The sequence below is a fragment of the Caulobacter sp. genome (genome assembly GCF_039596335.1).
Lineage (GTDB): Bacteria > Pseudomonadota > Alphaproteobacteria > Caulobacterales > Caulobacteraceae > Caulobacter.
The window spans coordinates 442,641-498,045 of record NZ_JBCNJZ010000001.1; the positions used below are offsets into that span (position 1 = coordinate 442,641).

The 55,405-nt window shown below is 68.7% G+C and carries 55 protein-coding genes and 2 pseudogenes (2 of these 57 only partly in view); 31 read left to right on the top strand and 26 right to left on the bottom strand.

The annotated features are described in order from the left end of the window. Nucleotides 1–975, top strand: partial view of an MFS transporter gene (locus tag ABDW31_RS02180; RefSeq protein WP_184716451.1) — the 3' portion only. Its footprint begins 408 nt before the window's first position; the window shows 975 of its 1,383 coding nt (coding positions 409–1,383); its start codon lies off the left edge, out of view; the stop codon is at nt 973–975. Here ABDW31_RS02180 and ABDW31_RS02185 read toward each other — a convergent pair. The 3 genes from ABDW31_RS02185 to ABDW31_RS02195 form a co-directional block, all read right to left on the bottom strand. Continuing rightward, nucleotides 972–2,960 (bottom strand): protein meaA, encoded by a 1,989-nt coding sequence (locus tag ABDW31_RS02185; RefSeq protein WP_184716449.1) that lies wholly within the window; start codon nt 2,958–2,960, stop codon nt 972–974. The two genes, ABDW31_RS02180 and ABDW31_RS02185, sit on opposite strands and share 4 nt — an antisense overlap. A gap of 105 nt (nt 2,961–3,065) precedes the next feature. After that, a complete protein-coding gene (locus ABDW31_RS02190; RefSeq protein ID WP_184716447.1) occupies nt 3,066–3,701 on the bottom strand; it encodes a glutathione S-transferase family protein in 636 nt (211 codons plus the stop codon). A gap of 21 nt (nt 3,702–3,722) precedes the next feature. Further along, a complete protein-coding gene (locus ABDW31_RS02195; protein ID WP_184716445.1) occupies nt 3,723–4,454 on the bottom strand; it encodes an enoyl-CoA hydratase/isomerase family protein in 732 nt (243 codons plus the stop codon). A 159-nt stretch (nt 4,455–4,613) separates the two neighbouring features. Between ABDW31_RS02195 and ccrA the strand changes: the two genes are divergently transcribed. Beyond that, on the top strand, nt 4,614–5,876 hold the full coding sequence (ccrA, locus tag ABDW31_RS02200; RefSeq protein ID WP_184716443.1) for a crotonyl-CoA carboxylase/reductase: 1,263 nt from the start codon (nt 4,614–4,616) through the stop codon (nt 5,874–5,876). Between the two features lie 9 nt (nt 5,877–5,885). On the opposite strand, the gene ABDW31_RS02205 is transcribed toward ccrA, so the two are convergent. The 6 genes from ABDW31_RS02205 to ykgO all read right to left on the bottom strand — a co-directional run bounded on the left by ABDW31_RS02205 (nt 5,886) and on the right by ykgO (nt 9,093). Next, nucleotides 5,886–6,299, bottom strand: a complete 414-nt coding sequence (locus ABDW31_RS02205; protein WP_343698254.1) for a hypothetical protein — start codon at nt 6,297–6,299, stop codon at nt 5,886–5,888. A 433-nt stretch (nt 6,300–6,732) separates the two neighbouring features. Beyond that, nucleotides 6,733–7,068, bottom strand: coding sequence for a hypothetical protein (locus ABDW31_RS02210; RefSeq protein ID WP_184716433.1), 336 nt, complete (start codon nt 7,066–7,068; stop codon nt 6,733–6,735). Nucleotides 7,069–7,116: 48 nt separating this feature from the next. After that, nucleotides 7,117–7,386: a DUF2312 domain-containing protein gene (locus ABDW31_RS02215; RefSeq protein ID WP_172269802.1), complete on the bottom strand. Its 270-nt coding sequence runs from the start codon at nt 7,384–7,386 to the stop codon at nt 7,117–7,119. Nucleotides 7,387–7,461: 75 nt separating this feature from the next. Continuing rightward, the gene (locus ABDW31_RS02220) at nt 7,462–8,331 is read right to left on the bottom strand and encodes an NAD(P)-dependent oxidoreductase (protein WP_184716431.1); all 870 of its coding nucleotides are present in this window, start codon (nt 8,329–8,331) and stop codon (nt 7,462–7,464) included. Nucleotides 8,332–8,350: 19 nt separating this feature from the next. Further along, complete coding sequence (locus ABDW31_RS02225; protein WP_184716429.1) at nt 8,351–8,968, bottom strand: HAD family phosphatase; 618 nt, start codon at nt 8,966–8,968, stop codon at nt 8,351–8,353. Then, nucleotides 8,968–9,093: a type B 50S ribosomal protein L36 gene (ykgO, locus tag ABDW31_RS02230; protein ID WP_004616427.1), complete on the bottom strand. Its 126-nt coding sequence runs from the start codon at nt 9,091–9,093 to the stop codon at nt 8,968–8,970. The genes ABDW31_RS02225 and ykgO overlap by 1 nt, the downstream gene beginning before the upstream one ends. 222 nt (nt 9,094–9,315) lie before the next feature. On the opposite strand from ykgO, the gene ABDW31_RS02235 reads away from it, so the two are divergent. Then, the gene (locus tag ABDW31_RS02235) at nt 9,316–10,611 is read left to right on the top strand and encodes a lytic murein transglycosylase (protein WP_184716427.1); all 1,296 of its coding nucleotides are present in this window, start codon (nt 9,316–9,318) and stop codon (nt 10,609–10,611) included. A gap of 4 nt (nt 10,612–10,615) precedes the next feature. On the opposite strand, the gene ABDW31_RS02240 is transcribed toward ABDW31_RS02235, so the two are convergent. After that, complete coding sequence (locus ABDW31_RS02240) at nt 10,616–11,461, bottom strand: aldose 1-epimerase (protein ID WP_184716426.1); 846 nt, start codon at nt 11,459–11,461, stop codon at nt 10,616–10,618. Between the two features lie 70 nt (nt 11,462–11,531). On the opposite strand from ABDW31_RS02240, the gene ABDW31_RS02245 reads away from it, so the two are divergent. The 4 genes and pseudogenes from ABDW31_RS02245 (at nt 11,532) to ABDW31_RS02260 (ending at nt 17,288) form a co-directional block, all read left to right on the top strand. Further along, on the top strand, nt 11,532–12,740 hold the full coding sequence (locus ABDW31_RS02245; RefSeq protein ID WP_184716424.1) for a winged helix-turn-helix domain-containing protein: 1,209 nt from the start codon (nt 11,532–11,534) through the stop codon (nt 12,738–12,740). A gap of 79 nt (nt 12,741–12,819) precedes the next feature. Continuing rightward, nucleotides 12,820–13,639, top strand: a pseudogene (locus tag ABDW31_RS02250) (response regulator transcription factor). Nucleotides 13,640–13,641: 2 nt separating this feature from the next. Next, nucleotides 13,642–15,003 (top strand): FecR domain-containing protein, encoded by a 1,362-nt coding sequence (locus tag ABDW31_RS02255; protein WP_184716420.1) that lies wholly within the window; start codon nt 13,642–13,644, stop codon nt 15,001–15,003. Beyond that, a complete protein-coding gene (locus tag ABDW31_RS02260) occupies nt 15,000–17,288 on the top strand; it encodes a CHASE2 domain-containing protein (protein ID WP_343698255.1) in 2,289 nt (762 codons plus the stop codon). The genes ABDW31_RS02255 and ABDW31_RS02260 overlap by 4 nt, the downstream gene beginning before the upstream one ends. Here the strand turns inward: ABDW31_RS02260 and ABDW31_RS02265 are convergent. Continuing rightward, nucleotides 17,285–17,767, bottom strand: coding sequence for a hypothetical protein (locus tag ABDW31_RS02265; protein ID WP_184716418.1), 483 nt, complete (start codon nt 17,765–17,767; stop codon nt 17,285–17,287). The genes ABDW31_RS02260 and ABDW31_RS02265 overlap by 4 nt on opposite strands. 57 nt (nt 17,768–17,824) lie before the next feature. After that, nucleotides 17,825–17,998: a hypothetical protein gene (locus ABDW31_RS02270; RefSeq protein WP_184716416.1), complete on the bottom strand. Its 174-nt coding sequence runs from the start codon at nt 17,996–17,998 to the stop codon at nt 17,825–17,827. Between the two features lie 417 nt (nt 17,999–18,415). Here ABDW31_RS02270 and ABDW31_RS02275 point away from each other — a divergent pair, with 417 nt between their 5' ends. The 5 genes from ABDW31_RS02275 to ABDW31_RS02295 all read left to right on the top strand — a co-directional run bounded on the left by ABDW31_RS02275 (nt 18,416) and on the right by ABDW31_RS02295 (nt 24,173). Beyond that, nucleotides 18,416–18,943, top strand: coding sequence for an RNA polymerase sigma factor (locus tag ABDW31_RS02275; RefSeq protein ID WP_184716414.1), 528 nt, complete (start codon nt 18,416–18,418; stop codon nt 18,941–18,943). Between the two features lie 85 nt (nt 18,944–19,028). Further along, the gene (locus tag ABDW31_RS02280) at nt 19,029–20,006 is read left to right on the top strand and encodes a FecR domain-containing protein (protein WP_184716412.1); all 978 of its coding nucleotides are present in this window, start codon (nt 19,029–19,031) and stop codon (nt 20,004–20,006) included. 42 nt (nt 20,007–20,048) lie between these two features. Then, the gene (locus ABDW31_RS02285) at nt 20,049–22,424 is read left to right on the top strand and encodes a TonB-dependent receptor (protein WP_343698256.1); all 2,376 of its coding nucleotides are present in this window, start codon (nt 20,049–20,051) and stop codon (nt 22,422–22,424) included. A 130-nt stretch (nt 22,425–22,554) separates the two neighbouring features. Then, nucleotides 22,555–23,388, top strand: a complete 834-nt coding sequence (locus ABDW31_RS02290; protein WP_184716410.1) for a glycosyltransferase family 2 protein — start codon at nt 22,555–22,557, stop codon at nt 23,386–23,388. Between the two features lie 5 nt (nt 23,389–23,393). Continuing rightward, nucleotides 23,394–24,173 carry a polysaccharide deacetylase family protein gene (locus ABDW31_RS02295; RefSeq protein ID WP_184716408.1) on the top strand — a complete coding sequence of 260 codons (780 nt, stop codon included), beginning with the start codon at nt 23,394–23,396 and terminating at the stop codon, nt 24,171–24,173. A 9-nt stretch (nt 24,174–24,182) separates the two neighbouring features. On the opposite strand, the gene ABDW31_RS02300 is transcribed toward ABDW31_RS02295, so the two are convergent. After that, nucleotides 24,183–24,308: a hypothetical protein gene (locus ABDW31_RS02300; protein ID WP_184716406.1), complete on the bottom strand. Its 126-nt coding sequence runs from the start codon at nt 24,306–24,308 to the stop codon at nt 24,183–24,185. Nucleotides 24,309–24,398: 90 nt separating this feature from the next. Continuing rightward, nucleotides 24,399–25,859, bottom strand: a complete 1,461-nt coding sequence (locus tag ABDW31_RS02305; protein WP_184716404.1) for a YdiU family protein — start codon at nt 25,857–25,859, stop codon at nt 24,399–24,401. A 253-nt stretch (nt 25,860–26,112) separates the two neighbouring features. On the opposite strand from ABDW31_RS02305, the gene ABDW31_RS02310 reads away from it, so the two are divergent. Next, nucleotides 26,113–28,626: a TonB-dependent receptor gene (locus ABDW31_RS02310; RefSeq protein ID WP_184716402.1), complete on the top strand. Its 2,514-nt coding sequence runs from the start codon at nt 26,113–26,115 to the stop codon at nt 28,624–28,626. A gap of 236 nt (nt 28,627–28,862) precedes the next feature. After that, nucleotides 28,863–31,286, top strand: coding sequence for a M20/M25/M40 family metallo-hydrolase (locus ABDW31_RS02315; RefSeq protein ID WP_184716400.1), 2,424 nt, complete (start codon nt 28,863–28,865; stop codon nt 31,284–31,286). Between the two features lies 1 nt (nt 31,287). Here ABDW31_RS02315 and ABDW31_RS02320 read toward each other — a convergent pair whose 3' ends face one another. The 7 genes from ABDW31_RS02320 to ABDW31_RS02350 all read right to left on the bottom strand — a co-directional run bounded on the left by ABDW31_RS02320 (nt 31,288) and on the right by ABDW31_RS02350 (nt 37,747). Continuing rightward, the gene (locus tag ABDW31_RS02320) at nt 31,288–33,177 is read right to left on the bottom strand and encodes an AMP-binding protein (RefSeq protein WP_343698257.1); all 1,890 of its coding nucleotides are present in this window, start codon (nt 33,175–33,177) and stop codon (nt 31,288–31,290) included. 112 nt (nt 33,178–33,289) lie between these two features. Continuing rightward, nucleotides 33,290–33,724 (bottom strand): DUF6491 family protein, encoded by a 435-nt coding sequence (locus ABDW31_RS02325; RefSeq protein WP_184716396.1) that lies wholly within the window; start codon nt 33,722–33,724, stop codon nt 33,290–33,292. A 67-nt stretch (nt 33,725–33,791) separates the two neighbouring features. Continuing rightward, complete coding sequence (locus ABDW31_RS02330) at nt 33,792–33,974, bottom strand: DUF3606 domain-containing protein (protein ID WP_047413801.1); 183 nt, start codon at nt 33,972–33,974, stop codon at nt 33,792–33,794. Then, complete coding sequence (locus ABDW31_RS02335) at nt 33,974–34,135, bottom strand: hypothetical protein (protein WP_184716394.1); 162 nt, start codon at nt 34,133–34,135, stop codon at nt 33,974–33,976. The genes ABDW31_RS02330 and ABDW31_RS02335 overlap by 1 nt, the downstream gene beginning before the upstream one ends. A 687-nt stretch (nt 34,136–34,822) precedes the next feature. Beyond that, the gene (locus ABDW31_RS02340; protein ID WP_184716392.1) at nt 34,823–35,524 is read right to left on the bottom strand and encodes a hypothetical protein; all 702 of its coding nucleotides are present in this window, start codon (nt 35,522–35,524) and stop codon (nt 34,823–34,825) included. Between the two features lie 158 nt (nt 35,525–35,682). Continuing rightward, a complete protein-coding gene (locus tag ABDW31_RS02345) occupies nt 35,683–37,122 on the bottom strand; it encodes an aldehyde dehydrogenase family protein (protein ID WP_184716390.1) in 1,440 nt (479 codons plus the stop codon). A 154-nt stretch (nt 37,123–37,276) separates the two neighbouring features. After that, a complete protein-coding gene (locus tag ABDW31_RS02350) occupies nt 37,277–37,747 on the bottom strand; it encodes an NUDIX domain-containing protein (protein ID WP_184716388.1) in 471 nt (156 codons plus the stop codon). A gap of 25 nt (nt 37,748–37,772) precedes the next feature. Between ABDW31_RS02350 and ABDW31_RS02355 the strand changes: the two genes are divergently transcribed. The 13 genes and pseudogenes from ABDW31_RS02355 to ABDW31_RS02415 all read left to right on the top strand — a co-directional run bounded on the left by ABDW31_RS02355 (nt 37,773) and on the right by ABDW31_RS02415 (nt 49,284). Then, nucleotides 37,773–37,916, top strand: coding sequence for a hypothetical protein (locus ABDW31_RS02355; RefSeq protein ID WP_184724272.1), 144 nt, complete (start codon nt 37,773–37,775; stop codon nt 37,914–37,916). Between the two features lie 6 nt (nt 37,917–37,922). Beyond that, nucleotides 37,923–38,675 (top strand): SDR family oxidoreductase, encoded by a 753-nt coding sequence (locus tag ABDW31_RS02360; RefSeq protein ID WP_184716386.1) that lies wholly within the window; start codon nt 37,923–37,925, stop codon nt 38,673–38,675. A 34-nt stretch (nt 38,676–38,709) separates the two neighbouring features. Next, nucleotides 38,710–39,102: a dihydroneopterin aldolase gene (gene folB / locus ABDW31_RS02365; RefSeq protein ID WP_184723618.1), complete on the top strand. Its 393-nt coding sequence runs from the start codon at nt 38,710–38,712 to the stop codon at nt 39,100–39,102. Between the two features lie 3 nt (nt 39,103–39,105). Beyond that, nucleotides 39,106–39,657 (top strand): hypothetical protein, encoded by a 552-nt coding sequence (locus tag ABDW31_RS02370; protein WP_184716384.1) that lies wholly within the window; start codon nt 39,106–39,108, stop codon nt 39,655–39,657. A 129-nt stretch (nt 39,658–39,786) separates the two neighbouring features. Further along, the gene (locus ABDW31_RS02375) at nt 39,787–40,158 is read left to right on the top strand and encodes a DUF4870 family protein (RefSeq protein ID WP_184716382.1); all 372 of its coding nucleotides are present in this window, start codon (nt 39,787–39,789) and stop codon (nt 40,156–40,158) included. A gap of 2 nt (nt 40,159–40,160) precedes the next feature. Continuing rightward, a complete protein-coding gene (locus tag ABDW31_RS02380) occupies nt 40,161–40,574 on the top strand; it encodes a hypothetical protein (RefSeq protein WP_184716380.1) in 414 nt (137 codons plus the stop codon). A 182-nt stretch (nt 40,575–40,756) separates the two neighbouring features. Beyond that, nucleotides 40,757–41,755 (top strand): tetratricopeptide repeat protein, encoded by a 999-nt coding sequence (locus ABDW31_RS02385; protein WP_184716378.1) that lies wholly within the window; start codon nt 40,757–40,759, stop codon nt 41,753–41,755. 331 nt (nt 41,756–42,086) lie between these two features. Next, on the top strand, nt 42,087–43,988 hold the full coding sequence (locus ABDW31_RS02390) for a hypothetical protein (RefSeq protein WP_184716376.1): 1,902 nt from the start codon (nt 42,087–42,089) through the stop codon (nt 43,986–43,988). Between the two features lie 25 nt (nt 43,989–44,013). Further along, nucleotides 44,014–45,036, top strand: a complete 1,023-nt coding sequence (locus tag ABDW31_RS02395) for an oxidoreductase (protein ID WP_184716374.1) — start codon at nt 44,014–44,016, stop codon at nt 45,034–45,036. Nucleotides 45,037–45,163: 127 nt separating this feature from the next. Further along, nucleotides 45,164–45,727, top strand: coding sequence for an alkyl hydroperoxide reductase subunit C (gene ahpC, locus ABDW31_RS02400; RefSeq protein WP_184716372.1), 564 nt, complete (start codon nt 45,164–45,166; stop codon nt 45,725–45,727). A 143-nt stretch (nt 45,728–45,870) separates the two neighbouring features. Beyond that, nucleotides 45,871–47,451, top strand: a complete 1,581-nt coding sequence (ahpF, locus tag ABDW31_RS02405) for an alkyl hydroperoxide reductase subunit F (RefSeq protein WP_184716370.1) — start codon at nt 45,871–45,873, stop codon at nt 47,449–47,451. A gap of 63 nt (nt 47,452–47,514) precedes the next feature. After that, nucleotides 47,515–48,585: pseudogene (locus ABDW31_RS02410) on the top strand (phosphatidylinositol-specific phospholipase C1-like protein); the annotation flags it as partial. 33 nt (nt 48,586–48,618) lie between these two features. After that, nucleotides 48,619–49,284: a phosphatase PAP2 family protein gene (locus ABDW31_RS02415; protein WP_343698301.1), complete on the top strand. Its 666-nt coding sequence runs from the start codon at nt 48,619–48,621 to the stop codon at nt 49,282–49,284. Between the two features lie 4 nt (nt 49,285–49,288). Here ABDW31_RS02415 and ABDW31_RS02420 read toward each other — a convergent pair whose 3' ends face one another. Next, nucleotides 49,289–49,477: a hypothetical protein gene (locus ABDW31_RS02420; RefSeq protein WP_184716360.1), complete on the bottom strand. Its 189-nt coding sequence runs from the start codon at nt 49,475–49,477 to the stop codon at nt 49,289–49,291. A 159-nt stretch (nt 49,478–49,636) separates the two neighbouring features. Here ABDW31_RS02420 and ABDW31_RS02425 point away from each other — a divergent pair, with 159 nt between their 5' ends. Next, nucleotides 49,637–50,011, top strand: coding sequence for a hypothetical protein (locus tag ABDW31_RS02425; protein ID WP_184716358.1), 375 nt, complete (start codon nt 49,637–49,639; stop codon nt 50,009–50,011). A 127-nt stretch (nt 50,012–50,138) separates the two neighbouring features. Here ABDW31_RS02425 and ABDW31_RS02430 read toward each other — a convergent pair whose 3' ends face one another. After that, complete coding sequence (locus tag ABDW31_RS02430; protein ID WP_184716356.1) at nt 50,139–51,029, bottom strand: branched-chain amino acid aminotransferase; 891 nt, start codon at nt 51,027–51,029, stop codon at nt 50,139–50,141. A gap of 80 nt (nt 51,030–51,109) precedes the next feature. Here ABDW31_RS02430 and ABDW31_RS02435 point away from each other — a divergent pair, with 80 nt between their 5' ends. Genes ABDW31_RS02435 through ABDW31_RS02445 form a run of 3 tightly spaced genes read left to right on the top strand, consistent with a single transcriptional unit; the run spans nt 51,110 to nt 53,663 of the window. Further along, on the top strand, nt 51,110–51,610 hold the full coding sequence (locus ABDW31_RS02435) for a MarR family transcriptional regulator (protein ID WP_184716354.1): 501 nt from the start codon (nt 51,110–51,112) through the stop codon (nt 51,608–51,610). Between the two features lie 7 nt (nt 51,611–51,617). After that, entirely contained in the window at nt 51,618–52,319 is a 702-nt protein-coding gene (locus tag ABDW31_RS02440; RefSeq protein ID WP_184716352.1) for a response regulator, read from the top strand. 36 nt (nt 52,320–52,355) lie between these two features. Next, nucleotides 52,356–53,663, top strand: a complete 1,308-nt coding sequence (locus tag ABDW31_RS02445; protein WP_184723615.1) for an ATP-binding protein — start codon at nt 52,356–52,358, stop codon at nt 53,661–53,663. Here ABDW31_RS02445 and ABDW31_RS02450 read toward each other — a convergent pair. The 3 genes from ABDW31_RS02450 to ABDW31_RS02460 form a co-directional block, all read right to left on the bottom strand. Continuing rightward, nucleotides 53,660–54,196 (bottom strand): TetR family transcriptional regulator, encoded by a 537-nt coding sequence (locus tag ABDW31_RS02450; protein WP_184716350.1) that lies wholly within the window; start codon nt 54,194–54,196, stop codon nt 53,660–53,662. The two genes, ABDW31_RS02445 and ABDW31_RS02450, sit on opposite strands and share 4 nt — an antisense overlap. A 61-nt stretch (nt 54,197–54,257) precedes the next feature. Further along, nucleotides 54,258–55,040: a pyrroline-5-carboxylate reductase gene (proC, locus tag ABDW31_RS02455; protein ID WP_184716348.1), complete on the bottom strand. Its 783-nt coding sequence runs from the start codon at nt 55,038–55,040 to the stop codon at nt 54,258–54,260. 89 nt (nt 55,041–55,129) lie between these two features. Further along, a protein-coding gene (locus ABDW31_RS02460) for a YbjN domain-containing protein (protein WP_184716346.1) crosses the window boundary here: on the bottom strand, nt 55,130–55,405 show its 3' portion. 231 nt of this gene lie beyond the right edge of the window; the window shows 276 of its 507 coding nt (coding positions 232–507); its start codon lies off the right edge, out of view; its stop codon occupies nt 55,130–55,132.

A 55,405-nucleotide genomic window follows, 5' to 3' on the forward strand; every position in this document is an offset into this window, starting at 1 on the left:
TGGCCGCGAGTCTATGGCGCCGTGGCCGGGGTATGGGGCGCGGCGACCCTGCTGGGCCCGACCCTGGGCGGCCTGTTCGCCGCCGCCGGCTTCTGGCGCGGCACCTTCTGGCTGTTCGTCGTCCAGGCCATCATCTTCATCGGCGCAGTGATGGTCATGCTGCCGGCCGGCGGCGCCGACGCCTCTCGCAGCCGCATCCCGACCCGGCAGCTGATCCTGCTGGTCCTGGGCGTAAGCCTGATAGGCGCAGCCGGGATCGTCGCCTCGCCCGCCCTCGCCGCCGCCCTGGCCGTGGCCGGGATCGCCGGCATGATCGCCATGCTGGCCGTTAATCGCCGCACCGAGGATCGCCTGCTGCCGGCCTCCGCCAGCGACCTGCGCACCGCCACGGGCCTGGGCCTGCTGACCGTCTTCGCCTGCGAGGCCGCGGTGATCGGCTTCACCGTCTATGGTCCGGCCTTCATCCAGGCCCGCCACGCCGCCTCGCCGCTGGTCGCCGGCTACGTCACCGGGGCCATCGCCGCCGGCTGGACCCTTTGCGCCCTGCTGGTCGGCCACGTCTCGGCCCAGAAGGACGGGACCCTGGTCCGCACCGGAGCCGGGATCATCGTGTTGGGCGCGGCCGCCAGCGCCTGGACCACCGCCCGCGCCGACATGGCCTGGACCGCCGCCGCTTTCGCCCTGCTGGGCGCTGGTTTCGGCCTCAGCCACGCCTTCATCGCCCGCCGCACGATCGCAGGCGCTCCGGCCGCCGAGCAGGCCATGGCGTCGTCGGCCGTCCCCACCTCGCAGCTGATCGGCGGCGCGGTCGGCGCGGCCGGCGCTGGGGCCATGGCCAATGTGCTGGGCTTCAGCGAGGGCATCGACACGGCCCTGGCCCCCAGCCACGGCCTGATCCTGTTCGGGGCCTTCCTGCCGCTGGCCCTGGTGGGCTTCACGGCGGCGTGGCGACTGGGACGGCGCGAGAGGGCCTAGGCCTTTTCCCGCGCCGCCGCCTCAACCAGCTTCACCACGTCGTCCATGATCTCGGTGATCCGGAAATCCTTGGGCGTATAGATCCGCGCCACGCCCATCTGCTTCAGCACCAGGGCGTCGGCCTCGGGGATGATGCCGCCGGCGACGATCGGGATGTGGTCCAGCCCCTCGGCGCGCATCACGCGGACGACCTCCTGCACCAGGTCCAGGTGCGAGCCCGACAGGATCGACAGACCCACCACGTGGGCGCGGCTCTCCTTGGCTCGGCGCACGATCTCCTCTGGCGTCGAGCGGATGCCGTCATAGACCACCTCCATGCCACAGGCCCGGGCGCGGGTGGCGATCTGCTCGGCGCCGTTGGAATGGCCGTCCAGGCCCGGCTTGCCGACCAGATAGGTCAGGGTGCGGCCCAGGACCTCCGAGACCCGCTCGACCTCGCGCTTCACGGCCTCGACGTCCTCGGCCTCGCCACTGGAGACCACCACCGCCACGCCGGTCGGGCCGCGATACTCGCCGAACACTTCGCGCAGGGCCCCGGCCCATTCGCCGGTGGTGACCCCCGCCTTGGCGGCGGCGATCGAAGGCTCCATGACGTTGCGACCGTCGCGGGCGGCGGCCTGCAGGTCGACCAAGGCGGCATCGACGACGGCGGGATCGCGGGCCTCGCGCCAGGCCTTCAGGCGGGCGACGACATCGGCCTCCAGCTTGGGATCGACCGTCTCGATCGCCCCCTCCCCGGCTGACAACGGCGAGACCTCGGTATCGGTCCAGCGATTGACGCCGACCACGGTCATCTCGCCGGTCTCGACCGAGCGCACCCGCTTGGCGTTGGACGCGACCAGTTGCGCCTTCATGTAGTCGATGGCGCTGGCCGCCCCGCCCATGGCGTCGATCTCAGCCAACTGCGCCAGCGCGCCCGAGGACAGCTCGGCGACCTTGGCCTCGACCACGTGGGAGCCCTCGAACAGGTCTTCGTATTCCAGCAGGTCGGTCTCGTAGGCCAGCACCTGCTGCAGCCGCAGCGACCACTGCTGGTCCCACGGGCGCGGCAGGCCCAGGGCCTCGTTCCAGGCCGGCAGCTGCAGGGCCCGGCAGCGGGCATCCTTGCTGAGCGTGACGGCCAGGGCCTCGATCAGGATGCGGTAGACGTTGTTCTCGGGCTGCGGCTCGGTCAAACCGAGGCTGTTGACCTGCACCCCGTAGCGGAAGCGCCGCGCCTTCTTGTCCTGCACGCCATAGCGCTCCAGCAGGATCTGGTCCCAGAGCTTCGTGAACGACCGCATCTTGCACAGCTCGGTGACGAAGCGGACGCCCGCATTGACGAAGAAGCTGATCCGCGAGGCGACGATCTCGAAGTCCTCGTCGGGCACCTGGCCGCCGGCCTTCACGGTGTCCAGCACTGAGATCGCCGTGGCCAGGGCGAAGGCCAGCTCCTGCTCCGGCGTCGCGCCCGCCTCCTGCAGGTGGTAGCTGCAGACGTTCATCGGGTTCCACTTCGGAACCTCGCGATAGCACCAGGCGATCATGTCGCCGATCAGCCGCAACGACGGCCCCGGCGGGAAGATGTAGGTGCCGCGGGACAGATACTCCTTGATCAGGTCGTTCTGGGTCGTGCCCTGGAGAAGCTTACGGTCCGCCCCCTGCTCGTCAGCCAGCGCCACATACATCGCCAAGAGCCAGGCGGCCGGGGCGTTGATGGTCATGGAGGTGTTCATCTTCTCCAGCGGGATCTCGCTGAAGAGGGCGCGCATGTCGCCCAGATGGCTGACCGGCACCCCGACCTTGCCGACCTCGCCGCGCGCCAGGATGTGGTCGGGATCGTAGCCGGTCTGGGTCGGCAGGTCGAAGGCCACCGACAGCCCCGTCTGCCCCTTGGCCAGATTGGCGCGATAGAGGGCGTTGGACTTCTCGGCCGTCGAGTGGCCGGCATAGGTGCGGAAGATCCACGGCGGATCGGGCGCGTGCTGGTACGGCGTCGACGACATGGCGGGCTCCCGGGCGGCTCTAGCGGCCGTGCTTACCGGAGATCATGAGCCGGGAATTGCTGCGACGCAATATGAGGTTCGCGGGTGCGTCAGGCTGCCCTTTTTTTAGCCGACCCGCACCAGGTGGCGCAGGCCTTCCTCCATCTCAGCGATGACTCGCGCCACATGAGGGTCGCTCCGCGAGGACCGCGCATAGCCGTCGGTGACGGAAGCCGGCTCGACCAGATCCATACCGATCCGCTCGGCCGTGACCTGCAGGGCGAACAGGGCAGGCGCCAGCGCGCAGTCGGCGATCGTCAGGCGCTCGCCCAGGGCGTAGCGCTCGCCGCTCAGAAGCCCGTCCAGCATCGTCACCGCGTCCACCAGCTCCTCGACCGCTCGGCGCGACCGCGCGGCGTCGGTGCGGGGCTCGGCGAGCACGACCATCGGCGGCATCAGATAGAGATCGACGTGGCGGACGATCAGCCTGGCCATCGCCCGGTCGAAGACATCGACAGGCATCAGGGACGGCGCGTCCGGAAACCGCTCCTCCAGATATTCCAGCACGACCGCCGACTCCCAGATCGGTCCGCGCGCATCCAGCAGGACCGGGACACGACCTGTCGGGGACAGGTCCCGGAAGCCGCGGCTCTCGCGCCAGTCGGCCGGCGGCGGGATCAGGTCGATCGGCAGTCCCTTGGCGTAGATCGCGATGCGGACCCGCGCGGCGAACGGCGAAACGGGCAGGCTGATCAGGTCCATTTCCAGGCTCCGGCCGGTTTGTCAGGCGCCCGTGAAGACGGCCGTCCGCTTGGCGACAAACGCTGCCCGCGCCTCGGCGTGATCGGCAGTGGCGGCCAGGCCTGGGATCTCCGCGTTGGTGGTCGAGACGCCCGACGCCACGCGCTTGGTCGCCTCGATGGCCAGGGGCGCGCGGGAGGCGATCACCCGCGCCATGGCCATCGCCGCGTCCAGCAGCCCCTCTGCCGGATGGACCTCCGCCACCATCCCGTCCGCCAGCGCCCGCGCAGCGTCGAAGGGCGCGCCGGTCAGGAGGTGGGGCTTGGCGCGGCTTTCGCCGACCAGCCGGGTCAGGCGGTCGGCCGAGGCCGTCAGGCCCATCCGCACCGCCGAGCAGGCGAAGCTGGCGCGGTCGCTGGCCAGGCGAATATCGGCGGAGAGGGCCAATTCCAGGCCGCCGCCGATGCACCAGCCGTCGACGGCCGCGATCACCGGGACGCGGCAAGCGGCGATCTGGGCGCACATATCGAGGAAGTGCAGGATCGCCGCGCTCTGGGTGGACGCATCGCGCGACAGAGCCTCGGCCAGGTCGTCGCCCGTGCAGAACGCGCCGTTGCGGCCGGTCAGGACCACCACCCGCACGGCCTTGTCGGCCTGGATCGCCGCGAAGGCCTCCAGCAGCCGCGCCCGCTCGGCCATGGCCAGGACATTGGCGGGGGCGGTGTCCAGCTCGACCAGGGCGATGGCGGGTTGGGGATGCGACAGGTGGATCATGCCGCCACCGTGGCCCGCGCCGCTTCCAGCGACAAGCTTCCCCGGCGCCATGTTGCGGCGCACAAGATTCCGCTTGCCAGGTTCAAACAGTTGTCTCAGCCTTCGGGCCAAGGACCCGGAAAGCCATCGGGCCACACAGTCTTAGGCACGGGGAGTGACATGACCGCTGAACCTGTCCTCAAGGACCTGTACGAGATCGGCGAGATCCCGCCGGCCTTCCACGTGCCCAAGACCATGTACGCCTGGAGCATCCGCAAGGAGCGCCACGGCAAGCCCTCGACCGCCATGCAGGTCGAGGTTGTCCCGACCTGGGAGATCGGCGAGGACGAGGTGCTGGTCCTCGTGATGGCCGCGGGCGTCAATTACAACGGCGTCTGGGCCGCCCTGGGCGAGCCCATCAGCCCGCTGGACGGCCACAAGCAGCCGTTCCACATCGCCGGCAGCGACGCCTCGGGCATCGTCTGGGCGGTCGGGTCGAAGGTGAAGCGCTGGAAGCTGGGCGACGAGGTTGTCATCCACTGTAACCAGGACGACGGCGACGACGAGGAGTGCAATGGCGGCGACCCGATGTACTCGTCCAGCCAGCGGATCTGGGGCTATGAGACGCCGGACGGCAGCTTCGCCCAGTTCTGCCGGGTTCAGTCGCGCCAGCTGCTGCCGCGTCCCCGACACCTGACCTGGGAAGAGGCCGCCTGCTACACCCTGACCCTGGCGACGGCCTACCGCATGCTGTTCGGCCACAAGCCGCATGAGCTGAAGCCCGGCCAGAACGTGCTGGTCTGGGGCGCTTCGGGAGGCCTCGGGGTCTTCGCCGTACAGTTGGCCGCCGTGGCGGGAGCTAATGCCATCGGCGTGGTCAGTAGCGAGGACAAGCGCGAGTTCGTGCTGTCGATGGGGGCCAAGGCGGTGCTGAACCGCAACGAGTTCGACTGCTGGGGCCAACTGCCCAAGGTCAACGGCCCCGAGTTCACCGACTACATGAAGGAGAGCCGCAAGTTCGGCAAAGCCATCTGGCAGATCACCGGCAATCGCGACGTGGACCTGGTGTTCGAGCATCCCGGCGAGGCGACGTTCCCGGTGTCGGTGTTCGTGGTCAAGCGCGGCGGCATGGTGGCCATCTGCGCCGGCACCAGCGGCTTCAACCTGACCATGGACGCCCGCTTCCTGTGGATGCGACAGAAGCGGGTCCAGGGCAGCCACTTCGCCAATCTGATGCAGGCCTCGGCGGCCAATCAGCTGGTGGTCGACCGTCGCGTCGACCCATGCCTGTCGGAGGTCTTCCCGTGGAAGGACATCCCGGCCGCGCACGAGAAGATGCTGGCCAACCAGCATCTGCCCGGCAACATGGCGGTCCTGGTCTGCGCCCAGCGGCCCGGCCTGCGCACCTTCGAAGAGGTGCAGGAGCTGGGCGGGGCCGCCTAGAGCGTCGTCTTAGTGCCCGGGGACGGCCACGCTGAAGCTGCGCGGCTCTTCCTCGGCCTCAGCCTGTTCATCCAGGCGGATCCAGCCGGGGCCCGAGCGCTTGGCCAGGCCTTCGACCTCCAAGGCCTCCAGCTCGCGGCCCACCTGGACGGGGGTCACGGGGCGGCTCCAGGGGTGATCCAGCTGGCGGGCGATCTCGGCCTCGTTGAGGCCCGGCGCCTGCGCCAGGGTCATCAGGATCATGTCGCGGGTCGAACGTCCGCGTCGGCCGCGCTTGCCCGGCGTGGGCGGCGCGAAGGGCGCGGCCTCGACGGCCGACAGCCGCTCGGCCAGGCCAGCCTGTTTCAGCGCGTCCAGCGCCAGGATGATTGCACGCAGCTCGCCCTCGAACGGAGCTTGCGCCCGTCTTTGCGCTTCGATCATGCGCGTTTCCAGCTCCGCCTTTCGGCGCAGCAGAAGTTGATAGGTCGTCGCCATTTCCCTGGTCCCACACAACCGGAAGGTTCACCCGACGTCGATCCAGGTCTAAAGCCCGCGTACGTCAGTTCTGGGCCGCGGTGAGCAGCACAACCCAGGAACCCCACCACCATTTGACATTAACTTATTACATTTTTTCACATTTTCTCGCCGGAGCGTTACCAAGACCTTAACAGTGGTGGACGCACGTCAGTTTTTGGTAAGCCTTTGGGACAAAATCAGAAGTCGTAAGGCGCAAACATTCACTCCACCAAAAGGCGAGCTTGACCGTGAGGTCCAGCGCGGGCGCGGACCGGCAAGAAGGTGATGTGAGCGCGCCGATGGAGCTTGAGAACAACGGCAGGATGATGGCGCCACGCAGACACGCTGCGGCAGAGCTCTAGTCTTCTTCAGACTCGGCTTCGGCCTCGGGACGGCCGCGCCGCTGGAAGCCCTTGCCGCGCTTCATCGGCTTGGGTTCGCCCTTGGCTTTCCGGGCGATCTCTTTGAGCTTGATGGCCTGGTTGCCCGACAGCGCCTGGCCGCGTCCGCCCTTTTCGGGATCGGCGAAGGCCCGCCCGTAGGTCTCGACGCGCTGGGCGACGCTGGTCAGGAACTCGCCCTCCCAGTCGGAGAGCTCGACGCCGGACTTCTCGGCCGCGCGCCGCGCCCGCTTGAGGGCGTTCAGCGCGGCCTTCTTGGCCTGTTCCTTGGGGTCGGGCGGCTTGGCGCGCATCGTGCGAGGATTATCCCCGACCGCGCGCGCCCATGCACCCGTAAAAACTTAGATCTCGCCGATGGCCGAGAGGTACAGGTCGAGGATGGCGTCTTCTTCCTGGCGCTTGGCGCGGTCCTGCTTGCGCAGGCGCACGACCTTCTTCAGCACCTTGACGTCGAAGCCGTTACCCTTGGCTTCGTTATAGACTTCCTTGATCTGCTCCATGATCTCGGCCTTCTCGACCTCGAGCCGCTCGACGCGGTCGACGATCGACTTCAGTTGGCCCTGAGCGGTGCTGTTCAGAACGTCGGCGTGGGGAACGGCGTCGTCGGCCATGCGGAGATCTCGCGAAAAGGCTGGAATTGGGAGGCGCGGAACCTAGTTCGAAGCCGCGCCCCTGGGAAGCGGGATTCAGCGGCCTTCCACACGTCCCCGCGCGACCTCGGCCAGGGCGGCGAGATCCAGGTCCTTCTCGTCGCCGCCCAGCAGCGATTCCAGACTAGCTTCAGCCAGGTCCGCCAGCGGCATCGACAGGCCCTTGGCTTCGGCGGCGTCCAGCACTAGGCGCACGTCCTTCAGACCCAGTTCGGCGGCGAAGCCGGGCGGGCTGTAGCGGCGCTCGGCGATCATGCCGCCGTAGATCTTGTAGATCGGCGCGGCGAACAGGGTGCTGGACAGCATGTCCAGCAGCTCGGGAGCCTCGACGCCGTAGGCCTCGCCCAGCGCCACCGCCTCGCCCATGCTCTCGATGGCCGAGACGATAATGAAGTTGCCGGCTAGCTTCAGGGCGTTGGCGCGGACCGGATCCTCGCCTAGCGGCCAGACCTTGGCGGCCAGCAGGTCCAGCACCGGCTGGGCCTTGGCGATGGCGTCCGGCGCGCCGGCGGCCAGGACGTTCAGACCGCCGGCCAAGGCCACCGGCGGGCGACCGAAGACCGGCGAGGCGACGTAGCCCAAACCGAGCTCAGCGTGGAGCGCGGCCAGCTCGGCGGCAAAGGCGGTGGAGATGGTCGCCAGATTGACGTGCACCAGCCCCTTGGGGGCCTTGGCCAGAACCGGCAGCAGCACGTCGCGCATCGCCTTGTCGTGGGCCAGCATCGACAGCACGATGTCGTTGGCGAACACCTCATCGAGGCTGGCGGCGGGGCTCGCGCCTTCGGCGGCCAGTTCGTCGACGATGGCCCGCGAGCGATTCCACACCGTCACTGCCACGCCCCTGGCCAGCAGGTTGCGCACCATGGCCGCGCCCATCGCGCCCAGGCCTATGAAACCGACGTTCATGCGATCCTCCGAAAGGAGACTAGAGCAGGCCGTGCTGCTCGACAGCGGCGCGCAGCCGCGCCGGATCCGTGAAGTGGTGGGTGTGGAAGCCCATGTCCATGGCCGCCTCGATGTTGGCGATCGAGTCGTCGATGAACAGCAGGTCGCAAGCCTGCAGACCAGTGCGCTCCAGCACGATCTCGTAGATGCGGCGGTCCGGCTTGATGACCTGCTCGTCGCCCGAGACGATGGCGTCGCGGAAGTGGGCGAAGTGGCTGGGCGAGATCGCCTGCACCGCCGGCCACTTGCTCTGGGGCATGTTCGTGAGCGCGAACTGCGGGACGTCGCGTTCGGCCAAGGCGTCGATCACCCCGGCGGTCTCGGGGATCGGTCCCGACAGCATCTCGTGGAAACGCTCGTCCCAGGCGCGGATCGCGTCAGCGTGCTCGGGGAAGCGAGCAATCAGCGGCGCGGCGTTCTCCGGGAAGCCGACGCCCTTGTCGTGCTCGACGTGCCAAGGGATGGTGCAGACATGCGAAAGGAACCAGTCGAGATCGGCTGGTTCCTCGAACATCGTCGCGTAGGGTGCGCGGGGATCCCAGCGCACAATGACGTTGCCAACGTCCCAGAGAACGGCCCTGGGACGCGACGCGGTCATTAGCCTTGCTTGGCTTTGAAGCGCGGGTCGGTCTTGTTGATGATGTAGATGACGCCCTTGCGGCGAACCATCTTGCAGTCGCGGTGGCGACCCTTCAGCGACTTCAGCGAGCTGCGAACCTTCATGACCGTCTCTGTTACTTCGGCGGAGAGGTTCGGGCGCGCATAAGGCGGCCGGAACATCCGGGGTGTTTCGGAGGCGGTGCGTATAAGCAGGACGCAGCCTTGAGTCAATGTGTTGCGGACCTTCTCCGCACGGCTTTCCCGTATGAAGGGCCGGCGCGGAACTTCACCGTCCTGTCGGGCTTGTGATTGAAGCTTTTACACGAACCCCGGTAGCTTGCCCGTATGGCCATGGATCGTCGCGTCTTTCTCGTCCTTCTTCTCGCCGGCTGCGCGGACACCTCACCGCAGGGCCCGCTGACGGCGATCACCCCGCCCAGCCCCGCGCCGCGCCCGCAGGCGCCCGCGCCTGCGCCGACGGTTCCGGCCACGCCGGTGCCCGCCGGCGAGCTGGCCTTCGACACCTGGCTGGCCGATTTCCGCGCCCGCGCCATCGCCCAGGGCCTGACGCCGCAGCTGCTGGACCGCGAGTTGGCCGGCGTCACGCCCGATCCCAAGGTCATCAGCCTGGACGGCCGCCAGCCGGAATTCTCCAAGCCGGTCGGCGACTACATCAAGGGCGTGATCAGCGAGGATCGCGTCGCCGTGGGCCGCCGCAAGCGCGAAGAACTGACCTTCCTGCCGCAGCTGGAAACCCGCTACGGCGTGCCGCGCGACATCCTGCTAGCCGTTTGGGCCATGGAATCGGCGTTCGGCCAGCTGCAGGGCAATTTCGACGTCGTCCGCTCGATGGTCAGCCTGGCCGCCGACGGCCGCCGCCGCGGCTGGGCCGAGGGCGAGCTGATCGCCGCCCTGCGCATCATCGATTCGGGCGAGGTCTCCCGCGCCCAGCTGAAGGGCTCTTGGGCCGGGGCCATGGGCCAGACCCAGTTCATTCCGTCCAGCTATCGCAGCATGGCCGTGGACTTCGACGGCGACGGTCGCCGCGACATCTGGGGTTCGAACGCCGACGCCCTGGCCTCGGCCGCCAATCTGCTGGTCAAGGGCGGCTGGAAGCCCGGCGTGGGCTGGGCCAAGGAAGTGATCCTGCCGGCCGGCTTCGACTATTCCCTGGCCGAGGGCCCGCGCGAGGTTCCGTCCTGGTGGGAAGCCAAGGGCGTGCGCCGCGCCGACGGCCTGCCGTGGAGCGCCGCTGACGCCGCCCAGCCGGCCGGCCTGATTCTGCCCGCGGGCGCGGCCGGCCCGGCCTTCCTGGCCCTGCCCAACCACTTCGCGATCCGCAAGTACAACAACTCGACATCCTACGCCTTGGGTATCGGCCTGCTGGCCGACCGCTTCGGCGGTGGCGAGCCACCCGTCACGGCCTGGCCCATGGAGACGCCGCTGTCGCTGTCGGACCGCATGGCCGCCCAGATCGCCCTGGCGCGCCTGGGCTTCAATCCGGGCCCGGCAGACGGCGTCGTCGGCGCCGGCACCCGCAAGGCCCTGCGCGAATGGCAGCAGAACCGCCAGCTGCCGGCCGACGGCTACATGTCCAGCGACATGGTCGCCCGCCTGAAGGCCCAGGCGGGACTGCAGTAGCCTCTTAGGCCGACCGCACGTCCATCCAGATGCTCCGGCTCTCGCCGGGCTGGAGCCTCGTCATGCCGGTCTCGCCCTCGCCGAATGGGTTGGGGCGGCTGGCGCAGGGCTCGACGCAATAGAAGCTCTCGGCCGGCGGGATGTAGACGTGCAGCCAGCGGTTCTCGGGCGAGGCGGTGATCACCGTGTCCGGCGCGCCGGGGGCGGCCAGCACGGCGCGCTGGTCCCAGCCGGTGAAGCAGTGATCGATCAGGCCGCGCCCCTCGACCGCCGCGCCGGCGGCCAGGTCTACCTCCCACGGCCCGGCATGATGGACCGTCGGCAGGACGTCGGCGTTGATCATCCAGACCCCGTCATTGGCCGCCGTCAGCGTCTCGCCCGTCCGGCGCGGGAAATAGGGGTGGAAGCCCAGGCCCGCTGGCATCGCCGTCTCGCCGGTATTGGTCACGCTCAGCACGACGCGGAAGCCGGCCTCGTCGACCGTGAAGGTCTGTTCGGCGCGATAGGCCCACGGCCAGGCGTCGGCGGCGTGGACATACGCGAGCACCGCCGCGTCGCCCTCGGCGCGCTCGACGGTCCAGGCTCCTCGCCAGCCCTGGCCATGCAGGGCGTGCGGATGGTCGCCCAGGTTCGGCGGCAGTACGACCTCGCGGCCCTCGAAGGTGACGCGGCCATTCGGGATGCGGTTGCAGAACGGGACCAGCGGGAAGCTGGCGGTGTCCAGGGCGTCGTTCGCCCCGGCCGGCGTGGGGCGCATGATGTCGCGACCGGCGATCGTGAAGCCGGCGATTGCGCCGCCGGCCTCGGGGGCCAGGATCAGGCGGGCCGAGCCCTTCTCGATGACGGTCATGCGGCGCGCTCCTGGCTGTGGACGCTCTCCCTGCCTTGCGCCGACGGGCGAGGCAAGCTCAACTCCCTGGATGGCCCTGACCCTTTCCGCCACTGAGGCGCGGCGCATCGCGCTGGCGGCGCAAGGCTTCGGCCGCGCCCGTCCGGCCAATCCCGGCAAACGTCACCTGCTGTCGACGATCGAGGCCCTGGGGGTCGTGCAGATCGACTCGGTCAACGTCGTGTCGCGCTCGCACTATCTGCCGCTGTTCTCGCGCCTGGGCGCCTATGATCGCCAGCAGTTGGAGCAGCTGGCCTGGGGCAAGAAACCGGCCCTCGCCGAATACTGGGCGCACGAGGCGTCGCTGACCCCACTGTCGACCCATCCGCTACTGCGCTGGCGGATGCAGGACGCGGCCGAAGGCGTCGGCGTGTGGAAGCCGGTCTCGGGTTTCCTGCGCAGCCATGCCGGCTTCATCGACCAGGCGCTGGACGCGGTGCGCACGCGCGGCCCGCTGGCGGCCTCGGAGCTGGACCTGGGCGCTAAAGGTGAAGGCGGCTGGTGGGGCTGGAGCGAGGGCAAGCGGGCCATGGAGTGCCTGTTCTGGGCCGGCCGGCTGACCACCGCCACGCGGCGCGGCAGCTTCGAGCGGGTCTATGACCTGCCCGAGCGCGTGCTGCCGCCGGAGATCTTCGAGGCCCCCACGCCCGATCGCGCCGACGCCTGCCGCCAGCTGCTGGCCATCGCCGCCCGGGCCATGGGCGTGGCGACCGAGCGCGACCTGCGCGACTACTTCCGCCTGGGGCTCGCCGACGCCCGTCGCGGCGTGGCCGAACTAGTCGAGGACGGCACGCTGACGCCCGTCGCGGTCAAGGGCTGGGACCAGCCAGCCTATCTGTGGCCGCACGCGCGTAGACCCCGGTCGGTGAAGGGGTCCGCCCTGCTCTCGCCGTTCGACAATCTGATCTGGTTCCGCGAACGCACCGAACGGATATTCGGCGTCCGCGTGCGGCTGGAAATCTACACCCCGGCTCACAAGCGCACCCACGGCTACTACGTCCTGCCCTTCCTGCAGGACGAGGCGATCACCGCCCGCGTCGACCTGAAGGCCGACCGTAAGGCAAGCAAACTGCTGGTGCTGGCCGCCCACGCCGAGCCGGACGCGAACACCGACACCGCTCACGCGTTGGTAGAGGAACTGGAGGCCATGGCGCGGTGGCTAGGCCTCGATGCCGTGGAGGTGCGACCGGTAGGAGATCTGGCCCCCAAACTGAGTCCATCCATCCGCTCCCCGACTTGATCCAGGTCACAAACGAGACTGTAAAGCATTGTAAAAACACCGTTCGAAGTCGAGCGAACCTGAGCCGGGCGATATAGACATGAAGAGCTGGTCGCCTGCTCGTCGCCCCACCGACAGCGAGCTTCCCGCGGCGCATCCCGCTCCCCCGCGGGATGCGCCACCTCCCCAGCATAAGTGAACGTATGAAAGTCGCCCTGCTCGACGACGATCAAAGCCACAACGCGCTTGTCGCCTCGGTGCTCGAACCGGCGGGCTTCACCTGCACGAGCTTTACCCAGCCTACGCGTCTCCTGGCCGAGCTGCGCAAGCAGACCTTCGACCTGATCATCCTCGATTGGAACATGCCCGAGCTGTCCGGCGTCCAGACGCTGAAGCTGCTGCGCGAGGATCCGTCCACCGCGCCGCCGGTGCTGCTGCTGACCAGTCGTTCGGTCGAGGCCGACCTGGTCGAGGGCCTGAACGCCGGCGCCGACGACTACATCGTCAAGCCGCTGCAGCCGCCAGTGCTGCTGGCGCGGGTCAACGCCGTCGTCCGCCGCATCCACCGCGCGCCGATGTCGCCCCAGGTCGAGCATTACGGCCCCTACCGCCTGGACCCCGGCGCCCAGACCGCCAGCTGGGGCGGCCAGGTCGAGGCCCTGACGCCCAAGGAATTCCAGCTGGCGTCGCTGCTGTTCAACAACCTGTCCCGTCCGCTGTCGCGCGAGTATCTGCTGCGCCGGATCTGGGGCCAGCGCCCCGACCTGGAGACCCGCACCCTGGACGCGCATATCTCGCGCCTGCGGGCCAAGCTTCACCTGCGCCCCAGCAACGGTTTCCGACTCAGCACCGTCTACGGTTTCGGGTATCGTCTGGAAGCCTGCGACCCCGAGACGGCGGGCGCGAGTAGCGGAGACTAGGCATGACCAAGGCTGCGGGGGCGAGCCTTCTGTTCCTTCTGGCAATGACGGGTTCGGCCGCGGCTCAAACTGCCGAGCCGCCCGTGGCCTATGTGGTCAAGCCAGGCGACACCCTGATCGGCCTGGGCCGCGCCTATCTGAACCGTCCCGACGACTATCGGACGGTGCAGAAGACCAATCGCGTCAGCAAGCCCACGCGGCTGCAGCCCGGCTCGCGACTGCACATCGACCCGAACCTGCTGAAGTCGACCCCGATCGCCGCCAGCATCTCGGCCTTTACCGGCCCGGTGCAGGTCGAGGCCAACGGCCAGCGCATCCCTGCCCGCGTCGGCATGCCCCTGTCCGAGGGCCAGGTGGTGATCACCGGCCCCGGCGCCTTCGCCACCTTCGAGATGGAGGACGGCTCGCGCGTCACCCTGCCGTCCAACACCCGGGTGCGGATCAATCGCCTGCGCCAGGTGCTGATCAACAACGCCCCCCAGCGGGTGTTCCAGCTGGACCAGGGGCGCGGCACGATCTCGGCCACGCCGGCGACCACGCCCGACGCCCGCTTCGAGGTCCGTACGCCCGTGTCGGTCTCGGCCGTGCGCGGCACCGAGTTCCGGGTCGGCGCCAGTGCGGACAAGGCCCAGACGGAAGTGCTGAAGGGCGCGGTCGGGGTCGATCTGGGGGCCCTCCCCACCGGCGGCCCGCCCGTCCAGGCTGGCTTCGGGGTCAGCGCCTCGCCCGGCGGCGTCGGCGGCCCGGTGGCCCTGCTGCCCGCGCCGAAGATGGCGCCCGGCGGCCAGACCCAGAGCGAGCCCCTGGTCCGCTTCACCCTGCAGCCGGTGGAGGGCGCGCGCGCCTATCGCCTGCAGTTGGCCCACGACGCCGGCTTCATCGACATCTTCTCCGAGGTGATGACCGACGCCACCAGCTTCGCCCCGACGGCGGACTTCGGCCAGGTCGCCAACGGCACCTATTTCGTGCGCATGACCGCGCTGGACCAGGGCGGGCTGGAGGGCTTTCCCGCCGACTACAGCTTCGACCGCGACCTCAACACCCTGACCGCCGGCGCGCCCAGCGACACGCAAGAGGGCAAGCACCGCAAGTTCCTGTTCCGCTGGAGCGCGGCCGGCGAAGGCGTGCGCAACTATCGTTTCCAGATGTTCTCCGACGCCGACGCCCAGGTCCCCGTGGTCGACCAGCCGGGCCTGACCGAACCGCAGGTGACCCTGACGGACCTGCCGGCGGGCGCCTATCAGTGGCGGGTGATCGCCACGCGCTTCAAGGACGGCGTGGTCAGCGAGAAGCAGGGATCGCTCCAGGCCCTGCAGATCGGTCAGGCCAAGCCGGCGCGCCCATCCAAGCAGACGCGTAAGTGAACACCCTCACCAACCGAACCCGGCCGCCGCCGTCCGGCCGCCTGCTGTCCTGGCTGTTGCTGGCGGCCGTGGCCAGCTTGGTCATGGCGCTGTTCGCCGTCGCCCCGCCCAAGCGGGTGGACGACGTGCTGTACGACGTGCTGATCCGCGCGGACGGCCGTCCGGCCGATCCTTCGATCCTGCTGATCGACATCGACGACCGCAGCCTGGCCCAGCTGGGCGCCTGGCCGTGGTCGCGCGCGGTCCATGCCGACATGATCGACCAGCTGGACCAGGCCGGCGCCAAGGCCATCGTCTACGACATCCTGTTCACGCAAGGCTCCGCCGATCCGGCCCAGGACCAGGCCCTGGGCGCGGCCATCGCCCGCTCGGGCAAGGTCTATCTGCCCCAGTTCCTGGCCGAGGGCGAAGGCGACGCCCCGTCCCGCGTCATCGGTCCCGTGCCCAGCGTCGCGGCCGGCGCGGCCGGGGTGGGCCTGGCGCACGTGCGCTTCGACGACGACGGCGTTGTCCGCCGCATGGCCCCGTTCGAGGCCCACGGCCCGGCGCTGAGTCCCGACCTGATCACCGTCGTCCACCGCGCCACCCGCCCGCACGACGGCCCCGACCCGAGCCGCTCGGCCGAGCAGACCCTGCTGGTGCCGTTCGCCGGACCGCCCTCGATCTATCGCCATGTCAGCTTCTCCAGCGTGCTGCAGGGCGAGGTGCCGCCCGAGCTGATCGCGGGACGCACCGTCTTCATCGGCATGACCGCCCCGGGCCTGGGTCCGGCCTTCCCCACGCCGGTCACGCCGGACGCGGCCAGCATGACCGGCGTGCAGCTGCAGGCCAGTATCCTGGACGGCCTACGCAGCGGCCAGATGATCAAGCCGGTCGGTCCGTTCGGCCGGGTAATCTTCACCCTGACCCTGCTGTGGCTGCTGATGGCGGGTCTGCTGGTGCTGCCGCCGCGCGCCAATCTGGTGCTGACCATCGGCCTGTGCCTGGTCGGTCTGGCCTATTCGGCGGCGATGTTCTGGCTGGGCCGCACATGGCTGTCGCCGATCGCCACGGTGATCGGCCTGAAGATCGTCGCCCTGGTCTGGGGCTGGACCCAGCTGGGCCGCGTCAACGATCTGCTCAGCCACGAGCTGGCCCGCATTCGCACCATCGCCCGCGGCCGCAAGCCCGCCGCCCCCGTCGGCTTTGAGGGCGACGTCGTGGCGCGGCAGGCCTCCAGCCTGGGCGAGGCCATCACCCATATCGACGACCTGCGCCGGTTCTCGGCCGACGCCCTGTTCAGTCTGCCCGACGCCACCCTGGTGGCCAACGCCCGCGGCCGGGTGATCGCCGCCAACGCCGCGGCCGAGGCGCTGTTCAAGTCGCTTCCGCCTCAGGGCGCTTCGCTGGCCGACTTGATCAACACCCTGGAGCCGCTGGGCCACCGCTTCGAGCTGGACTGGCCGCCCAACCCCAAGGAAGGGTCGACCGAGCGCCACGACCCGATCGACCTACACCTGGCCGACGGCCGCGCCTATCATCTGCAGACGGTGTTCCGCCGCGACGCCCAAGGCGCGCCCGCCGGCTGGATCGTGCGCCTGGCCGACATCTCGATCCTGACGGCCGCCATGCGCCAGCGCGAGCAGGCCCTGCAGCTGCTGACCCACGACATGCGCTCGCCGCAGACCTCGATCCTGGCGCTGCTGGCCACCACCCCGGACGCGCCGCCGGAACTGGCCGAGCGCATCTCGGCCTATGCCCGCCGCACCCTGGCCCTGGCCGACGGCTTCGTGCAGCTGGCCCGCGCCGAGGTCACGCCGGTGTTCCTGGAGCCTGTCGACCTGGCCGATGTCGCCGTCGAGGCTATCGACGAGGTGTGGCCGCAGTCGGCCCAGCGCAAGATCCGCATCGAGCAGGTCGGCGGCGACGCGCCGCTGATGGTGCTGGGCGACCGCAGCGTCCTGGCCCGCACCCTGGTCAATCTGCTGGGCAATGCGGTGAAGTACGGGCCCGAGGGCTCGGTCATCACCGTCGCTTTGTCGGAGCGCCCCTCGGCTAGCGGTCCCACGGTCGAGGTGTCGGTGGCCGACCAGGGTCCGGGCTTCTCGCGCGAGGAGGCCGCCACCGCCTTCCGTCCGTTCCAGCGCTTCGAGCGTCCGGGATCGGAAGCCGCCGGCGGCGCGGGGCTGGGCCTGGCCTTTGTGCACGCCGCCATCGCCCGCCACGGCGGCGAGGTCTCGTGCCGCAGCGAACCCGGCGTCGGCTCGGAGTTCACCGTCAGCCTGCCGCGTCACGGGGTGGGCTAGGCGGGCTTGGCCGTCAGCCGCAGCGCCGTCACCAGCAGGTCAGCGACCACGACGGGCGCTTCCTTGCGCACCCGCACCGAGGACCAGGCCAGGGTCTTGCCGGTCTTGGCGTCCAGCACCGCCAGGGTCACGGCGCGGACAGGCCCCTTGCGGCTCCAGGGGCGTCGCGGGGGCGCCGGACTGCGCCAGGTGGGCGCTGCATTCTCGGCCGTGATCGTCGATACGCCCATGGTGCTGGGGGCCAGCGACACGCCGACCTGGACCAGGAAGGCGGGCCTGTCGCCCACCCGCGCGCCCAGGCGGTCGATTGCGGCGACCTGCACGGCGCGGGCATAGGCGTCATCGGCGGGATCGACCGGCGCGGCGACCACCGCGCCTTGCATTACAGTCACGTCGCCCTCACCGATGGCGCGCGGTGACGCGCAAGCGCTCAAGGCCAACAGGCCGGCCACAGCCAGCATCGGCGTCCAGGTCCGCATGATCGGCCCTCCCCTAAAGTTCCGATAAGCGAACGATACCCTCGACCGGCCTCGCGGTCACGCCAGCCAGGAGCCGACGGCCACCCCGCCGAACACGATCACGGCCCAGGCCAGGGCGGCGGCCAGGATCGCCAGGATGATCGGGGCGTAGCGGCGGCGGCGTGACGGCGGACGCTGCGACACCGTCTGCGGGCGCACGGGTCCGCGGACCTGGATGTCGATCGGGCGCATGCCGTGGCCCTCCCTGCCGCAACCCAGGGAGGTTAGCGGCCTTGCCGCCCGCGAGACCAGCCGTCAGGTCGCTGTTTTTACAATGGATTACATTGCTGCCTTACGCAGCCTGCGGAGGATTTCGCGCCGTGGACGTCTTGGAGTCCGCGAGCGCAATGACGTCGCCGAGCTGCGGCAGCCACCGCGACATTTCGCCACATAAAGCCAAGTTCTGGCGCCGCCTGCCTCGCCTTCTGGTTGGTGAAATCATGAGCTGAATAGCAGAAACTGGGCCTTTCGCCGCAAAGGCCTTCAAATTGTCTGGCTCATGTCCTGAATGATCATCGACTGTCACTCGAACTAACGATCGTCTTTCGATCAAAAAGATGGATAGTGCGGCGCCATTAGGGGCGGGCATCGGTGGACACGGGAGATTCTTTGAGCGCCACAGACTCGGACAAGGCCTTGCTGCTTGGCCTGTACGAGCAGAAGCGCGCCAATCTGGCGCGTTTCTACGCGGCGCGTCTGGGCTCGCGGGCCGAGGCCGAGGACCTGGTGCAGGACCTCTACATCCGCATCAACGGCATGGAGCAGGTCGGCCCGATCGACAATCCGTCGGCCCTCCTGCACCGCATCGCCTCGAACCTGATGCTGGATCGCCTGCGCAGCCAGAAGCGCTCCGGCGCGCGCGACGCCGATTGGCGCGCAGTCAACACCGTCGCCATGGCCGGCCACGAGGTCGCCGACGAGCCGTCGGCCGAAGCCGTGGTCGAAAGCCGGCAACGCCTGAAGGCTCTGGTCGACGCCGTGGGGGACCTGCCCGAGAAGACCCGACAGGCCTTCCAGCTGCACAAGCTGGATGGTCTCAGCCACGCCGAAACCGCCCGCCGTATGGGCATCAGCATCAGCACCGTGGAAAAGCACATAAGCTCGGCCTTGAAGACCCTGACGAGGCGGCTCCGTTGATTTATGAAATGCCGCATGGGGGATGGCGCCGAACGGTGACGTCAATGTGCAAGGGGATGTTTGATCCTCGTCGGAGCAACACCGGATGAGCCGGTCAGCGCAACATCTGCAGGAGGCGGCCGATTGGCTGACCCGTCTGCAGCGGCCGGAGGTCGATGAGACCGACTGGCTGGCGTTCGACGCCTGGCTGTCCGAGCCCGGCGCGCAGGAGGCCTATGACGCCATCCAGGCCGTAGACGAAGAGATCTTCCACCGCGGTCCGGCCATGCGCTCGGCCCTGACCAAGCCCCGCCTGGCGACCGCCCGGCAGCCCTTCGCGCTGGACTGGCGCTGGCTGGGCGGCCTGGGCGCGACCGCCGCGGCCGTGGCCGTCGCGGTGACCATGGCCCCGTGGGGCGAGCTGCTGCCGCAGCCCGACACCCTCTACACGACCGCCAAGGGCGAGAGCCGCCAGGTCCAGCTGGCCGACGGCAGCCGCATCGACCTGAACACCGACTCGCATCTGTCGGTCCGCCTGGAGAAGGACGCCCGCCGCGTCACCGTGCACGACGGCCAGGCGCTGTTCGACGTGGCCCACGACAACCACCGCCCGTTCCTGATCACCGCCGGCGACGAGACCGTGCGCGTGGTCGGCACCAAGTTCGACGTCCGCCGCCGCGACGGCCAGCTCAGCATCACCGTGCTGCGCGGCCTGGTCGAGGTCTCGACGGATGGCCAGGACGAACCGGTACGCCTGCGCCCCGGCCAGATGCTGGAGCACACCGAGGGCGCCGCCAGCGTCACGGTCAGCAAGGTCACGGCCGAGGACCAGGTCGGCTGGAAGTCGGGCCGACTGATCTATCGCGACCAGCCGCTGGGTCGCATTGTCGGCGACATCAATCGCTATTTCGACCGCCCGCTTCGCCTTGAGGGTGAAAACACCGCAGACCTCCGGTTTACCGGCGTATTGATCGTGGATGGCCAGGATGCGATGGTCCGTCGCCTGTCCAGCCTGATGCCGATTTCGGCGACGCCGACCGATGATGCGATTGTCCTGCGCGGAAGGCCGTCCGCTTCACATTAACGCCTTTGAACGGGTCCGGCCCTGAGCCGGGCCTGCTTCCTGTTGGCTGCCGCCCTCCTGGGGACGAGCGGCCAGGCGGCGATCGCCGCCGAGCAGCGCGTTCGCCTGGACATCCGCAAGACCACCGCCGCCGAAACCCTGATCGAGCTGGGCATCCGCATGGGCGTCAGCCTGGGCGGGGTCGAGGCCTGCAAGGGCCCGGGCATTGCCCTTGTCGGCCCTTACACGCTGAAGGAGGCGCTGGACCTGCTGACCTCGGAAGGCGGCGGTTGCCGCTACGCGTTCGTCGACCCGCGCACGGTCCGGTTCTGGTTGCCGCATCCGCCGGCGCCCGCGCGGTTCAGACCCCTTCCCCAGCCCGTCATCACCCAACCCGAACAGATCGTCCCGGTCGCCCCGCTAGTCATCAGCGCCGGCAAGCGTCCGCCGCGCCTGGGCAGCCTGCCGGGCGGGGTCAGCGTCATCGGCTCGCCGCAGCTGCAGGACACCGGCGTCGGCGAAACCGCCTCGGTCTCGCGCCAGACGGCCGGCTTCATCACCACCAACCTGGGCGCGGCGCGCAACAAGATCCTGCTGCGCGGCCTGTCGGACGGCACCTTCACCGGCCGCACCCAATCCACGGTCGGGACCTATCTCGACGACGTGCCGGTCAACTACAACGCCCCGGACCCCGACCTGCGGCTGATCGATGTCGACCGGGTCGAGGTCATGCGCGGCCCGCAAGGCGCGCTCTATGGCGGCGGCTCGCTGAGCGGCGTCTACCGCATCGTCACCCGCGCGCCCGAACTGGACACCTGGTCGGCCTCGGTCGGAGCGACCACGGCCCGCACCAAGTCCGGCTCGGACAGCTACCGCTTCGAAAGCGTGGTCAACGTCCCCACCAGCTCGAACTCGGCGCTGCGGGCCGTGGCCTATCACGATCTGGATGGCGGCTATCTCGACGACGTGACCCTGCGCCTGTCCAACGTCGACAGCACCACCCGGCGCGGCGGCCGCGCAGCCTGGCGCGCCGACCTGGGCGAATGGCAGGTGCGGCTGGGCGTGGCCGGCCAGACCATCTCATCCAAGGACACCCAGTACGTCACCCTGGCCCCGACCGGTCCGCGGCGCGCCAACCAGGTGCGCGAGACGCACCAGAACCGCCTGGGCCAGACCTCGCTGAAGATCACCGGCGCCGGCGACTGGGGCCGGTTCGAGGCGGTGACCGGCTATGTCACCCACCGCTTCGCCAGCCGCTACGACGCCACCCTGTCGCTAAGCCAGTTCTCGGAACAGGCTATCGAGCTGGGCCTCTATGACGAGCGCTCCAAGGTGCGGATGACCGTGCAGGACATGCTCTACACCGGACCCGAGCGCGGCCGCCTGCGCTGGCTGATCGGGGCCTTCACCGCCACCAGCATCGAGGAGAGCGACGCCGACCTGCGCGCCCGCTCCGTCGGCATCACCCGCAGCGTCTATGACGAGGACCGCAAGGACCGCCTGAACGAGTACGCCCTGTATGGCGAGGCCAGCTACGACCTGGGCGGCGGCTGGCGGATCGCCGCGGGCGGCCGCCAGTTCAGGACCACCGTCCATACCCGTTCCTACGTCACCGCCCCGGCGCCCGGCCAGTCGCGCGACCTGGACCGCAAGGCCAGCTTCCAGGGCTTCTCGCCCAAGCTGTCGATCCAGCGCGAACTGCCGCACGGCGGCCTGGTCTATCTGTTGACCTCCGAGGGCTATCGGGCCGGCGGCTTCAACTCCGGGGGCCTGGTCACGCCGTCCGAGACGCGCCGGGTGTTCCGCCCCGACCACCTGCGCAACTACGAGGCGGGGATGACGCTCAATCCCTGGAACGGCCGCGTCAGCTTGCGCACGGCGGTGTTCTACGACGACTGGCGCAACATCCAGACCGACCAGTATTTCACCTCGGGCCTGTCCTACACCGCCAACATCGGCAGCGGCCGCAACCGCGGGCTCGAAGTCGAGACGGCCTGGCGCGCCAGCCCGCGCCTGACTCTGTCGGCCAACGCCCTGTTCAACGATCCCGAACTGACCCGCATCGCCCCGGGCTACGGCATCACGGACGCGGCGCGCCTGCCCGGCGTGCCCGACGTCTCGTTCGGCAGCCTGGTGACCTATCATCGCCCCGTCACCCCCGGGGCCAGCCTGCTGCTGACCGCAGAGACCGGCTACATCGGCGAGTCGCGGCTGACCTTCGACCCGCGTTACTCCCCGACCATGGGCGGTTACTACACCGGCAAGCTCTCGGCCCAGTTGCTGACCGACCGCTGGCGCGCAGCCCTGTTCGTCAGCAATCCCTGGAACGGCTCCAGCGACACCTTCGCCTACGGCAACCCGTTCAGCTTCGGCCAGGTGCGCCAGGTGACGCCGCAGCGCCCCCGCACGTGGAGCCTGGCCCTCAGCGCCAACTTCTAGGCGCATCGCTGTCGCAAACCCTTTGCAGGGTCGCAACATTTCTCGCCTCATCAGCGGGGGGCGGACGGGATCGGCGACGTCATCACATCGAAGCGACTGCGGGGGCGTGGTCGTTCGTGAGGATGTCAGTATGGCCAAGCTTTCAGCCCTGATCTGCGTGCACAACGAAGAGCAGCGCCTGCACGGCTGCCTTTCGGCGCTGTCGTTCTGCGACGAGATCGTGGTGGTGGCCGACCGCTGCAGCGACGGCACCGAGGCCATCGCCCGCCAGTACGGCGCCGTGGTCGTGTCGGGCATCTTCCCGGTCGAGGGCCCGCGCAAGCACGCCGGCATCGCCCGCTGCACCGGCGATTGGATCCTGGAGCTGGACGCCGACGAAGGCGTCACCCCGGCCTTCGGTGAAGAAATCCGCCAGACCATCGAAGGCGCGAACGCCGCCGACTGGTACCAGATCCCGGTCGACAACTATGTCGGCGATCAGCTGGTGCGTCATGGCTGGGGTGGCTCCTTCGGCACCTCGTCGGCGGCCCGCCTGTTCCGTCGCGGCCACAAGTCGTGGAAGAACGAGCGCGTCCATCCCGGCGCCAAGCTGGAGGGGACCTTCGGCGGCAAGCTGACCCAGCCGCTGAACCACATGGTCGACGAGGACATCGCCGACATGTTCGCCCGCCTGGGCCGCTACACCGCCCTGAAGGGCCAGGACCTGGCCGACAACGGCAAGATCAAGAGCCTTCCCGACGACGCCTTCCGCGGCGTGCGCCGGTTCTTCAAGTGCTACGTCTCGCGCAAGGGCTACAAGGAAGGCGATCTGGGCTTCCTGATCTCGCTGATGGCGGCGCTGTATCCGATCCTGTCAAACCTGCGGGCTCGCGAGATCGTCCGCAATCGCGCCCGCGAGGCCAAGCCCGCCTATGCGGCGCCGGCGGCCGTGCCGCTGCGCCGCGCCGAGGCCGCTGGCCACTAAGCCGCATGGCCCATCTGTCGCTCGCCTTCGGCCTGATCCTGGGCGCGGAGCTGAAGCTCTGGGCCAAGGCTGGCCACACGCCGGTCGTCTGGTGGCGCGATGACGACGCGCGCTCGCCGACCGGGGCGCTGGAGCAGCTGCTGGCGTTGTCGCATCGCCATGATGCGCCGCTGACCCTGGCTTCGATCGCCGGCCCCAGCCTGCCATCCCTGGTGCGCCGGCTGGAGGCCGAGCCGGACGTCGAGATCGCCGTCCATGGCTTCCGCCACATCAACCGCCAGCCTGAGGGCCACGGCTTCGGCGAGATCGTACCCGAGGACGATGTCGACTGGGTCCGCGCCCAGCTGCGCACGGCAGTGACGACCTTCCACCGCGCCGGCGCGGCCCCAACCCTGTTCGTGCCGCCGTGGAACAATCTGGCGCCGCAGCTGCTGACGGCCCTGCCCGACTCGTCGCTCCGTGCCGTCTCGGGCTTCGACCAGCTCAGCGGCGCCACCGACGGCGTCGCGCGGCTGGATACGCATCTGGACGTGCTGCGCTGGAAGGACGGCGCGCGCTTCCGCGGCGCCTGGAAGTTCCTGTCGCGGATGCGGCGGCTGCTGGCCCAGCGTCGCCAGGCCGGCCAATGGGACGAGCCGATCGGCCTCCTGACCCATCACCTGGATCACGACCGCGATACGTGGCTGTTCCTGGAACGGTTCCTGGCCGTCTTCCCCGTCCGTGCGCGGCGGGACATCATGGCCGAGCCGGCGCACGCGCCTCTGGACGAGGCGCTGTCCGCCTAGACGCGTGACCTAGGCTGGTTCGGGGCGGTCGCGCAGGCACTCGCCGATGGCGCGGGCGCAGCCCGGCAGGCCCAGCGCGCCGATGAACGACATCGCCACGGCGCAAACCAGCATGATCGGTTGGAAGATACGCATGGGTCGGCTCCGCGCGGTTCTGTTCGCTGGCACTGTGCCGCAACTGTAAGACGGAACCTTGACGGTTGTTCCGGGCGCGAACAAAAAAAATCAGGACGCGGCTTTTTTATCGCCTGAGCGGCCCAGGCCATAGGCGGTGCGAGCGTTCTCGATCCGGCCCAGCTTGGCGCGCAGCGGGGCCCAGTCGTCCTCGGCGGCGATCGGGGCCCACAGCGATTCGACCTCCTCGATCAGCAGCTCTTCCGGCTCCGGACGCTGGAACACCGGATCGGTCAGGCGCTCGGGCCGGTCGGCCGCGTACTGGCCCAGCAGCCCCCGGAATGTCCTGAACGCCTCGGTGTCGTAGAGCCCTGCGCGCGGGCCGGCCAAGGCGCGGGCCTCCGAGGCCTCGCCGCCGAACCAGTCGAAGAAGAACGGCTCCCAGCGCAGGGCTTCGCCGCCCTCGGCCAGGGCGCGGAAGGCGGCGTTGACAAGCTCGACGTCGCGGTCGGGATCGCGGCCGACCACGCCCAGCCGGTCCAGCATCGCTCCTCGCAAGGCCAGACGATAGCCGTCGGAGAAGCCGTTCAGCGCCGCCAGCAGCCCAGCCTGCTCGCCGCCGGCCAGGGTCAGACAGGCGGCCAGCTGCTGCAGGTTCCAGAACACCGCCTCGGGCTGGCGGCCGAAGCTGTAGAGCCCCGAATGGTCGAAATAGGCGGCCACGAAATTGGGATCGTTGCGCGGCAGGAAGCGCCAGGGGCCGTAGTCGAAGCTCTCGCCGGTCACCACCATGTTGTCGGTGTTGAGCACGCCATGCACGAAGCCGGCCGTCATCCAGCGGGCCAGCAGGCGCGCGGTGGCGGCGACCACCGCCTCCATCAGCGCGGCGGGGCGGTCGGCGGCGTCGGCCAGATGCGGATAGTAGGTCTCGACCACGTGGTCGACCAGGACACCGATCAGGTCGCGGCGGTCGAAATAGGCCAGGCGCTGGAACGTGCCGAAGCGGATGTGGCTGTGCGACAGCCGGGTCAGAACCGCCGAGCGCGTAGGGCTAGGCTCGTCGCCGCGGGTCAGGGCCTCGCCGGTCTCGACCAGCGAGAAGGCCCGCGAGGTCGGGACGCCCAGCGCCTCCAGCTGGCTGGCGGCCAGGATCTCGCGCACCCCGCCTTTCAGGGTCAGGCGGCCATCGCCCGACCGCGACCACGGCGTCTGGCCCGAGCCCTTGGTGGCCAGGTCCAGCAACCGGTCGGTGCCGGCCTCGCGCAGCTGCGCATAGAGAAAGCCGCGCCCGTCGCCCAGGTCGGGATTGTAGGTGCGGAACTGGTGGCCGTGATAGCGCATGGCCAGCGGCTGGGCCTGATTGTCCGGCAACGGATCGAAACGGCCGAAGCGCCGGATCCAGTCAGCGTCGTCCAGTCCTTCCAGCCCGACGGTCGCAGCCGCGCGGTCGTTGCGGAACCGCAGGATCGTCTCGGGAAAATCGGCCGGCGCGACCGGGTCGGAGAACTCGCTCCCCAGGGCCTGGAAGCGCGGATCGGGGCGGTAGGCGGGAGAGAACGGCATCGTCGCCATATCAGGTCCGCGCACGACGGCCGCAAGCCCTGTTCGAATTTCCGTATTCGAATGTCCATGACGCTCGCCGAACGCTGTCGCTTCCGGGCAACAGGGCGCGCAATCACCTTTAGATCACAGGGATTTTAGCTTGCCGAGACCGTGGGCGGCGCCTAACCCTTGGCTATTCATTCGAACACTCGTTCGAGCGAACCAACGAAAAACAGGTCGGGGGCGGGCAAGCGCACTCGGCTACAACAAACCGAGGTAGGAAATGCGCTTCAACCAGGTGCTTTGCGGCACTGCGTCCGCTGTTGTCCTCGCCGGTCTCGGCGCCACGAGCGCCGCCCAGGCCCAGGCGCAGGACATCCCAACCATCGACAGCATCGTCGTCACCGCCCAGAAGCGGGAACAGAACCTGCAGGACGTGCCGGTGGTGGTCACCGCCGTCGGCGCCAAGCTGCTGCAGGACACCGGCGTCCGCGACATCAAGGACCTGACGATCCTGACGCCCGGCCTGACCGTGACCTCGACCACGTCGGAAGCCTCGACCACCGCCCGCGTCCGCGGCATCGGCACCGTCGGCGACAACCCGGGCCTGGAGAGCTCGGTCGGTATCGTGATCGACGGCGTCTATCGTCCCCGCAACGGCGTCTCGTTCGGCGACCTGGGCGAGATGGACCGCATTGAAGTGCTGAAGGGCCCGCAAGGCACCCTGTTCGGCAAGAATACCTCGGCCGGCGTCATCAACATCGTGACCAAGGAGCCGTCGTTCGAGTTCGGCGGCGAAGCCGAGCTGGTCTACGGCAACTACGACGCCAAGGGCGCGTCGCTGTCGGTCACCGGCCCGATCGCCGGCGACAAGATGGCCGGTCGCATCTATTTCGCCGCCCGTGAGCGTGACGGCTTCAACAAGGTCGTCACCGGCAAAGGCCCCAGCGACCGCGACCAGGACGCCGATCAGGGCTTCTACACCGTGCGGGGCCAGCTACTGTTCATTCCGGACGATCGCGCCACCTTCAAGGTCATCGCCGACTACACCAAGCGCGACGAAAACTGCTGCGGCGCCGTGCAGATCCGCACCGGTCCGACCGCGGCCATCCTGGGCCTGATCAACGGCGGCCCGGCCCTGGCGACCACCGCCGATCCCTTCGCCCGCGTGGCCTATTCCAACCGCGGCGCGCCGTCGTCGGTCGAGGACAAGGGCGTCTCGCTGGAAGGCAATATCGACTTCGACTGGGGCACCCTGACCTCGATCTCGGCCATTCGCGACTGGCGCACCGACAACGGCCAGGACTCGGACTTCACCACCGCCGACATCACCTATCGCAACAAGGACGGCACGAACTACTCGCAGTTCCGGACCTATACCCAGGAACTGCGCCTGGCCGGCAAGGCCGGCAAGCTGGACTGGCTGGTCGGCACCTTCCTGGCCGACGAGCGCCTGGAAACCCGCGCCAACTTCCTGTTCGGTCGTGACTACGAACAGTATCTGGGCCGCCTCCTGTCGCGCTCGGCGGCCAACCCGGCCGGCATCGCCAACTTCGTCTCGGCCCTGACCGGCCGCGCCCCGAACACCACCTTCACGGCGGGCCAGGGCCTGTACGACCGCTACAGCCAGCGCTCGACCACGATCTCGCTCTTCACCAACAACACCTACCAGTTCACCGAGGCCTTCGGGATCACCGCCGGCCTGCGCTACGGCGAAGAGAAGAAGGACCTCTTCACCTACCAGACCAATTCGGACGGCGGCATCGGCTGCGGCACGGCGCTCTCGCCCGCCGGCCAGGCCCGCATCGCCGGCATCGTCGGCGCGGCGGCCACCCCGACCGTCATCGGCAACCTGTGCCTGCCCTGGGCCAACCCGCTGTTCCACAACCGCAGCACCAACCAGACCCGCACGGACAAGGAATGGTCGGGCACGATCAAGGCCGCCTACCGCTTCTCGCCGGAAGTGATGAGCTACGCCTCGTTCGCTCGCGGCTACAAGGGCGGCGGCTTCAACCTGGACCGCACCCAGTCGTCGAACGGCCTGCCCTCGGGCGGCAATGGCGTCACGCCGATCTACGACACCTCGTTCCCGGCCGAGTTCGTCGACAGCTATGAAGTCGGCCTGAAGAACACCCTGTTCAACCGCACGGTGCTCTTCAACATCACCGGCTTCTACCAGAAGTTCGAGGACTTCCAGCTGAACACCTTCCTGGGCACCTCGTTCGCCGTGCGCTCGATCCCGGAAGTGACCTCCAAGGGTATCGACGCCGACTTCCTGTGGTTCACGCCGGTTCGCGGCCTGACCGTCCAGAGCGGCTTCACCTACGCCAAGACCGAATACGGCAAGGACGCGGTGCCGAACGATCCGACCAACGCCTTGGCCCTGCTGCCGGGCAGCCGGATGTCGCTGGCCCCGCTCTACTCGGCCTCGGGCTCGGTCACCTATGAGACCGCCGTCGGCACGGGCATGAAGGCGCGCTTCAACCTGGGGGCCAAGTATTCGTCCAGCTACAACACCGGTTCGGACCTGTTCCCGCCCAAGATCCAGAAGGGCTTCACGGTCGTGAACGGCCGCGTGGGCCTGGGCGCGGAAGACGACAAGTGGATGCTGGAGCTGTGGGCCCAGAACCTGCTGAACGAGAAGTACATGCAGGTCGGCTTCAACGGCCCGCTGCAAGGCTCCTCGGGCCTCAGCGCGACGCAGGCGACCTATGTCCCCGCCAACGACACCAACACCTACGACGCGTTCCTGGGCGCGCCGCGGACCTACGGCGTGACCCTGCGCTCGAAGTTCTAGTCAAACCGGGAGGGGGGAACCGGCGGGCCTTCGAGGCCTGCCGGCTTTCGGAAGAGGGAAAGGGGCGATCCGGGCGACCGGGTCGCCCCTTTCTTTTGCCCTCGCCTTTTTGCCCGAGCTTGATCCCCGCTTTTCTCTGAGCCCCTCTTTTTTCTAAAGGCCTGGGGCTTTCGGATCGGGCCGCATCACCTCAGCATGGGCGTGGGGGACTTTCTCGACGTCGGAGACCGCGGCCCATGAAGACGATCCGCTTCCTCGGATTCTGGATCTGCCTCGTGATCGGCCTGGCGCTGGGCGCCTGGAGCCAGAGGCCGCCTGCGCCCGTCGCCGCCACCGCGCCACTGACCGACTTCTCGGCCATGCGGGCCATGGCCGATGTCGACGCCATCGCCCGCGCGCCGCACCCGACCGGCTCGGCCGAGATCGCCAAGGTGCGCGACCACCTGCTCAGCCGCATGACCGAGCTTGGCCTGGAGGTTTCTGTCCGCGTCGGCGAGGGCTTCCGCCCCTATTCCAGCGACGGCCGCGCCCTGGGCGTGGCGGCGGTGCAGAACCTGGTGAGCGTACTGCCGGGCCAGGACCGCACCCTGCCGGCCATCCTGGTGATGAGCCACTATGACTCGGTCCACAACTCGCCCGGCGCCGCCGACGATGCGGCGGGCGCAGCCGCGGCGCTCGAGATCGCCCGCGCCCTGAAGGCCGGGCCGCAGCCGGTCCGCGACGTCATCTTCCTGTTCACCGACGCCGAGGAGCCGGGCCTGCTGGGCGCCGACGCCTTCTTCAACCGCGACCCGACGCTGGAGCGGGTGGGCCTGGTGGTGAACATGGAGGCCCGGGGCGACGCGGGCCGCGCGGCCATGTTCCAGACCGGCCCGCAGAACGGGGCGCTGATGAGCGTCTTCGCCCGCGCCGCCAAGGGGCCGTCGGCCAATTCGATGGCCTCGACCGTCTACGAGAAGATGCCCAACGACACCGATTTCACCCACGCGGTGAAGCGGGGTCTGCCGGGGCTGAACCTGGCCTTCATCGACAACCAGCTGGCCTATCACACGCCGCTGGCCCGCCCCGATCATCTGGACAAGGGCAGCCTGCAGCACATGGGCGACCAGACCCTGCCCACGGTGCGGGCCTTGGCCGACGCCCGCGAGCTGCCGGCCCGGACGCCGAACGCCATCTATTCGGACGTGCTGGGCCTGTTCCTGGTCAGCTATCCGCCGGTCGTGGGCTGGTTGCTGCTGGTCCTCGCCGCCGGCCTGATCGCCTTCACCGCTTGGCGCGCCCTGGCCGGACGCGGCACCAGCGGCTGGGAGATCGCCCGCGGCATGGCCGGCCTGATGCTGATCGCGGCCAGCGCGGCCCTGGTCCTGCATCTGGCGGGGCGGATGCTGATGGTCACCGACGTCCAGCGCTATTACGGCCTGCTGACCCGCTTCGATCAGATGCTGTGGGGCGCAGGCCTGACCGCCGTCGCCGCCGGCCTGGCCGTCGCCACCGCCCAGGCGCGGGGCGCGGCCCGGATGATCCCGGCGATCATCGCCCTGGCCCTGGGCGGGGCGTGCAGCCTGGCCGGCGGCTTCGACCCGATCGGCCTGGGACTGGGCGTCGCCACCTGCGTGCTGGCCATCGCCGCCCTGGGCTTCCGGACCTATGTGCTGGGCGCCTGGATCGGCGGGATGATCGTGCTGCTGATCCTCAGCATCGTCGCCCAGGTCCTGGCCCCCGGCGCGACCGTGATGCTGACCTGGCCGTTGCTGATCGCCGCCATCGGCGCGGCCTTGGTCATCGGCGTCGGCGGCACGCGCGACAAGCGGGTGGCCTTGGCCCTGACCTTCGCCGTCGGCCTGCTGGCCGTGCTGTCGACCGCTCAGCTCAGCGCCTGGGGCGCCTGGACCTTCGCGGGCCTCGGCGTGACCATGCCGGCGATCATGGCCGCCTTCGCCATGCTGGCCGCCCCAGCCCTGTCGCCCCTGGCCCATGACTTCGCCGCCACCCGCTGGGCCTGGCGCGCCGCCGGCGTGCTGGCCATTGCCGGCCTGGCCCTGATCGCCAACGCCGCGCGGCTGGGCGGCGACGCCGCGCGGCCGGGCATCACCCAGGCCCTGCATCTGGCCGACCTCTCGACCGGCAAGGCCTGGCGCATCGCCGACCAGCCGCGCCTGGACGCCTGGACCAAGGCCGTGCTGCCCGACGACGGCGGCTCCAAGCCCGCCCAACAGGCCCTGGCCCCGTTCTGGAGCAAGCCGGTCTGGATGTCGGAGACCCGCCCCGCCCCGGTCGAGGCGCCGCACCTGACCGTCGACCGTATCGAGAACCGCCTGCTGGTCCGCCTGATCCCCGCGCCTGGCGCCGAGCTGGTCAGCATCCGCCTGCGCCCCAGCAGCGAGCTGACCTCGCCCCGCTTGAACGGCCGGCCGATCACCCTGAAAACGGAGGCCGACAAGTGGTCGGGCGTCACCTATCACGCCCCCGATCCGAACGGCGTGACGCTCAGCTTCACGATTGAAGGCGAGGGTCCCGGCAAGATCCAGGTCGCCGCGCTCGAATATCACGAGGGCTGGCCCGAAGAGGCCAAGGCCCCGCCGGCCAAGCCGCCCGAACTGATGGCCTTCGACATGTCCGATAAGACCGCCGTGCTGGTGCGCAGCGGAATGAAGTGGTGATCTAGACCGCGAACACCGCCTCGCCCGGCGTCTTGGCATACAGCGCCTCGACCCGGTCGGCGCGGCGTTCCAGCGCCGCGCGCTGGTTGACGTAGCCCTTGTCGGTGATTTCCCCGGCGTCGATCGACGGGGGCTCGGTCAGGATCGTGAAGCGGGCCACCCGACGCGACGAGCCGCCGGCCGCGGCGTTGAACGCGCCCAACCGGTCGCGGACAATGGCGACCAGCTTCTCCAGCGGCGTGCCTGGCCCCTGATCAGCGACCAGCGCCGCCAAGCCGGCCGGCGAGGGCCACAGCATGGCGCCGATGAAGCCCTTGTCCTGGCCGGTGATCACCGCGTCGTGGATATAGGGGCTGCAGGCGGCGACGATGTCGGGCCGCAGCACGCCGACGCTGACCCAGGTGCCGCTGTCCAGCTTGAAGTCCTCGGTCACCCGGCCGTCGAACACCAGGCCCTTGGCCGGGTCCTCGGGATCGACGAACCGCGCCGCATCGCCCAGCTTGTAGAAGCCTTCCTCGTCGAAGGCCGCGGCGGTCTTTTCCGGATCCTTGTGGTAGCCGGCCGCCACCGTCGGCCCCTTGACCCGCACCTCGTACTTCGAGCCGTTTGGGGCCAGCTTCAGCTGGATGCCTGGCAGCGGCAGGCCGACCAGCCCGACCCGCTCGGTGATCCAGTGGGTGACGGTGATGCCTTGTGTCTCGGTCGCGCCGTACATGGTTGTCAGGGGGATGCGATGGCCGGTCTCGGCGACCGCAAGCGCCTGCAGCCGCTCATAGACGTCGTTGGACAGCGTCGCCCCGCCATAGCCCATGTAGCGCAGGTTCTTGAAGAACGAGGCCCGCAGGGTGGGGTCGTTCTCCATGGCCTCGGCCAGCATCGAGAAGGCGATCGGGGCCGAGCCGAACACGATCGGCGAGACCTCGTACAGGTTCTTGATCGTGGTCTCGAACATGCCCGGCAGCGGCTTGCCCTCATCGATATGCAAGGTGCCGCCAGCCCACAGCGTGCCGTTGAAGCTGATATTGCCGGCCGAGATATGGCTCCAGGGCATCCATTCCAGGCTCTGGGGGACCTCGCCGGCCTCGGGCTCGTCCAGCTTCAGACCATCCTGGCCGGCGATCACGCCCGCCATCATGCCGTGGGTCTGGGGCACGGCCTTGGGCATGCCGGTCGAGCCGGAGGTGAAGAGATACTTGGCCACCGTCGCCGGGCCCACGGCCTCACGCGACTCCGCCACGGCCGCCGTGGGCTCAGTCGCAGCGATGTCGGCGAACGGGATCGCCCCCGCGCCGGTCCCGTCGACCGTGATCACCGCGATGGTCGGGTCGATGGCCTTCAGGGCCTCCAGCGCCTTGGCGAACAGCGCCCCGCTCTGGGCGAAGACGACGCGCGGCGCCACCCGCTCGAAACAGTGCTTGAGCTTGGCGTGGTCGGTCGAGATCAGGCTGTAGGCCGGGCTGATCGGCGCGGCCGGGACGCCGGCGGTATAGGCGCCCAGGGTCATCAGGGCGTGCTCGATTGAGTTGCCCGACAGGATCATCACGCTGTCGCCGGCCTTCAGACCACGATCCAGCAGCCATTGGGCCACGCCCTCGACCGCCCGCAGCGCCTGGCCGTAGCTGACGCCGCGCCAGGGCCCGTGGCCCGGTTCGCGCTGCTTGATGTAGGGCCGCTCGCCGTGCTCGCCGGCCTTTTGCGCCAGCAGATGGGCGATCGAACGCGGCCCCTCGCCCGGCGGATGGTTGGAGGTGATGACGATGGTCCCGTCGCCGCGCCGCTCGACGGTCACGTCGGGACCCTTCATCGGCAGCGGCTTGAACGGGATGCCCTGAGTATTTGGGGCAGTAGGCGAAGCGTCGCGCGAGGGCGACGCGCCATCCGGCGGCGTCATGGTCTCACTCCCTCAGATTATATCTCGTTGGGAGTGACGGTAGCGGAAACGGGGCGCCCGGCAAGGTTGCCGTTCGGGGAAGCAGCCCCTTGCCGGAAACGAAAGTCGGCGCTTAGCGCGCCGACAGCTTCGCCAGTTCGCCCGAGGTCAGGCGCTTCACGCCGGTCACCCGGCACTGCTTGTCGCCGGCGCTGGTGCTGACGATCAGCTGGGCGCCTTCACCCGGGCAGATCATCTCGCTGCCGTTCGCGTTCATCGACAGGCGCTCGGCCTGGGCCAGGGCGCCGCAGTCGCCGGTCAGCTTCATCGTGTAGACGCCGCTGTTGGCCGACTGGATGTACAGGGTCTGCGGGCCCGAGCGGTTGACGCCTGCGATGGTCTTGCCGCTGAAGCAGCGCGCGGCCGTGGCCGTCTCGGGGCTGCCGCTGGGATAGGCCTGGAGCTGAGCGTTGAAGTCGAACACCTGCGGCGGGGCCGGGTTGTTCTGAGCAGCGGCCGGCAGCGACATCAGAGCCAGTGCGGCGACAGTGAGGAAAGCGGCCTTCATAGTCTGTCTCCACCCAGGGTTTGGCCGGAGCGTAACCGAAGAACCGCGATCGCAAAAGCGTCTGCGATCAGCGCTTCTTGCCCAGCTCCGCCGCGATGTCCTTGGTCATGCGGCCGACCTTGCGGTGGGCGGCGGTGATCTGGTCGCGGGTCACGCCCCAGCGCTTCATCCAGTACTCGACGGCCTGACGCTCAGAGAGGTCCAGACGGTCCTTGTCGATGAAGCCGCGCTTGTCCTTCAGCCCGGCCATCAGCGGCTCCCCCACGGACGCGAGTCGCCCGAGGCGATGCGGTTGGCCTGCTGGCGCTGGAACTTGCCCCCGCGCGGGGCCTGGGGCCGGGCGTCGAGCGCGGCTTGCTTCAGGCGCAGGGCTTTCTGCATCGGGGTTTCGACTGGGGTTTCGGTGGTCATGAGCGGGAGCCTAGCACAGACACACGCCCTCTGCCTCACGCGGCGCGCCGCTGAAGGGATGAAAGGGACACGGAGCGCCCGGGCGACGCCCGGAGGTTGGAATAGGAAGTACCGTTTCGACGAAGCCGGGCGCTCCGCGTAGTCCGTTATCCGGTGAGCCCTCAAAACGCGGGGTCTTAACCCGCTTTCGAAAGAGGCCCCCGACGGGCGGGCCAGGGCGACGACCCCGGTCCCGGACCGCCCGGGCGATTTCAGCCCAGGCCTGCCGCGTCCGCCGAACCCTCGCCGCCAGAGCTTCGTCCTGTGTTTCAAGGAACCTGCCGCTGGATCCGTCGCGAAGGCGTCTCCGAAGAGACCCCGACAAGCGCTCCCCGCTCGACCACCCCTGACAGCCGCCACGATCGCCGGCCGGACGTCCCTTTCGCGCCATCAGGTGAGGAAGAGTATGGAGCGGGGTTGAGCGCGGAGGATGCAGCGCGGTGTAAAATCGACAAGCGATTGATTTCGTGAAGGTCTAGATCACCAACACCGGGAATTGGGCGGCGCCAATCCCCGCGCAGATGCTCCCCCGCGATGCGGGGGAGCTGTCGCGGAGCGACTGAGGGGGCAGGTGCTGCGGCGGCCGAGCTAGCCCCCTCCGGCCCTCCGGGCCGCCTCCCCCGCATCGCGGGGGAGGATCCACTTGCCCTAATTCACAGGATCAGGAAAGGAAGAGATCAAGCGGTACGAAACTCGAGTATTCGATGCTTCAACAATCTCGATCCGGACTCCCTTGAAGCCAATGGTGTTGCCATCTTTCAGGTCGTACTGCACATCCTGAGAAAATGACGGCCTAGCATAGTCCCCGGAAAATTCCCGGTAGAGAAATTTCAAAGTCTCACCAGACCTACCGTTGTAAATCAATTCCTGACGGAAATTGGGGGCGTCAACGTCAGTCACTCGAATTGGCGTGACCTCAGGAGTAGGCTTAAAGTTGCTTTTGCATTTTCCGGTCTGGAAAAACCCTCGGACGTAAGTTGGATCACCTTTCTTCGTGCAAATCCCACCTGCCATGTAAGGCGAGGTTCCGAGCATTGCATCATAGACCGTCATCTTATCCGAATAATAATACGTGTACGAAGCATCCGACTGCTTTGCTCGTAGGCGCCCCGGAGCGATCGTAAATTTCTTTAGTAAAACTCCATCGCCCCAAGTCACTTCGTTCTTGAGAAGCAGACCATCAAACGTGGTAATCTTGCCTTTCTCGACGATCGTGTCGCCAAGTTCAGCCTGAGCTACGCCCCCCAACGCAGGCCGATCTACGATGTCGACACGCGGCATAACCGACTGCGTACTCGCGCATGCCGTTAAGCCCAATGCACACAAAGCAATAAATGTATATCTGAGCATGTGTCCTCCCCTTCCAACCACGAAGAGTAGAGGCGACGCGCGAACTTCACCATATGCGAGTGCGCAATTTGAGTTCGCGCCATAAGCGATCAAGCATGAAAAAGGGCGGAGCCTCGCGGCCCCGCCCTCTCAGTTGCTAGCTCGGTGGAAGCGAAGCCCTACTCCGCCGCCGCCTTCGCTGCGTAGCCCAGGATCGCCTTGGTCTCGAGGAATTCCCCGAAGGCATGGTCGCCCCACTCGCGGCCGTTGCCGCTCATCTTGTAGCCGCCGAAGGGGGCCATCAGGTCGGTGCTGGCGCCGTTGAGGTTGACCTGGCCGGCGCGCAGACGGCTGGCCACCTTGCGGACGTTGTCCTGGTCGCCGCCCGAGATGTAGGCCGCCAGGCCGTACTCGGTGTCGTTGCCGACGGTGACGGCTTCATCGACGCTGTCGTAGCCCAGGATCGAGACCACCGGGCCGAAGATCTCTTCCTTGGCGATGGTCATCTCGTTGGTGACGTTGGCGAAGATGGTCGGCTTGACATAGTAGCCCTTGTCCAGACCTTCCGGGCGGCCGACGCCGCCGGTGACCAGGGTGGCGCCTTCGTCGATGCCCTTCTGGATCAGGCCCTGGATCTTGTTCCACTGGGTCTCGGAGACCACCGGGCCCATCTTGTGGTTGCCATTGGGATCACCAACCGTGTGGCTCTCGGCTGCGGCCTTGGCGATGGCGATCACCTCGTCCATGCGCTGGCCGGGGACCAGCATGCGCGTCGGGGCGTTGCACGACTGGCCTGAGTTCATCATCACCGAGGCCACGCCGCCGCCGACGGCGCGCTGGAAGTCGGCGTCGTCGAGGATGATGTTGGGGCTCTTGCCGCCCAGCTCCTGGTGCACGCGCTTGACGGTCGGGGCGGCGTTCTTGGCCACCTCGATGCCGGCGCGGGTCGAGCCGGTGAACGAGACCATGTCCACTTCCGGGTGACTGGACAGGGCCGCGCCGACCGTGGGGCCATCTCCATTGACCAGGTTATAGACGCCGGCCGGAACGCCGGCGGCGTGCATGATCTCGGTCCAGATATAGCCGCTGAACGGCGCGATCTCGGAGGGCTTGAGCACCATGGTGCAGCCGGTGGCGATGGCCGGGCCGACCTTGCAGGCGATCTGGTTGACCGGCCAGTTCCACGGCGTGATGAAGCCGCAGACGCCGATCGGCTCCTTGACGATGCGGGTCGTGCCGCGGTCTTCCTCGAACTTGTAGTCCTTCAGCACCGCCACCGCGGTCTGGACGTGACCGATGCCCATGGCGGCCTGGGCGCGCTGGGCCAGCCAGGCCGGGGCGCCCATCTCTTCGGTGATGGCTTTCGCCATGTCCTCGAAGCGCTTCTGGTACTCGGCGATGATGCGCTCGAGGATGTCGATGCGCTCTTCGCGGCTAGTCTGGCTGAAGGTCTCGAACGCCTTGCGGGCGGCGCGGACGGCCTTGTCGACATCGGCCTCCGAGCCCAGCGAGATCTTGCCGGCGACGCCTTCGGTGGCCGGGTTGATGACGTCCAGGGTCTTGGACGCGACGGGATCGACCCAGGCGCCGTCGATATAGAACTTGGTGTACTCGCGCATGCCGTGCTCCTGCCCTCGGATGGTGGGACCCGCTCTAGTTGGCCCCCATGGGGGTGGGGAAGTGGCGGGCGGTTTCAAACAGCCATTTAATGTTATCGGCGTTCAGGGGGGAAGCCTTCCCATAGGGCTGCCGGCCAGAAACTGGTCCAGAAACTCACCACATCGGATCGGGATCGGCCCCGCCCAGCGCCTCGGCCAGGCGACGACGGGTGGCTGGCGTGGTCTCGTCCGGCAGGTCGGCAGGGTCGAACCAGCCAACGGCGTGGATCTCGCCCGCGGCGTCCGACGGGCACGGCTCCCAGGCCTCGACGCGATAGACCAGCACGTGGTCGCCGGGATGCAGCACCTCGTTGCTGTGGGCTGAAACCAGGCGCGGGCGCGACAAGGCCTGCACCCCGGCCTCCTCGGCCAGTTCGCGGATCACGGCGGTCTCGGCCGTCTCGCCGCGCTCGACCCCGCCGCCGGGCAGGTACCAGCCCTTGATGTAGGTGTGCTGGATCAGCAGGACCTTGCCGTCCGCGTCGGTGACCACCGCCCGCACGCCCAGGGTCAGGCCCCGCGTCATCCGGAAGAAGGCATAGACCAGCGGGCGGGTAAACGGTTCGATGCGACGGCGCCAGAGCATGGCCCCGTTCTAGCGCGCCGCGCGCTTGCGGTCAGCGGCCACGGACGCTAAAGCCGCAGCACCTGTTCTCTCTCTTCGGAGCCGCGCCATGCTGGCCATCGGTGTCATCGTCATTTTCCTGGGCGTCATCCTGACCCTGAACCTCGTCGAGTTCGGCCGCATCGACTAACTGACGATGGCGCGCGGTACGGCCCTGGTCACCGGCGCAGGACGCCGGATCGGCCAGGCCCTGGCCCTGGAGGCCGCGCGCGCCGGCTATGATATCGCCGTCCATGTTCGCAGTTCGCATGACGAGGCGCACGAGACGGCAGACGCGGTCCAGGCGCTGGGCCGCCGCGCGACCGTGGTCGCCGCCGACCTCGCCGACGAAACCGCTGTCCGGGGCCTGATCCCCGCCGCGACCGCCGCGCTCGGCCCCGTGACCCTGCTGGTCAACAGCGCCTCGGCCTTCCAGGACGACCGCGTCGGCGCCCTCGCCCGCGACACCTGGGACCTCCACCTCGAGACCAATCTGCGCGCGCCGATCGTGCTGGCCGAGACCTTCGCGGCGGCCCTGCCCGAGGACGCTTCCGGCCTGGTGGTCAACATCGTCGACCAGCGCGTCTGGCGGCCCAATCCGCAGTTCTTCAGCTACACCCTGGCCAAGGCCGGGCTGTGGTGGGCGACCCAGACCCTGGCCCAGGCCCTGGCGCCGCGCGTGAGGGTCAACGCCATCGGTCCCGGCCCCACCCTGCCCTCGGTGCACCAGGCCCCCGGCGAGTTCGAGGCCGAGGCCGCGGGGGTGCTGTTGCAGCGCCGCGCCACGCCCGATGAGGTCGCTGGCGCCCTGCGCTATCTGATTGACGCAACGTCGGTCACGGGCCAGATGATCGCCGTGGACGGCGGCCAGCACCTGGGCTGGAAGACGCCCGACATCGTCGCCCCCTAGGAGGCCACCGTTGGCCGCTTCGCCGCTTACCGACATCGCTCCCCAAGGCCTGGGACCGCAGACCCTCGCCAAGGTCATCGTGACCAAGGTCTTCGTCCGCGGCCTGAAGGTCGACGCCGAGATCGGCGTCTATGACCACGAGCACGGCCGCGCCCAACCGCTGATCGTCGATGTCGAACTGGACATCGCCGCCAACCACTTCGAGCGCCTGGGCGACACGGTGAACTACGAGAAGGTCGGCGAGGCCGCCCGCGCCATCGCCGCCGAGGGCCATGTCGACCTGGTCGAGACCTTCGCCGAACGCCTGGCCCAGGCCTGCTTCTTCGACCCCCGCGTCACCCGCGCCCGGGTGCGGGTGGAAAAGCCCCTGGCCCTGGCCCCGCACGCGGCCGCCGCCGGCGTCGAGATCACCGCCGTCCGGAGCTAAACGGTGGAAGTCTCGCACAGCGCCCGGATCGCCCCCTTCCAGCCCGAGACGGTCTGGACGCTGGACGCCGGGACGCTGACCGAGACCCGGGGCCGGATCGAGCGCCGCTTCCCGCTGTCGGCCCTGACCCGCTATCGCTTGGCGGCCGCAAAAGACGGCGGCAATCGCCGCGTCCTGACCCTGAACTTCGGCCGCGCCAAGGTGGTGATGACCTCGCAGAGCTATGCGGGCCCCGGCCGCTATGAAGACCGCCTGCCAGCCTTCTCGACACTGGCCCGCGCCATCGCCGCCGTCGGCGCCGATCTCGCCCCTCGCGCCGGCTTCGGCGTCGCCCGCCTGCAGGCGCGTACGGCCCTGACCTGGGTCATGGGCCTGCTGGCGCTTGGGGCCGTGGCGATGCTGCTGTTTTCCCTGACCGCCGGCATGGCGGGCGTCGGCCTCGACATGGCCGCGCGGATGAGCTTCGTGCTGCTGCTGATGGTGGCCGCCCTGCCCTGGCTGGGCCGCGGCGCCGACTTCGATCCGCACGACCCGCCCAGCGACCTGCTGCCGTAGACGGAAGGTCTCCCTGCAGCGCGGGCGGCATTACCGATCCGTCATCGATAATCGATTACAACACCTTCATTTGCATCGCACCCAAAAGGGCGCGAGCATTGGTCAACCGTTGTTCCATAAGGACCCGAAGTGACCGATCCGACCGTAGACCCCGCCGTGCCGCCGCGCCTGCAGGACGACAAGACCCTGCCCGGCGTCGTCTATGGCCTGCACATCGCCGGTCTCGTCACCGGCGGCCTGACCACGCTGATCGGGGCGATCATCGCCTATGTCAGCCGCAAGGACGCCCCGGAGTGGCTGACCAGCCATTACGAGTTCCAGATTCGCACCTTCTGGCTGGCGATGCTGTTCGGCATCGTCGCCCTGCTGCTGACCCCGGTCGGCATCGGCGTCGTGCTGCTGCCCGCCGTCGGGATCTGGGTTGTGGTGCGCTGCGTTGTCGGCCTCTCGAACCTCCTCAAGGGCCAGCCCTATCCGACCCCGAAGAACTGGATGCTCTGACCATGACTGACACCGCCGCCATCACCCCGCCGACCGAAACGCGCGCCGAAGAGGACAAGGTCCTGCCGGCTGTCGTCTATGGCCTTTATCTGCTGGGCTTCACCAACGGCCTGACCTTCGTCATCGGCCTGATCGTGGCCTATGTGAACCGCGACCAGGCCGGGCCGATCAACCAGAGCCACTACACCTTCGCGATCCGCACCTTCTGGCTCTCGATCGCCTGGTTCCTGATCGGCGCCGTCCTGCTGGCCTTCGGAATCCCGCTGATCGTGCTGGCCATCGGCATCCCGATGATCGCGATCGGCGGCCTGATCATGGGCGCAGTCAGCATCTGGTTCGTCGTCCGCTGCATCATGGGCATCGTGTACCTGGTGCGTGGAGAGGCCTATCCGCGCCCGCGCGCCTGGCTGATTTAAAGGCAAACGCCGCGCCAGGCGCCCAACCCGGCGTCATTCGAGGACCCTTGGCGCGCCCACCTTCCCCTGCCGGTTGAGACGGCTCGACGGAAACCAGACCGTGCGCTGATCTGCGCGGCCTGGCGAAGGAGAGCCCTGGGGAGGGTCTTTCTTCTACTCGGGACAACGTCTGGGGGGACGTGATGTTGGCGCGACTGGTCGGGATCGTCTTGGGGGTGATCCTGGCGACATCGGGATATGCGGCCGCGGACTGGGGCCCTCTTTGGGGGCCATTGGGGGACTGGGCCAAGCATCTCGATCTCGGACCGTTCGAGCCGCATCGCCCGATCGCCGGGATGGCGGCGGCGATCGTGGGCGGGGGGCTCGTGATCGCCGCCCTGCTGCCCGGGAAGCGCAAGGCTCGCGCCAAGCCGCTGGCCCTGGGCCAGGAGCCCGATGTACGCTGGATCCCCTATGGCCAGCCGGTTCCGCCGCTTGCGCCGCCCCAGCCCCAACCTCGCCCCCAGCCCGAGCCCCAAGCCATCTCCGCGCCTGTTCCGCCCCCAACCGCACCCGCACCAAACGCGGCGCCGCCCCCGCCACCCCAGCCGCCGACCTTCGCCGAGCTGCGCGTCCGCCTGGTAACGGCCGCCCGCACCGAGGCCTGGGCCGAGGGCGCGCGCGTGCTGATGGCGATGAAGAGCGCCGCCAGGACGGACGAGGACAAGGCCTTGTTCCACCGCGACCTGGGAGACTTCGCGCACGGCCAGGGCCGGATGGACGACGCCGGCGACGCCTATGAGAACGCCGTGTCCTACGCCCGCCAGGTCCGCCACGACCGGCCCACCGACGACACCGTCGAGCTCCTGGCCGGCGCGCTGTGCGGCGTGGGCGACGTGGCCGAGGCCGAGGGCCGGCTGGACGTGGCCCTGTCGGCCTTCGAGGAAGCGCTGGCCCTGCGCCGCTCGCGCGGCGGCCGAGAGTCCGGTGATCCAGGCGCCCAGCGGGCCCTGTCGGTGAACCTCGAACGCCTGGCCGACCTGCGTGAGGACCGCGGCCACCGGATGCGCGCCCTGGACCTCTACCGCGAAAGCTACGACATCGCCGGCCGCCTCGCCGTCGCCGACCCGGCCCGCTTCGGCCCGGACCTGGTCGCGACGCGCACGCGCCTGAACGAGCTGGAAGCGAAGATCGCGGAATAGCCAGGAGACCCCTCTCTCATAGAGAGAGGGATGGGCCCACGCCGTCAGGCGTGGGAGGGTGAGAGGTTGCACCGCTAGCCGGCGAGATCCCAGCCTTTCGACGAGCGTCTTGGCGGCCCGCGCCGCGCTCTATTCTGCGAGATTGTAACCTCTCACCCTCCCACCGCTGCGCGGCGGGCCCCTCCCTCTCTCTATGAGAGAGGGATTTTCAAGAGCACGGCCCAAAACTTCCATATGTTGGGATTCTATTTCATTATTTGATTGAAAGTGGCCTGACCAATCGATAACGTCCCGACGTGAGCGCTTAAGCGCCGTCTGGGAGGTCTTGGGAATGATCCGGAATTCAGTGCGCCTGCTGACGGTGCTCGCGGCCTTGGCAGGTCCGGCGACCGCCCTCGCCGAGGCGCCGCCCGCGCCGCTCAACATGCGTGACGCGGCCAAGAACGCCGCCGCCGACGCCAGCTTCGACCGCCAGGACACCGAGCGCTTCAACCACGAGGCCGGTCAGTTGCGCGAACTGGGCGCGACCCAGATGAACATCACCAAGGGCCTGCCGATCGCCCGGTTCGAACTGGACAAGGACGATCCCTATCCCGGCTGGTTCACCCACCATATCGCGCTGTTCAAGGTGTTCCCGCCCGCGGCGCTGCAGCCCTACATGGACATGACCTACGCCCGCCGGCTGCAGAAGCTGATCGGCGCGCGCTGCCAGGCGATCGCCGGCAATGGCCTGACCGCCACCTGGACCGCCAATGAGCCGACCGTCCTGCCCGAGGACTTCTTCGTCGCCCATCCGGAATATCGCGGGCCGCGCATCGACCAGATCACCCGCTCGCGGAAGATCTATTTCGCCGCCAATGTCGACCATCCCGACGTGCTGGCCATGTATCGCGAAGCGACCGGCAAGCTCTTGGACCTGTGCCCGCAGATCGACACCTTCATCTGGGTGACCACCGACGCCGGCTCGGGCTTTGGCTGGAATCCGGGCCTCTATCCCGGCGCCAACGGCAATACGGACGGCTTCGGCAAGCCACTGGCCAACCGCGTGGTCAGCTTCATGACCAACATCCAGCAGGCCGCCGCCGCCAAGGGCAAGACGGTGCGGATCAACATCAACCAGATCGAACCGCGCCGCTGGATGATCCCGACCTTCGGTCCCGACACCGAGGCCAATATCGTGCGCCAGCTGCCGCCGGGTCTGGCCGTCAACGGCAAGGAAGGTCCGGACGGCAAGCGCTTCGACACCGGCGTGCAACGGCCCGGCGATGGTCCGTTCAGCCCGATCGCCGGCCTGGTCGTGCCCAGCTTCGCGCCCATCAAGCCCAGCACCAGCCCGCGCAAGGGCTTCGACCTGGGCTCGCCGGAAGCCGCCGCCTTCAACTATCGCCTGGCCAAGTCGACCAAGGACCAGCCGATGGATGATCGCCTGAAACGTCTGGCCGCCCTGCACCGCTTCGCGGTCAGCGAGGTCGGCGAGGCCCAGGCCGGAAACCTGCTGGAGGCCTGGGAAGCCCTGGACCGGGTGGCCCTGCTGATGCAGCCGCTCGACTTCGGCGGCATGCTGAAGTTCGGCCACGTGCTGAACCGCTGGCTGGAACGGCCGATGGTGCCCTACCCCGCCGAGCTGACCGAAGCCGAGACCGTCGCCTGGAAGCCCTATCTGTTCCAGGCCCGCGGTGAGGCCCAGGCGACGAACCTGGCCGATATCCAGGCCATGCGCATGTACGAAGGCTGGGGCGCGCGCCTGCTGTTCCAGCAGACCATCGACGTGGCCATCCCCCAGGCCGAGAAGGCCAAGGCCATCTTTGAAGGCATCGCCGCCAGCCGTCCGGACGCCGCCTCGCGCGCCGAGTGGGACCTGACCGCCAAGCGCACCCAGGCCCTGATCTACCTGCTGCGCTCGGCCGACAACATGGTCGAGTACCAGGCCCAGCTGGACCGGGTGACCGCCATCGGCGCCAAGCCGGAAGAGAACCCCGTGCTGGGCGTCCAGGCCGACTGGGCCCGCGCCGACCTGATGAACCTGGCCCGCAGCGAGATCGACACCGCCGTGGCCATGGAAAAGCTGCTGGCCAGCACGGACGGCAAGATCCTGGAAGCGGCTCCGACCACGACCGAGGAATACGCCCTGCGCCTGGGTCCGAACGTCCGTGAAAACCTGCGCCAGAAGATCAAGACCATGAACGCCCACTGGCGCGACTACGATCGGATGTTCACCATCCCGAATCCGTAAGGCTTGCGCTCCCAGGAGAGGCTTCGTGACACGATCCCTGAACGTCGCCCTCCTGGGATACGGCATGGCCGGCAAGGTGTTCCACGCCCCGCTGATCCGCGCCACGTCGGGCCTGTCCCTCAAAACCGTGGTCACCTCGCGCGCAGCCCAGGTCGCCGCTGACCATCCCGGTGTTGCGGTCGCTGCCGACATCGCTGCGGCCCTGGCCGATCCGGCCATCGACCTGGTGATCGTCGCCACGCCCGACGCCGTCCATGCCGAGCACGCCCGCGCGGCGCTGAGCGCCGGCAAGGCGGTGCTGATCGACAAGCCATTCGCCACCCGCCTGGACGACGCCAAGGCCCTGGCCGAACAGGCGCGGGAAGCCGGCCTGCTGCTCAGCGTGTTCCACAACCGCCGCTGGGACAGCGATTTTCTCACCGTCCGCCAGCTGATCGCCGATGGCGCCCTGGGCCGGGTGACCCAGTTCGAATCCCGCTTCGACCGCTTCCGCCCCGTGGTCGCCGACCAGTGGAAGGAAAAGCCCGGGGCCGGCAGCTGGTTGAACCTGGGCCCGCACGTGGTCGACCAGGCCCTGCAGCTGTTCGGCATGCCGCTGGGCGTCTATGCCGACTTCGCCATCCAGAAGGACGGCGGCCAGGCGATCGACTACTGCCATGTGCTGCTGCGCTACGAACGGCTGCGGGTGGTGCTGCAGGCTGGCTCGCTGGTCCCGGCCAACGATCTGCGCTTCGCGGTCCACGGGACCGGCGGCAGTTTCATCAAGCACGGGCTGGACCCGCAGGAGGCGGCCCTGGCGGCCGGCGGGATCCCTGGCGGCGAAGGCTGGGGCGTCGATCCGCGCCCGGGCGTGCTCACGAGGGTCGCGGGCGGCCAGGCCCCGTTCGACAGCCTGCCCGGCGACTATCCGGCCTTCTACGCCCGTCTGCGCGACGCGCTGAACGGCGAAGGCGAAAACCCGTCGAACCCGCAGGACGCCCTGGCGACCATGACGGTCATGGACCTGGCCATGCGCAGCGCCGAGGCGCGTCGAGAGGTTGAGCCGTAGGATCGAAGCCGCCTTCGTCCGGGACCGTCACTATAAATCCACTCTATTCCCTCCAGAAGATTTATCAATTTGATCGATCGGGTCGCACCCCGTAAGACAGCGCCATCCTTTCCAGACGGAGCGCTCCATGTCGCTGATCAACACCGAGATCAAACCCTTCACCGCCCAGGCCTTCAAGGACGGCAAGTTCATCACGGTCAGCGACAGCGACGTGAAGGGCAAGTGGGCGATCTTCTTCTTCTACCCCGCCGACTTCACCTTCGTCTGCCCGACCGAGCTGGAAGACCTGGCCGACAACTACGCCACGCTGCAAGGCATGGGCGTGGAAGTGTACTCGGTCTCGACCGACACCCACTTCTCGCACAAGGCCTGGCACGACAGCTCGCCGGCCATCGGCAAGATCAAATATACCATGCTGGGCGACCCGTCGGGTGAAGTGACCAACAACTTCGGCGTCATGCGCGCTGGCCAAGGCCTGGCCGACCGCGGCACCTTCCTGGTCGACCCGCAAGGCGTCATCCAGTTCATGGAAGTCACCGCCGAAGGCATCGGTCGCAACGCCGCCGAACTGGTCCGCAAGGTCAAGGCCGCCCAGTACGTGGCCTCGCACCCGGGCGAAGTCTGCCCGGCCAAGTGGGAAGAGGGTGAAAAGACCCTGGCTCCCTCGCTCGACCTCGTCGGCAAGATCTAAGCTTTAGCGTACCCCGCGCCGCCGCCCGCCCCCGGAGATCCTTCCGGGTGCGGAACGGGCGGCGGCGCACCTCCGTTGAAATTCCCAAGCCTGTAGCGCCCGGCCTCGCCGGCGCTTGCCCTCTCACGCCTATTGGAGCCACCATGTTGGACGCCGGCCTAAAGACCCAGCTGACCCAGTATCTGCAGAACCTGCGCCAACCGATCGAACTCGTCGCCTCGCTGGACGACAGCAAGGGCTCGACCGAGATGAAGGCCCTGCTGGAAGACATCGTCTCGACCTCGGACAAGGTCCGCGTCAATTTCGCCGGGACCGACGCGCGCAAGCCGTCGTTCACGATCGAGCGCGCCGCGAAGGACGCCAGCGTGCGCTTCGCCGGCCTGCCGCTGGGTCACGAGTTCACCTCGCTGGTGCTGGCCCTGCTGCACGTCGGCGGCCACCCGCCGCGCCTGGACGCCGAGGTCATCGAGCGCATCAAGGGCCTGGAGGGCGAGTACCGCTTCGAGACCTATTTCTCGCAATCCTGCCAGAACTGCCCGGACGTCGTGCAGGCGCTGAACACCATGAGCGCCCTGAACCCGCGCATCAGCCACGTCGCCATCGACGGCGCCCTGTTCAAGGACGAGGTCGAAGCCCGTCAGGTCATGGCCGTGCCGACCATCCTGCTGAACGGCCAACCCTTCGGGCAAGGCCGCATGGAGGTCGAGCAGATCCTGGCCAAGCTGGACACCGGCGCCGCCGACCGCATGGCCGAGAAGATCAAGACCAAGGACGCCTTCGACGTTCTCGTTATCGGTGGGGGCCCCGCTGGGGCCGCCGCGGCCATCTACGCCGCCCGCAAGGGCATCCGCACGGGCGTCGCGGCCGAGCGCTTCGGTGGCCAGGTGCTGGACACCATGGCCATCGAGAACTTCATCTCGGTCACCCACACCGAGGGTCCCAAGCTGGCCACGGCGCTAGAGCAGCACGTCAAGGAATACGAAGTCGACGTGATGAACCTGCAGAAGGCGACCGGCCTGGTCCCGGCCAAGACGGTCGGCGGCCTGCATGAGGTCAAGCTGGAGAACGGCGCGTCGCTGAAGGCCCGCACGGTCATCCTGTCGACCGGCGCCCGCTGGCGGAACGTCAACGTGCCCGGCGAGGCCGAGTACAAGAACAAGGGCGTGGCCTATTGCCCGCACTGCGACGGTCCGCTGTTCAAGGGCAAGCGCGTGGCGGTGATCGGCGGCGGCAACAGCGGCGTCGAGGCGGCCATCGACCTGGCCGGCATCGTGGCCCACGTGACGCTGATCGAGTTCGACAGCCAGCTGCGCGCCGACGCCGTCTTGCAACGCAAGCTGGCCAGCCTGCCGAACGTCAAGATCGTCACCTCGGCCATGACCACCGAGATCCACGGCGACGGCGGCAAGGTGTCGGGCCTGAGCTACAAGGACCGCAACAGCGACGCGACCCACCGCGTCGACCTGGAAGGCGTGTTCGTGCAGATTGGCCTGGTGCCCAACACCGAGTGGCTGAAGGACAGCGGCGTGGCCTTGTCGAACCGTGGCGAGATCGAAGTCGACTATCGCGGCGAGACCTCGATCCCGGGCGTCTTCGGCGCGGGGGATGCGACCACCACGCCGTACAAGCAGATCATCATCGCCATGGGCGAGGGTTCGAAGGCCTCGCTGTCGGCGTTCGACTACCTGATCCGCCTGCCGGCGGAGGAGGCCGTCGCCGCATAACACCGGCTGACGTCAAACCTTCACACAGCAGAGCTAGCAGCGTCTCCTACCCAGGAGACGCTCATGCTCGAACTGCTCGCCGCCCTTGCCGTCGCCTGCCCCGCCGGGGACGAGAGCGCGCCCTGCTTGCGACAGCGCATGGACGCCCTGTCGATGACCGACATGATGGCCGTCGGCACGCACAATTCCTACAAGCTGCCGATCCCGCCCGAGGAGATGGCCGCTCTGGTCGCCGCCAAGGGCCAGACGGCTCTCGGCATCGACTACGGCCACCGCCCGCTGACCGAGCAACTGGACGCCGGCGCCCGCCAGCTGGAGATCGACGTCGTCCACGATCCTAAGGGCGGCCTCTACGCCAAGCCGACCACCGCCCTGGGCCAGGGAACCGTGCTGTCGCCGGCCACGGCGGCGGCCCTGGCCAAGTCGGGCTTCAAGACCCTGCACATGCCCGACGTCGACTTCCGCAGCACCTGCGTGACCTTCGTAGCCTGCCTGACGGAGATCAAGGCCTGGTCCGACGCCCATCCCGACCACGTGCCGCTGCTGATCATGCTGAACGCCAAGGAGGGCGCGTCCTTCCCCGGCGGCGTGGTCCCGCCCAATTTCGACGAAGCCGCCTTCGACGCCCTGGACGCCGAGATCCGCTCGGTGTTCGGACCCGACAAGCTGATCACGCCCGACCTTGTCCAGGGCAAGGCCAAGACCCTGCGCGAAGGCGTCCTTGCCAAGGGTTGGCCGAAACTGGGCGCAGCGCGCGGCAAGGTGTTCTTCGCCCTCGACGAAAGCCCCGCCAAGGTCGCGATCTATCGCGGCAAGCGCGCCTCGCTGGAAGGCCGGGCGATGTTCGTCAACACCGATGAGGCTTCGCCGGCGGCCGCCTACCTGACCCTGAACGATCCGGTCGGCCAGAAGGACCGCATCGCCGCCGCCGTGAAGGCCGGCTTCATGGTCCGCACCCGCGCCGACGCCGACACCTGGGCCGCCCGCAACAACGACGTCACCCAGCGCAGCGCCGCCCTGACCAGCGGCGCGCAATATGTCTCGACCGACTACATGTGGGCCGACCCGCGCCTGCCCGGGAACTACACGGTGCGCCTGGCCGGCGGCGAGGCGGCGACCTGCAATCCCGTCCGCGCGGCTAAGGCCTGCGACGGCCTGCCCATCGAGATGGCCGGCGACGCGCCCGTGCGCGGCTACCTGGCCCCCGCCGCCCGCCCAGACCTGACCAAGGTGCTGGCCGCCCCGCCGCAGCCGGGCTCGCCCCGCGCCTTGGCCGACGCGGCGATCTTCGACCAGTCGCGCGCCCTGAAGGACACGCCGCGCTGGGCCCTGGCCACCGACGACGTCAACGGCTCGTTCTATCACCACTACGCGCAGGCTTTGGGCGTGACCCTGACGCCGGAACAGGCCCCAATCCTGACGGCCCTGCTGGAGCGCTCAGGCGCCGACCGCTCGGTGGTGGGTGTGGCGAAAAATCACTGGGGCACGCAGCGGCCTTATGTGGGTAAGGATTCGGCTCCGGTGTGCGAAGTGAAGCGCCCCGACCTGACCGCCAATCCCGACTATCCGTCGGGCCACTCGGCCCATGGCGAGCACGTGGCGATGATCCTCGCCGAGGTCGTCCCGTCGCGCGCCGACGCCCTCTACGCACGCGGTCGTCAGTATGCGGAAAGTCGCTGGATCTGCGGCAGCCATACCGTCAGCGCCACCGAGGCGGGCCTGCAGGCCGGGGCGGTGATCTATGCCGCCGAGCACGCCTCGGAAGCGTTCCGCCGCGACCTCGACATGGCCAAGGCGGAAGTGGCCGCGGCCCTGAAGGCCGCGGCGAAATAAGGTCCTACGACGCTTCGGCCAGCGCGAAGCTGGCCGGGTCCAGGCCTTCGGGGATGCCCTTCACATAGAGGCCGTCGGCGTGGTGGTGGAAATCCTCGACCTCGTAGACCTGGCCCGAGAAGACGCCCAGGTGAGGCAGGTCGACGCCGGTGCGCAGCAGCATGTCGCCCTGGCGAAAAGTACGTTCGGTCATGGTCGGCCCTCCTAAGATTGCGGGAACCTGCGGTGTCGGACCGCTCAAGTCCAACTCACGAATCCGTCAGCTGCCGTTGCGTCATGAGGGTGTCTGGCGCCCGACACAGGAACGCCGGCGTCGTGTGAACGTTGATCTCCGGGCAACAGGATCTGATCCATGACCGGGGTTCGCAACAAGACCATCGCTTTCGTCACCACGCTGGCAGCGCTGATCGCCGCGCACGGCGCGACGGCCTGCATGGCGTCGGACCGGGCCTCGGTGGCCGGGCCGGTGCTGGACGTGCCGTCGGATGGGGTGATCTGCGTGGCCCTGGGCCCGCGTCCCGAGCAGTGGGTCAAGGTGCGCCTGGCCAAGGATGGGGCCGGGACCGAGGCGCTGGATCGCAAGCGCCTGATGGCGGCAGCCTTCTCCAAGCGCGTCGACTGCGCCCGGGAATCCCAGCGCGGCTGGACCTGCCGGCTAGGCGCGGACGACCTGGCCGCCTTGGCCGGATCGTCCGCTATAGGTCTTGCTTCAGTAGACTGGCATTAAGCCCCTCCCCCGCTCATCCCCGCGAAAGCGGGGATCCAAGCGGAGTCGAACCAGGAATCACCGCTCGTACTCCAAGCAGAGAGTCAGCTTGGATCCCCGCTTTCGCGGGGATGAGCGAGTGGAGGGGTTAGGCCACAGCCAGTTCAGCGCGACGCACCAGCGCCGCGTAGGTGTCCATCAGGTCCAGCGACAGCTTGCCGGGCGTGAACTTGAACTCGCCGATCTCCGACACCGGGGTGACCTCGGCGGCGGTGCCGACGATGAAGCACTCGGTGAAGCCAGCCAGCTCTTCCTTCTGGATGTGGCGCTCGACGACCTCGATCCCCTTCTGCTTGGCCAGGTCGATGACCGTGCGACGGGTGATCCCGTCCAGGAAGCAGTCGGGCTTGGGCGTGTGCAGCGCGCCGTCCTTGACGAAGAAAACGTTGGCGCCGGTCGCCTCGGCCACGTAGCCGCGATAGTCCAGCATCATCGCGTCGGCATAGCCTTCCTGCTCGGCGGCGTGCTTGGAGATGGTGCAGATCATGTAGAGGCCGGCGGCCTTGGCAGCGACCGGGGCGGTCTTGGGGTCCGGACGCTGGTACTTGGCCCAGGTCAGACGGATGCCCTTGGCCTTGGTGGCCGGGTCGAAATAGCTGGGCCATTCCCACACGGCGATGGCCACGTGGATCTTGGTCTGCTGCGCCGAGACGCCGATCATCTCGCTGCCGCGCCACGCGATCGGGCGCACATAGCAGTCCTTAAGGTTATTCTTGGCCGCGGTCGCCTTGCAGGCCTCGTCAATCTCAGCCACCGTATAGGGGATCTTGAAATCGAGGATCTCCGCCGACTTGAACAAGCGCTCGGTGTGCTCGGTCAGCTTGAAAATCTCGCCGCCGTACATCCGCTCGCCCTCGAAGACCGACGACGCGTAGTGCAGGCCGTGCGTCAGTACGTGGACCTTCGCCTCGCGCCAGGGAACGAACTGGCCGTCCAGCCAGATCCAACCATCACGATCGTCGAAGGGAACCAGAGACATCGGCCCGAGACCTCCTTATTGAGAACCCGGCCCTTAGACGCCCCGAGGGCGGACGCGTCAAACAAAATGGACTCCGCGCGATGATCGCCCCGTTTCAGCCAGGTTCGGACGACCCTCGTCTGATCCTCCGCGAGGAGGAGCTGGACGGCGGCCTGGAGTTGATCCTCCTGGCCGAGGCCTCGCTGTGGGCCACGGTCGACGCGGTTCTGGAGGCCGAGACCCTGGGCCTGGGCCGCTCGCACTGGCGCGCCGCCTTCCTGCTGCGCCGTCGTCCGGGCCTGGGCGTCCAGGACCTTTCCAAGCTGACCAGCCTGTCGAAACAGGCCGCCAGCCGCACCCTGGCAGACCTGCAGAAGGCCGGCCTGATCGAGCGCGGCTCGGGCGATCTGGACGGCCGCCGGCGCCCGGCGACGCTGACCCCCGAGGGCGTGGCCTTCGAACAGCGCACAGCCGAGCGCCTGCGCGCCCTCCTGGCCCGGGCCTATCGCACCGGCGGCCTGGACGGCGTACCCGGCGCCCGCCGCATCCTGGCGGCCCTGGCCGGATCGCGTCAGGGCGCGGGACGCCGAAACCCGACATGAGCCCGACATGACACCGGACGAACGCCGCGAGCGCCACATTCTGGTCGTCGACGACGACGACCGCCTGCGCAAGCTGATCAAGGAGTTCCTCAGCCGGGCCGGCTTCCGGGTCACGGCCTCGTCCAGCGCGGCGGCCGCCGACCGCCTGTTCGAGGCCCTGGACTTCGACCTGATGGTGTTGGACGTGATGATGCCCGGCGAGGACGGCTACAGCTTCACAAAGCGCCTGAGGGCCAAGGGCGGCGAGGCCGGCCGCACGCCGATCCTGATGCTGACCGCCCGCGACCAGACCGCCGACCGCATCGAGGGCCTGTCCAGCGGCGTCGACGACTATCTGGGCAAGCCGTTCGAGCCGCAGGAGCTCTTGCTGCGCATCGAGGCCATCCTGCGCCGCTCGTCGGCCCGCCCGGCCGCAACCAAGGCCTTGAGCCTGGGGGTCTGCAGCTTCGAGTCCGATCGCGGCGAGCTGACCTGCAACGGCGAGGTCGTGCGCCTGACCGAGGCCGAGGTCAGCTTGCTCCGCCGTCTGGCCCGCTCGGTGCACGAGCCCGTCGACCGCCTGGAGCTGGCCCGCGACACCGCAGACGCCACCGGCCGCGCGGTCGACGTTCAGGTCACCCGCCTGCGCCGCAAGATCGAGCCGGATCCGAAGAACCCGCGCTATCTGCAGACCGTGCGCGGCGTGGGGTATCGGCTGGCGCCGGACTGATTGATGCGGCTGCGCACCAAGCTCTACATCCCTCGGATGTTCAAGCGGCTGCTGCCGACCTCGCTGTTCGGGCGCAGCCTGCTGATCATCGTGCTGCCGATCGGCCTGATGCAGATCGCCGTCACCTGGGCCTTCTTCGACGCCCACTGGCAGTCGGTGACCAGCAAGCTGTCGGAAGGCCTGGCCGGTGACATCGCCTGGGCGGTGCAGTCCTATGAAGACGATCCGTCGCCCGCCGCCGTCGAGAAGCTGGCCCAGCGGGCGGAAGACTCGATGTCGCTGTCGATCGCCTTCCAGAAGGGCCGCAAGCTGCCGACCAGCCACCGGCCCTCGCTGTTCGCGGCCCTGGACCGCTCGCTGCAGAAGGCGCTGGAGGACCGGCTCGACAATCCGTTCTGGTTCGATACCACTCGCTACACCGCCTATATCGACATCCGCGTGCAGGTCCCGGGCGGGGTGCTGCAGATCTACGCCCTGCGCGACCGGGCCTATGCCACGCAGGGGCACATCTTCATCCTGTGGATGGTGGTGGCGACCATGCTGCTGACCGGGGTGGCGATCCTGTTCATCCGCAACCAGGTGCGGGCCATCGAGCGCCTGGCCGACGCCGCCGACGCCTTCGGCCGCGGCGAGGACCACGACTTCAAGCCGCACGGCGCGCGCGAGGTGCGCCAGGCGGCGGCGGCCTTCATGGCCATGAAGGCCCGCATCGTCCGCCACATCGAGCAGCGCACGGCCCTGCTGGCCAGCGTCAGCCACGACCTGCGCACGCCCCTGACCCGCCTGAAGCTGGAAATGGCCATGTCCGAGCCCAGCGAGCAGCTGGAGGCGATGAAGGGCGACCTGCGGGAAATGGAGCACATGATCGACGAATACCTGGCCTTCGCCCGCGGCGAGGGCGGCGAGGCGGCGCAGGTGGTCGATCTGTCGGAACTGGTCGAGAGCGTGATCGCCGACGCCGAGCGCGGCGGGGCTATGGTCGAGACCGAGATCGCCCCGGCGCTGGAGGCGCACCTGCGGCCGCTGGCCTTCCGCCGCGCCCTGGCCAATCTGATCGACAACGGCGTCGCCCATGCCGACCGAGTGAAGGTGACGGTCGCCGAGCGCCTGACCGGCGGCGTCGAGGTGGCGGTCGACGACGACGGCCCGGGCATCCCCGAGGACCGCTACGAGGAAGCCTTCAAGCCGTTCTCGCGCCTGGACGAGAGCCGGAACCAGAATGAGAAGGGCGTGGGGCTGGGCCTCGCCATCGCGCGGGACATGGCCCGCGGACTGGGCGGGGACCTCGTCCTGTCGCGCTCGACGATGGGAGGCCTGCGAGCCGCGATCAAGCTGCCGGGCTAGAAGCCCGCGCCGAGCTTGGCCAGCTTCGCGGCCATCTGCTTCAGGCGCTTGTCCAGCTCGGCCATGGTGCGGTTCAGCGCGCCCTCGTCGTCGCGCCAGACCTGGACTACACGGGCCCAGACGGCGGTCATGGCCAAGAGGCGCGGCGGGGTCGCGGGCACGCCGGCGGCCTCCAGGATCGCCCGAGCGATGCGCGGGAAGCGGGCGACCGAGACCAGCGGCCCTTCCGACTTGGCGATGGCCAGCAGGGCGGCGCGATGCGGCTCCATGGCTTCCAGCCGGGCCATGGCGGCGTCGAACAGGCGGTCGTGAGCCGCTGAGTTTTCCGGATAGTCGACGGCCAGGGCGGCCTGGTCGAAGCTGGCCGACAGATGAGCCAGCAGGGCGTGTTTGCTGTCGGCGCGAGCGTAGAGCTCGGCGAACGGGACCTCGGCGCGGATGGCGATGTCGCGCAGGGAGACGGCCGGCCAGGGACGGTCGGCGGCCAGGGCCAAGGCGGCGTCGGCCGCGCGGTCGAGGATGTCGTCGGTCATGCCGCCGACATGAGCAGCACAGCGACCAAAAACAACCCTCTCCCTATGGGAGAGGGAGTTTTTAGCCCCCCAGCTCCTCCGACCGCTTCACGCAGGCGTCCAGCGCCTTGGGCAGGAGATCCCCGAACCCGCCCTCGCCCATCAGCACGCTCAGCGCCGCAGCGGTCGTGCCGCCGGGCGAGGTCACTTGCTTGCGCAGTTCGGCCGGCTCCTCGCCGCCCTTCTCCATCAGCGCGGCGGCGCCGATGATCGTGGCGCGGGCCAGCTTGGCGCTGTCGGCGGCGTTCAGGCCCTGCGCCGCGCCGGCGGCTTCCAGCGCCTCGACGAAGGCGTAGAGATAGGCCGGGGCCGAGCCCGAGACGGCGGTGGCCGCGTGCATCAGGTCCTCGCTGGCCAGCTCGGCCACCACCGCGACCGGCGCGAAAAGAGCCTTGGCGCGAGCCAGAGCCTCGGCGTCCTCGGCATGGATCGAGGCCGCGCCCCGGCCGATGGCGACGGCGGTCGTCGGCATCACCCGCGCCACGCGCCGGCCGCCGAAGGCTTGCGAGATATCTGCCGCGCGGACACCGGCGGCGATCGAGACGATGACGGCGTCGGGGGCCAGGTGCGGGACGATGTCCGCCACAGCCTCGCGCCAGATCTGCGGCTTCACGGCCAGCAGCACGGTCTTGGCCGCGGCCAGCGCTTCCAGCGGCGGATTGACCAGCGCGCCCGCGAAGGCGGCGGGGTCGACATGGGGATCGCGGATGATCAGGTCGGCGGCCGAGAAGGCGCCGGCGTCGCGCCAGCCTTCAGCGAGCGCCCCGCCCATGCGTCCGGCGCCGAGGAGAAGGATGGGGGTCACGCTCGACGTCATAAGGAAAAGGCTCCGACGATGATCTCGTCAGAGCCCTTAAGCTTCCGATGCGGCTCGGCCAAGGGCCAAGCGATGTATCAGGCCTGACCCACGGTCTCGAACATGCAGGCGGCCATCGCCTCATCCGGGGTCTTGGCGCCCTGGATCAGGAATTCGAAAGCCGGGAAGAAGCGGTCGGCCGCTTCCACCGCCGCGTCGATCATCGAGGCGGCCTGGGCCATGGTCGGACGCTCGCCGGCCGGCAGGGCCAGGGCGTGGCGGAACACCACCTCGCCGTCCTCAGTCCAGACCTCGAAATGGCCCAGCCAGACGCGCTGGTTGATCAGGGCCAGCAGCTCATAGGCCGAGACCCG

Bases quoted from the DNA above. Each gene is read 5' to 3' on its own strand.
- ccrA (WP_184716443.1), top strand. From the start codon at position 4,614: ATGACCGCTGAACCTGTCCTCAAGGACCTGTACGAGATCGGCGAGATC.
- ABDW31_RS02385 (WP_184716378.1), top strand. From the start codon at position 40,757: ATGTTGGCGCGACTGGTCGGGATCGTCTTGGGGGTGATCCTGGCGACA.
- ABDW31_RS02295 (WP_184716408.1), top strand. From the start codon at position 23,394: ATGGCCCATCTGTCGCTCGCCTTCGGCCTGATCCTGGGCGCGGAGCTG.
- ABDW31_RS02225 (WP_184716429.1), bottom strand. From the start codon at position 8,968: ATGACCGCGTCGCGTCCCAGGGCCGTTCTCTGGGACGTTGGCAACGTC.
- ABDW31_RS02190 (WP_184716447.1), bottom strand. From the start codon at position 3,701: ATGGACCTGATCAGCCTGCCCGTTTCGCCGTTCGCCGCGCGGGTCCGC.
- ABDW31_RS02305 (WP_184716404.1), bottom strand. From the start codon at position 25,859: ATGGCGACGATGCCGTTCTCTCCCGCCTACCGCCCCGATCCGCGCTTC.
- ABDW31_RS02280 (WP_184716412.1), top strand. From the start codon at position 19,029: ATGAGCCGGTCAGCGCAACATCTGCAGGAGGCGGCCGATTGGCTGACC.
- ABDW31_RS02210 (WP_184716433.1), bottom strand. From the start codon at position 7,068: ATGCGCGCCAAGCCGCCCGACCCCAAGGAACAGGCCAAGAAGGCCGCG.
- ykgO (WP_004616427.1), bottom strand. From the start codon at position 9,093: ATGAAGGTTCGCAGCTCGCTGAAGTCGCTGAAGGGTCGCCACCGCGAC.
- ABDW31_RS02325 (WP_184716396.1), bottom strand. From the start codon at position 33,724: ATGAAGGCCGCTTTCCTCACTGTCGCCGCACTGGCTCTGATGTCGCTG.
- ABDW31_RS02330 (WP_047413801.1), bottom strand. From the start codon at position 33,974: ATGGCCGGGCTGAAGGACAAGCGCGGCTTCATCGACAAGGACCGTCTG.
- ABDW31_RS02235 (WP_184716427.1), top strand. From the start codon at position 9,316: ATGGCCATGGATCGTCGCGTCTTTCTCGTCCTTCTTCTCGCCGGCTGC.
- ABDW31_RS02245 (WP_184716424.1), top strand. From the start codon at position 11,532: ATGGCCCTGACCCTTTCCGCCACTGAGGCGCGGCGCATCGCGCTGGCG.
- ABDW31_RS02415 (WP_343698301.1), top strand. From the start codon at position 48,619: ATGGCCGGCGACGCGCCCGTGCGCGGCTACCTGGCCCCCGCCGCCCGC.
- ABDW31_RS02310 (WP_184716402.1), top strand. From the start codon at position 26,113: ATGCGCTTCAACCAGGTGCTTTGCGGCACTGCGTCCGCTGTTGTCCTC.
- ABDW31_RS02340 (WP_184716392.1), bottom strand. From the start codon at position 35,524: ATGCTCAGATATACATTTATTGCTTTGTGTGCATTGGGCTTAACGGCA.
- ABDW31_RS02315 (WP_184716400.1), top strand. From the start codon at position 28,863: ATGAAGACGATCCGCTTCCTCGGATTCTGGATCTGCCTCGTGATCGGC.
- ABDW31_RS02215 (WP_172269802.1), bottom strand. From the start codon at position 7,386: ATGGCCGACGACGCCGTTCCCCACGCCGACGTTCTGAACAGCACCGCT.
- ABDW31_RS02390 (WP_184716376.1), top strand. From the start codon at position 42,087: ATGATCCGGAATTCAGTGCGCCTGCTGACGGTGCTCGCGGCCTTGGCA.
- ABDW31_RS02220 (WP_184716431.1), bottom strand. From the start codon at position 8,331: ATGAACGTCGGTTTCATAGGCCTGGGCGCGATGGGCGCGGCCATGGTG.
- ABDW31_RS02265 (WP_184716418.1), bottom strand. From the start codon at position 17,767: ATGCGGACCTGGACGCCGATGCTGGCTGTGGCCGGCCTGTTGGCCTTG.
- ABDW31_RS02335 (WP_184716394.1), bottom strand. From the start codon at position 34,135: ATGACCACCGAAACCCCAGTCGAAACCCCGATGCAGAAAGCCCTGCGC.
- ABDW31_RS02300 (WP_184716406.1), bottom strand. From the start codon at position 24,308: ATGCGTATCTTCCAACCGATCATGCTGGTTTGCGCCGTGGCGATGTCG.
- ABDW31_RS02185 (WP_184716449.1), bottom strand. From the start codon at position 2,960: ATGTCGTCGACGCCGTACCAGCACGCGCCCGATCCGCCGTGGATCTTC.
- ABDW31_RS02425 (WP_184716358.1), top strand. From the start codon at position 49,637: ATGACCGGGGTTCGCAACAAGACCATCGCTTTCGTCACCACGCTGGCA.
- ABDW31_RS02380 (WP_184716380.1), top strand. From the start codon at position 40,161: ATGACTGACACCGCCGCCATCACCCCGCCGACCGAAACGCGCGCCGAA.
- ABDW31_RS02420 (WP_184716360.1), bottom strand. From the start codon at position 49,477: ATGACCGAACGTACTTTTCGCCAGGGCGACATGCTGCTGCGCACCGGC.
- ABDW31_RS02320 (WP_343698257.1), bottom strand. From the start codon at position 33,177: ATGACGCCGCCGGATGGCGCGTCGCCCTCGCGCGACGCTTCGCCTACT.
- ABDW31_RS02255 (WP_184716420.1), top strand. From the start codon at position 13,642: ATGACCAAGGCTGCGGGGGCGAGCCTTCTGTTCCTTCTGGCAATGACG.
- ABDW31_RS02440 (WP_184716352.1), top strand. From the start codon at position 51,618: ATGACACCGGACGAACGCCGCGAGCGCCACATTCTGGTCGTCGACGAC.
- ABDW31_RS02205 (WP_343698254.1), bottom strand. From the start codon at position 6,299: ATGATCGAAGCGCAAAGACGGGCGCAAGCTCCGTTCGAGGGCGAGCTG.
- ABDW31_RS02435 (WP_184716354.1), top strand. From the start codon at position 51,110: ATGATCGCCCCGTTTCAGCCAGGTTCGGACGACCCTCGTCTGATCCTC.
- ahpC (WP_184716372.1), top strand. From the start codon at position 45,164: ATGTCGCTGATCAACACCGAGATCAAACCCTTCACCGCCCAGGCCTTC.
- ahpF (WP_184716370.1), top strand. From the start codon at position 45,871: ATGTTGGACGCCGGCCTAAAGACCCAGCTGACCCAGTATCTGCAGAAC.
- ABDW31_RS02360 (WP_184716386.1), top strand. From the start codon at position 37,923: ATGGCGCGCGGTACGGCCCTGGTCACCGGCGCAGGACGCCGGATCGGC.
- ABDW31_RS02290 (WP_184716410.1), top strand. From the start codon at position 22,555: ATGGCCAAGCTTTCAGCCCTGATCTGCGTGCACAACGAAGAGCAGCGC.
- ABDW31_RS02450 (WP_184716350.1), bottom strand. From the start codon at position 54,196: ATGACCGACGACATCCTCGACCGCGCGGCCGACGCCGCCTTGGCCCTG.
- ABDW31_RS02345 (WP_184716390.1), bottom strand. From the start codon at position 37,122: ATGCGCGAGTACACCAAGTTCTATATCGACGGCGCCTGGGTCGATCCC.
- ABDW31_RS02270 (WP_184716416.1), bottom strand. From the start codon at position 17,998: ATGCGCCCGATCGACATCCAGGTCCGCGGACCCGTGCGCCCGCAGACG.
- ABDW31_RS02240 (WP_184716426.1), bottom strand. From the start codon at position 11,461: ATGACCGTCATCGAGAAGGGCTCGGCCCGCCTGATCCTGGCCCCCGAG.
- ABDW31_RS02195 (WP_184716445.1), bottom strand. From the start codon at position 4,454: ATGATCCACCTGTCGCATCCCCAACCCGCCATCGCCCTGGTCGAGCTG.
- ABDW31_RS02430 (WP_184716356.1), bottom strand. From the start codon at position 51,029: ATGTCTCTGGTTCCCTTCGACGATCGTGATGGTTGGATCTGGCTGGAC.
- ABDW31_RS02445 (WP_184723615.1), top strand. From the start codon at position 52,356: ATGTTCAAGCGGCTGCTGCCGACCTCGCTGTTCGGGCGCAGCCTGCTG.
- ABDW31_RS02350 (WP_184716388.1), bottom strand. From the start codon at position 37,747: ATGCTCTGGCGCCGTCGCATCGAACCGTTTACCCGCCCGCTGGTCTAT.